This window comes from Azoarcus sp. Soil_N_20, from assembly GCF_057656155.1.
The window spans coordinates 286,609-344,279 of the sequence record NZ_JBDGKX010000003.1 but is presented as its reverse complement, the minus strand read 5'-3'; the positions used below and the strand labels follow the sequence as shown (position 1 = coordinate 344,279).

The 57,671-nt window shown below is 65.2% G+C and carries 46 protein-coding genes (2 of these 46 only partly in view); 10 read left to right on the top strand and 36 right to left on the bottom strand.

Annotated elements, in window-relative coordinates:
* A protein-coding gene (locus AC3A35_RS08860; RefSeq protein ID WP_487435676.1) for a transglutaminase family protein crosses the window boundary here: on the bottom strand, window positions 1–3,034 show its 5' portion. Its footprint begins 308 nt before the window's first position; only the first 3,034 of its 3,342 coding nucleotides appear in the window; it begins with the start codon at window positions 3,032–3,034; its stop codon lies beyond the left edge, outside the window.
* Between the two features lie 505 nt (window positions 3,035–3,539).
* Between AC3A35_RS08860 and AC3A35_RS08855 the strand changes: the two genes are divergently transcribed.
* From AC3A35_RS08855 to AC3A35_RS08840, 4 genes are all read left to right on the top strand, one after another.
* Window positions 3,540–4,385, top strand: a complete 846-nt coding sequence (locus AC3A35_RS08855) for an ecotin family protein (protein ID WP_487435675.1) — start codon at window positions 3,540–3,542, stop codon at window positions 4,383–4,385.
* Between the two features lie 210 nt (window positions 4,386–4,595).
* Window positions 4,596–5,348 carry a carbonic anhydrase gene (locus tag AC3A35_RS08850; RefSeq protein ID WP_487435674.1) on the top strand — a complete coding sequence of 251 codons (753 nt, stop codon included), beginning with the start codon at window positions 4,596–4,598 and terminating at the stop codon, window positions 5,346–5,348.
* 88 nt (window positions 5,349–5,436) lie between these two features.
* Window positions 5,437–6,459 carry an Lnb N-terminal periplasmic domain-containing protein gene (locus AC3A35_RS08845; RefSeq protein ID WP_487435673.1) on the top strand — a complete coding sequence of 341 codons (1,023 nt, stop codon included), beginning with the start codon at window positions 5,437–5,439 and terminating at the stop codon, window positions 6,457–6,459.
* A gap of 40 nt (window positions 6,460–6,499) precedes the next feature.
* Window positions 6,500–8,758 (top strand): patatin-like phospholipase family protein, encoded by a 2,259-nt coding sequence (locus tag AC3A35_RS08840; protein ID WP_487435672.1) that lies wholly within the window; start codon window positions 6,500–6,502, stop codon window positions 8,756–8,758.
* A 26-nt stretch (window positions 8,759–8,784) separates the two neighbouring features.
* On the opposite strand, the gene AC3A35_RS08835 is transcribed toward AC3A35_RS08840, so the two are convergent.
* The 14 genes from AC3A35_RS08835 to AC3A35_RS08770 all read right to left on the bottom strand — a co-directional run bounded on the left by AC3A35_RS08835 (window position 8,785) and on the right by AC3A35_RS08770 (window position 26,643).
* Window positions 8,785–11,343, bottom strand: a complete 2,559-nt coding sequence (locus AC3A35_RS08835; protein WP_487435671.1) for a mechanosensitive ion channel domain-containing protein — start codon at window positions 11,341–11,343, stop codon at window positions 8,785–8,787.
* 188 nt (window positions 11,344–11,531) lie between these two features.
* The gene (locus AC3A35_RS08830) at window positions 11,532–13,685 is read right to left on the bottom strand and encodes a tetratricopeptide repeat protein (protein ID WP_487435670.1); all 2,154 of its coding nucleotides are present in this window, start codon (window positions 13,683–13,685) and stop codon (window positions 11,532–11,534) included.
* Between the two features lie 190 nt (window positions 13,686–13,875).
* A complete protein-coding gene (locus AC3A35_RS08825) occupies window positions 13,876–15,798 on the bottom strand; it encodes a DUF3604 domain-containing protein (RefSeq protein WP_487435669.1) in 1,923 nt (640 codons plus the stop codon).
* A gap of 191 nt (window positions 15,799–15,989) precedes the next feature.
* Window positions 15,990–17,912: a DUF3604 domain-containing protein gene (locus AC3A35_RS08820; protein WP_487435668.1), complete on the bottom strand. Its 1,923-nt coding sequence runs from the start codon at window positions 17,910–17,912 to the stop codon at window positions 15,990–15,992.
* Between the two features lie 174 nt (window positions 17,913–18,086).
* Complete coding sequence (locus tag AC3A35_RS08815; RefSeq protein ID WP_487435667.1) at window positions 18,087–19,076, bottom strand: HupE/UreJ family protein; 990 nt, start codon at window positions 19,074–19,076, stop codon at window positions 18,087–18,089.
* Window positions 19,073–19,954 (bottom strand): peptidyl-prolyl cis-trans isomerase, encoded by an 882-nt coding sequence (locus AC3A35_RS08810; protein ID WP_487435666.1) that lies wholly within the window; start codon window positions 19,952–19,954, stop codon window positions 19,073–19,075. The genes AC3A35_RS08815 and AC3A35_RS08810 overlap by 4 nt, the downstream gene beginning before the upstream one ends.
* Window positions 19,955–20,099: 145 nt before the next feature.
* Window positions 20,100–22,520 carry an arylsulfatase gene (locus tag AC3A35_RS08805; RefSeq protein WP_487435665.1) on the bottom strand — a complete coding sequence of 807 codons (2,421 nt, stop codon included), beginning with the start codon at window positions 22,518–22,520 and terminating at the stop codon, window positions 20,100–20,102.
* Window positions 22,521–22,528: 8 nt separating this feature from the next.
* On the bottom strand, window positions 22,529–22,993 hold the full coding sequence (locus AC3A35_RS08800) for a hypothetical protein (protein WP_487435664.1): 465 nt from the start codon (window positions 22,991–22,993) through the stop codon (window positions 22,529–22,531).
* A gap of 18 nt (window positions 22,994–23,011) precedes the next feature.
* Window positions 23,012–23,761 (bottom strand): DUF2092 domain-containing protein, encoded by a 750-nt coding sequence (locus AC3A35_RS08795; RefSeq protein ID WP_487435663.1) that lies wholly within the window; start codon window positions 23,759–23,761, stop codon window positions 23,012–23,014.
* Between the two features lie 109 nt (window positions 23,762–23,870).
* Window positions 23,871–24,122 (bottom strand): hypothetical protein, encoded by a 252-nt coding sequence (locus AC3A35_RS08790; protein ID WP_487435662.1) that lies wholly within the window; start codon window positions 24,120–24,122, stop codon window positions 23,871–23,873.
* Window positions 24,123–24,257: 135 nt separating this feature from the next.
* Window positions 24,258–24,650 (bottom strand): hypothetical protein, encoded by a 393-nt coding sequence (locus AC3A35_RS08785; RefSeq protein WP_487435661.1) that lies wholly within the window; start codon window positions 24,648–24,650, stop codon window positions 24,258–24,260.
* Window positions 24,651–24,659: 9 nt separating this feature from the next.
* Window positions 24,660–25,121 (bottom strand): hypothetical protein, encoded by a 462-nt coding sequence (locus tag AC3A35_RS08780; RefSeq protein ID WP_487435660.1) that lies wholly within the window; start codon window positions 25,119–25,121, stop codon window positions 24,660–24,662.
* Between the two features lie 93 nt (window positions 25,122–25,214).
* Window positions 25,215–25,832, bottom strand: coding sequence for a hypothetical protein (locus AC3A35_RS08775; RefSeq protein ID WP_487435659.1), 618 nt, complete (start codon window positions 25,830–25,832; stop codon window positions 25,215–25,217).
* Between the two features lie 139 nt (window positions 25,833–25,971).
* Window positions 25,972–26,643 (bottom strand): DUF3313 domain-containing protein, encoded by a 672-nt coding sequence (locus AC3A35_RS08770; RefSeq protein WP_487435658.1) that lies wholly within the window; start codon window positions 26,641–26,643, stop codon window positions 25,972–25,974.
* A gap of 221 nt (window positions 26,644–26,864) precedes the next feature.
* Between AC3A35_RS08770 and AC3A35_RS08765 the strand changes: the two genes are divergently transcribed.
* The 6 genes from AC3A35_RS08765 to AC3A35_RS08740 all read left to right on the top strand — a co-directional run bounded on the left by AC3A35_RS08765 (window position 26,865) and on the right by AC3A35_RS08740 (window position 32,734).
* Window positions 26,865–29,468, top strand: coding sequence for a PAS domain S-box protein (locus tag AC3A35_RS08765; RefSeq protein WP_487435805.1), 2,604 nt, complete (start codon window positions 26,865–26,867; stop codon window positions 29,466–29,468).
* The gene (locus AC3A35_RS08760; RefSeq protein WP_487435657.1) at window positions 29,465–30,094 is read left to right on the top strand and encodes a response regulator transcription factor; all 630 of its coding nucleotides are present in this window, start codon (window positions 29,465–29,467) and stop codon (window positions 30,092–30,094) included. The genes AC3A35_RS08765 and AC3A35_RS08760 overlap by 4 nt, the downstream gene beginning before the upstream one ends.
* An 85-nt stretch (window positions 30,095–30,179) precedes the next feature.
* Window positions 30,180–30,554, top strand: a complete 375-nt coding sequence (locus AC3A35_RS08755; protein ID WP_487435656.1) for a response regulator transcription factor — start codon at window positions 30,180–30,182, stop codon at window positions 30,552–30,554.
* Window positions 30,555–30,599: 45 nt separating this feature from the next.
* A complete protein-coding gene (locus AC3A35_RS08750) occupies window positions 30,600–31,481 on the top strand; it encodes a YfaZ family outer membrane protein (protein ID WP_487435655.1) in 882 nt (293 codons plus the stop codon).
* 56 nt (window positions 31,482–31,537) lie between these two features.
* Window positions 31,538–32,365 carry a transporter gene (locus AC3A35_RS08745; RefSeq protein ID WP_487435654.1) on the top strand — a complete coding sequence of 276 codons (828 nt, stop codon included), beginning with the start codon at window positions 31,538–31,540 and terminating at the stop codon, window positions 32,363–32,365.
* Window positions 32,366–32,401: 36 nt separating this feature from the next.
* Window positions 32,402–32,734, top strand: a complete 333-nt coding sequence (locus tag AC3A35_RS08740) for a hypothetical protein (protein WP_487435653.1) — start codon at window positions 32,402–32,404, stop codon at window positions 32,732–32,734.
* A gap of 14 nt (window positions 32,735–32,748) precedes the next feature.
* On the opposite strand, the gene AC3A35_RS08735 is transcribed toward AC3A35_RS08740, so the two are convergent.
* The 21 genes from AC3A35_RS08735 to AC3A35_RS08635 all read right to left on the bottom strand — a co-directional run.
* Complete coding sequence (locus tag AC3A35_RS08735) at window positions 32,749–33,804, bottom strand: DUF2955 domain-containing protein (RefSeq protein ID WP_487435652.1); 1,056 nt, start codon at window positions 33,802–33,804, stop codon at window positions 32,749–32,751.
* An 8-nt stretch (window positions 33,805–33,812) separates the two neighbouring features.
* Window positions 33,813–35,006, bottom strand: a complete 1,194-nt coding sequence (locus AC3A35_RS08730; protein WP_487435651.1) for an HlyD family secretion protein — start codon at window positions 35,004–35,006, stop codon at window positions 33,813–33,815.
* A complete protein-coding gene (locus AC3A35_RS08725; protein WP_487435650.1) occupies window positions 35,003–36,520 on the bottom strand; it encodes an efflux transporter outer membrane subunit in 1,518 nt (505 codons plus the stop codon). Before AC3A35_RS08725 ends, AC3A35_RS08730 begins: the two co-directional genes overlap by 4 nt.
* A gap of 110 nt (window positions 36,521–36,630) precedes the next feature.
* Complete coding sequence (locus AC3A35_RS08720) at window positions 36,631–37,023, bottom strand: hypothetical protein (protein ID WP_487435649.1); 393 nt, start codon at window positions 37,021–37,023, stop codon at window positions 36,631–36,633.
* Window positions 37,024–37,485: 462 nt separating this feature from the next.
* Window positions 37,486–37,680: a hypothetical protein gene (locus tag AC3A35_RS08715; protein ID WP_487435648.1), complete on the bottom strand. Its 195-nt coding sequence runs from the start codon at window positions 37,678–37,680 to the stop codon at window positions 37,486–37,488.
* Between the two features lie 31 nt (window positions 37,681–37,711).
* A complete protein-coding gene (locus tag AC3A35_RS08710; RefSeq protein ID WP_487435647.1) occupies window positions 37,712–38,218 on the bottom strand; it encodes a LysM peptidoglycan-binding domain-containing protein in 507 nt (168 codons plus the stop codon).
* Window positions 38,219–38,230: 12 nt separating this feature from the next.
* Window positions 38,231–41,401 carry a DUF6519 domain-containing protein gene (locus AC3A35_RS08705; RefSeq protein ID WP_487435646.1) on the bottom strand — a complete coding sequence of 1,057 codons (3,171 nt, stop codon included), beginning with the start codon at window positions 41,399–41,401 and terminating at the stop codon, window positions 38,231–38,233.
* A gap of 13 nt (window positions 41,402–41,414) precedes the next feature.
* The gene (locus AC3A35_RS08700) at window positions 41,415–43,493 is read right to left on the bottom strand and encodes a hypothetical protein (protein ID WP_487435645.1); all 2,079 of its coding nucleotides are present in this window, start codon (window positions 43,491–43,493) and stop codon (window positions 41,415–41,417) included.
* Entirely contained in the window at window positions 43,490–46,294 is a 2,805-nt protein-coding gene (locus tag AC3A35_RS08695; RefSeq protein WP_487435644.1) for a putative baseplate assembly protein, read from the bottom strand. The genes AC3A35_RS08700 and AC3A35_RS08695 overlap by 4 nt, the downstream gene beginning before the upstream one ends.
* Entirely contained in the window at window positions 46,294–48,870 is a 2,577-nt protein-coding gene (locus tag AC3A35_RS08690) for a putative baseplate assembly protein (protein ID WP_487435643.1), read from the bottom strand. The genes AC3A35_RS08695 and AC3A35_RS08690 overlap by 1 nt, the downstream gene beginning before the upstream one ends.
* On the bottom strand, window positions 48,867–49,235 hold the full coding sequence (locus AC3A35_RS08685) for a GPW/gp25 family protein (protein ID WP_487435642.1): 369 nt from the start codon (window positions 49,233–49,235) through the stop codon (window positions 48,867–48,869). The genes AC3A35_RS08690 and AC3A35_RS08685 overlap by 4 nt, the downstream gene beginning before the upstream one ends.
* Before the next feature lie 2 nt (window positions 49,236–49,237).
* Window positions 49,238–49,558, bottom strand: a complete 321-nt coding sequence (locus AC3A35_RS08680) for a hypothetical protein (RefSeq protein WP_487435641.1) — start codon at window positions 49,556–49,558, stop codon at window positions 49,238–49,240.
* Window positions 49,559–49,570: 12 nt separating this feature from the next.
* Window positions 49,571–50,080, bottom strand: a complete 510-nt coding sequence (locus tag AC3A35_RS08675) for a phage baseplate assembly protein V (protein ID WP_487435640.1) — start codon at window positions 50,078–50,080, stop codon at window positions 49,571–49,573.
* Between the two features lie 60 nt (window positions 50,081–50,140).
* Complete coding sequence (locus AC3A35_RS08670) at window positions 50,141–51,280, bottom strand: hypothetical protein (RefSeq protein ID WP_487435639.1); 1,140 nt, start codon at window positions 51,278–51,280, stop codon at window positions 50,141–50,143.
* A complete protein-coding gene (locus AC3A35_RS08665) occupies window positions 51,273–51,635 on the bottom strand; it encodes a LysM domain-containing protein (RefSeq protein WP_487435638.1) in 363 nt (120 codons plus the stop codon). The genes AC3A35_RS08670 and AC3A35_RS08665 overlap by 8 nt, the downstream gene beginning before the upstream one ends.
* Window positions 51,632–52,288: a hypothetical protein gene (locus AC3A35_RS08660; protein WP_487435637.1), complete on the bottom strand. Its 657-nt coding sequence runs from the start codon at window positions 52,286–52,288 to the stop codon at window positions 51,632–51,634. Before AC3A35_RS08660 ends, AC3A35_RS08665 begins: the two co-directional genes overlap by 4 nt.
* A 13-nt stretch (window positions 52,289–52,301) precedes the next feature.
* Entirely contained in the window at window positions 52,302–54,926 is a 2,625-nt protein-coding gene (locus AC3A35_RS08655; RefSeq protein ID WP_487435636.1) for a proprotein convertase P-domain-containing protein, read from the bottom strand.
* A gap of 43 nt (window positions 54,927–54,969) precedes the next feature.
* Window positions 54,970–55,182, bottom strand: a complete 213-nt coding sequence (locus tag AC3A35_RS08650; RefSeq protein ID WP_487435635.1) for a hypothetical protein — start codon at window positions 55,180–55,182, stop codon at window positions 54,970–54,972.
* Between the two features lie 38 nt (window positions 55,183–55,220).
* Entirely contained in the window at window positions 55,221–56,363 is a 1,143-nt protein-coding gene (locus AC3A35_RS08645) for an eCIS core domain-containing protein (RefSeq protein ID WP_487435634.1), read from the bottom strand.
* 318 nt (window positions 56,364–56,681) lie between these two features.
* Window positions 56,682–57,614 carry an eCIS core domain-containing protein gene (locus tag AC3A35_RS08640; protein WP_487435633.1) on the bottom strand — a complete coding sequence of 311 codons (933 nt, stop codon included), beginning with the start codon at window positions 57,612–57,614 and terminating at the stop codon, window positions 56,682–56,684.
* On the bottom strand, window positions 57,611–57,671 hold the 3' end of the coding sequence (locus AC3A35_RS08635) for a hypothetical protein (RefSeq protein WP_487435632.1). It continues 1,184 nt past the right edge of the window; the window shows 61 of its 1,245 coding nt (coding positions 1,185–1,245); its start codon lies beyond the right edge, outside the window; its stop codon occupies window positions 57,611–57,613. The genes AC3A35_RS08640 and AC3A35_RS08635 overlap by 4 nt, the downstream gene beginning before the upstream one ends.

Here is a 57,671-nt window from a genome sequence, read left to right as displayed (position 1 = left end):
AACGCACGCCGGCAACGTATTCCCCCGGCACCCCGGTGGGATGGAGCGGCAGCGGGCGGCCATTGCAGGCCACGATGTGGCGCCCGTCGGTCAGGCCGCGCACCTTGATCTGCATGCGCTCGACCGAGGAATCCACGTAGCGCGAGGTGGCGCCTGCGCTCATCTCTTCGCCGAGCACGTTCCACGGCTCGATGGCTTGGCGCAGCTCCATTTGTACGCCTTCGTAGACGACGGTTCCGTAGCGCGGGAAGCGGAATTCGATGAAGGGTTCGAACCAGCTCTCGGCGAAGGCGTATCCCGCCTGCTGCAGGTCGCGCGCGACATCGCGAATGTCCTGCTCCACGAAGTGGGGCAGCATCCAGCGGTCATGCAGTTGGGTGCCCCAGTTTACCAGTTGCCCGTGATAGGGCTGGCGCCAGAAGCGAGCGACCAGCGAGCGCAACAACAGGATCTGGCACAGGTTCATGCGCGGGTGGGGCGGCATCTCGAAGGCGCGGAACTCGACCAGCCCGAGGCGGCCGGTCGGACCATCGGGCGAGTACAGCTTGTCGATGGAGAATTCGGCGCGATGGGTGTTGCCGGTCAGGTCGATCAGCAGGTTGCGCAGCAGACGGTCGACCAGCCACGGGCGCTTGCTTTCTTCGGTATCGGGCAGCACCGTCGCCATCTGCTGGAAGGCGATGGCGAGTTCGTACAGGTTGTCGTCGCGCGCCTCGTCCGCGCGCGGCGCCTGACTGGTGGGGCCGATGAAGGTGCCGGAGAACAGGTAGGACAGCGACGGGTGATTCTGCCAGTAGGTGATCAGGCTCCTGAGCACGTCGGGCCGGCGCAGCCACAGGCTGTCCGCCGGCGTGGCGCCGCCCAGGGTGACGTGGTTGCCACCGCCGGTGCCGGTGTGGCGCCCGTCGAGCATGAACTTCTCGGTGCCGAGCCGGGTGAGGCGCGCCTCTTCATAAAAGATGTGGGTGTTGTCCACCAGTTCGCGCCAGCTCGAGGCGGGGTGCACGTTCACTTCGATCACGCCCGGGTCGGGGGTGACGGCGAGCACCTGCACGCGCGGGTCGCGCGGCGGGGGGTAGCCTTCCATCCACAACGGTGTCTTCAGCTCCGCTGCGGTCTGCTCGACCGCGGCCACCAGGGCCAGATAGTCTTCGATACGCGAGATCGGCGGCAGGAAGACGTGCAGCCGTCCCGCCCGGGCTTCGATGCACAGCGCGGTGTGGATCACTTCCCGCGCCTCGGGCCGGGCGGCCGGGGGCGGTGACTTGGATGCCGCCTTGTCGGCCTTGCTGCTCCGCTCGCCCAACGCATGGCGTTCTTCGAACGGGTCGACGGGATAGTCGCGTTCAGCGTCTTCGGGCGCGACCCAAGGCAGGGAGGACAGCGGCAGGCGCAGGCCGGCCGGTGAGTCACCCGGTATCAGGTACAGATGTTCGCGTTTCAGCGGCCAGCGGCTCGAGCGCCAGGTCGTTGCATCGACACCGCGCTTGTCGCCGTCCTTCTTCGTGTGCTCCACCGGTTTGATCGGCAGCACGAAGCCGGTGGGCTCTCCGAGGCCGCGGTGCAGCAGGCGGGCAAGGCGCTTGCGTTCGTCCGGATCCTTCAGGTCTGCCTTGAGCGGGTCGATGTTGACCGGCAGGCGCTGTTCGTCCTGCAGCAGGGCCCACACGTCTTCGTAAGCGGCGATCAGATAGCCCGGATGCAGGCCGAGGTGGCCGACCAGGGTCTTGCCAAAGCGCTCGGCATCGGCCGGACCGAAGCCGTAGTCGGTCGACTCGTCGGCGATCAGGGCTTCATCGCGCCAGATCGGTTTGCCGTCGCGGCGCCAGTAGATGCCAAGCGCCCAACGCGGCAGGGGCTCGCCGGGATACCACTTGCCCTGGCCGTGATGCAGCATGGCGCCCTCGGTGAAGCGCTGCTTGAGACGCGTGGTGAGCTGACCCGCGAGCTCGCGTTTCTTCGGCGACAGCGCGGTGATGTTCCATTCGGGGCCGTCCATGTCGTCGATGGAAACGAAGGTGGGCTCTCCGCCCTGGGTCAGGCGGACGTCGCCGGCCTCGAGTTCCTGGTCGACCTGCGCGCCCAGCGCTTCCATCGCCTGCCATTGCGCCTCGGTGTATGGCTTGGTGACGCGCGGATCTTCGTGCACGCGGGTCACCGTCATCTCGAAACCGAATTCGCTGACGGCCTGCCCGGTGAATGAGCCGATGACCGGTGCTGCGCTCTGCGGCATGGCGGTGCAGGCGAGCGGGATGTGGCCCTCGCCGGCAAGCAAGCCCGAGGTGGGATCGAGCCCGATCCAGCCGGCGCCGGGCACATAGACCTCGGTCCACGCATGCAGGTCGGTGAAGTCCTTGTCAGTACCGCTCGGACCGTCGAGGGATTTGATGTCGGCGGTGAGCTGTATCAGGTAGCCCGACACGAAGCGGGCCGCCAGCCCCATGTGACGCAGAATCTGCACCAGCAGCCAGCCGGTGTCGCGGCACGAACCGCAGGCCTTGTGCAGGGTTTCCTCGGGTGTCTGCACGCCCGGTTCCATGCGCACGAGGTAGGCGATATCCTTTTGCAGGCGACGGTTCAGGTTGACCAGGAAATCCTGGGTGAGCAGGCCCTCGGTCAGCTCCTCGCGCTTCATCTTCGCGATCCAGCTGGTCAGCAGCGGGCCGGCGGGCAGGGGCATCAGGTAGGGCGCCAGCTCGTACTTGAGCTGATCGGCATAGTCGAAAGGAAACGCGTTGGCGTATTCCTCGACGAAGAAGTCGAAGGGGTTGATCACCGTCATGTCGGCAACCAGATCCACCGTGAAGCTCAGCTCGTGCGTCGGTTCGGGAAACACGAATCGCCCGATGTAGTTGCCGTAGGGGTCCTGCTGCCAGTTGATGAAGTGCTTGGCCGGCTCCGTGGTGAGCGAATACGACAGGATCGGCGTGCGCGCATGGGGCGCCGGGCGCAGCCGCACTTCGTGCGGAGTCAGGATGACGGGGCGATCGTAGCGATAGCTGGTCTTGTGATGTAGGGCGACGCGTATTGCCATGGGTTAGCAGCCTGTGCGCGGGCAGCGCGAGCAAGGTTCAGGGGAGTGCGGCGGGTAAAAGACTTCCGGGTCACGCAAGGCGAAGCTCATAAGACCCCCTGCTTTCTTGTCAAGTCCGATGACCTGGAGTCGTGGTCGAGCTTAACGCAGTTCGATGTTTGTCGCCTACTGCGGGATCACCGTTTCGGCGCGACGAATTGTCCTACCTGGAGATCGCGACGCGATGGCGGCGTTCCCCAACCGTACTGGGAACGTGGCTCAACGCGCCGGAACCCGCGTTACCCCGTCCGTCCTGATCGCCATCAATTCACATCCCGCACCACTGCGCCTTTCGCACGGTCCGTCAGTCTCGAAGCATGCGTTTCGGGCAGTGTCCTGCCGCGCGTCTCTCGCCTTGCGGATGCGGTCTCTCCCGTGGCGGCCGGCTCCCCACCGGCTGAAGCGATGGCGCGTCAGCCCAAGGTCCAATAGGCGTGGATGAATCCTCTTGATAAGGTGCCCAAATATGAAGACGATCCTTTCCGCAGTGCTACTTGCCTTCGTCATGCTGTCCGACGCGTTCGCAGCTGACGTTCTGCAGGCTTTTCCTCCGGCCGAGGCGGGCATGGTCCGGCACGTCATCATCCTGCCAACGCAGGATGATGAATCCTTACTGAAGGTCGAGTTGATCGTCGGCAAGACGGTGATCACCGATGCGACGAACCGTTATTTTTTCGGGGGAGCCCTCGAGACGGAGACCATTTCGGGATGGGGATTCGAGCGCTACGTTCTGAACAAACTCGGACCCATGGCCGGAACGCTGATGGCCGTGGATCCGGACGCGCCGAAAGTCGAACGCTTCGTCACGCTCGGCGGGGACGAGCGCCTGGTGCGCTACAACAGCCGCCTGCCGCTCGTCGTGTACGTTCCGGTCGATGTCGAAGTCCGCTACCGGGTGTGGCGAGCCGAGTCGTCTCCGCGCTTTGTACGCAAGCTCACCTTGCCCGGCGGACAGTCGGCTGTGATATCCGAGGGCGAATTCGAAGCCCGCTCAATCGGGAGCTATGGCGTTCGCATCTATGCCGCACAAAGTGGGACCCCCGACGATGACACCACCTTCTTCTCGTCCGGCGTCATTCGGAACCGTGACGGCACGATCGAGAACGCCTTTCTCGCCGACCTCGGTATTGGCGACGAGGACAGCCTGGTGGTGGCAATTCGTTCCGCTGGCTCCGGTGGATACCTTTCTGCGGACGCGTTCACCGTCACCAAGGACTCGGTCATCCTCCGCGCATCCGTATCGCAGTTGCCGGCGGATGCCGATCTTGTTCCGGCCTTGAAGGCCGCGCTTGAAAGCCCGAAGGGAAGATGAAGTTCGCGGTCTCGCGCGTGCCTGGACGCGCGAGACCGCTCTGCGTTCCTGGTGAGCTGACAGGTCCGGCAGGTTGGCCCAAGGTCCAATGGGCGGCCGGGGGTCCGGTTGCTAAGGTAAGACCACGTAGCAGCGAGCATCACCTGCGAGCGTCCATCTGACACAGATCGACTGTCCGCCGTGCAGGCGGTCCAACTGGAGAGCAAACCCATGAAGCTCGGGAATACCCTTTTCGCAATTGGTTTGACCGCGTTGGCAGGCGTGGCTTATGGCGCTGGAGAGGCGCCGGGGCACGGCACCCATTGGGGCTACGCGGGTGAAACCGGCCCCGAGCGCTGGAGTACGGTAAAGCCCGAATTCAGTGCCTGCGCGGGGGTGAATCAGTCCCCGATCAATGTGACCGACACAATCGAAGCGGAATTGGCTGCTGTCGGGTTTCAATACAAGGCCGGTGGGCACGAGGTCATCAACAACGGGCACGCCATCCAGGTCAATGTCGAGCCTGGTAGCAGCATTTCGGTCGACGGTATTCAGTTCGACCTGAAGCAGTTCCATTTTCATTCGCCCAGCGAGAACCAGATCAACGGCAAATCCTTCCCCCTCGAAGCGCACCTCGTTCATGCCGACAAGGATGGACATCTCGCGGTGGTATCGGTGGTATTCGACGAAGGCAAGGCCAACCCGGTTGTCGGAACGGCCTGGAGTCAAATGCCGAAGACCGAAGGCGGAAGGAATGCGCTGCCCACCAAGGTTTCTGCCACTGGACTACTCCCCGCGAGTCACGACTATTACCGTTACAACGGCTCGCTGACCACGCCTCCGTGTACCGAGGGAGTGCGCTGGATCGTCATGAAGAAGCCCATGACGGTGTCCAAGGAGCAGCTCCTTGCGTTCACGAGCACGCTCGGCTTTGCCAACAACCGTCCGGTCCAGGCAGTCAATGCCCGACCAGTCTTGAAGTAGGTGCGTTTCCCCATGGACAAGCGTTTAAAGAAGTCCGTGGAACACCATTCATGCGCGTGAAGTTCAGCTGCAGGAATAAGGGGCTTGCATGACGGGTTTCGTGACTCGAGTGGCCTGGACGGGCGGCCTGATACTGCTGGGCTTCGTGATGGCGGTGGGTGGTGGCTGGGGAGCACTTGCGCTCGCATACTCCGGACCGTCCACCGAGACCGTGCGCACCGCCCTTGCTGCGGCATTTGCCGTCGCAACGCTGGTAGCCGTGCTCGCGCTGCTGTTTCGGCGCTGGCGCGGACGCGCCCTGGTCGCTTATCTGCTGATGTTTGTCGTGCTGCTAGTGTGGTGGAGCGGGCTCGAACCCTCCAACGAGCGCGATTGGCAAACGGATGTGGCGGTGTTGCCCAGGGCAACGATCGAGGGTGACCTGATCACCGTCCATAACATTCGCAATTTCGACTACCGCAGCGAGACGGATTACACGCCGGCCTACTACGACAGACGCTTCGACCTGCGCAAACTGGAAGGCGTCGATCTGGTGGCGGTGTACTGGATGGGGCCGGCCATCGCGCATGTGTTCCTGAGTTTCGCCTTCGACGATGGCGAGCATCTCGCGATTTCCATCGAAACGCGCAAGGAAAAGGGCGAGGCCTATTCCACCCTCAAAGGCTTCTTCCGCCAATATGAACTGTATTACGTCGTGGGTGACGAGCGTGACCTCATCCGTCTGCGTACCAATTATCGGCACGATCCACCGGAAGATGTCTATGTGTACCGGATGCAGGGAGCGCTCGAAAACGGCAGGCGATTGTTCCGTGAGTACATGCACCAGATCAACGGCTTGAATACCACGCCCGAGTTCTACAACACGCTGACGACCAACTGCACCACCAACATCTGGCTGAACTCCCGTGTCAATGCGGAGCACCTGCCATTCAGCTGGAAGATTCTCGCCAGTGGCTACGTGCCTGAATACCTGCATGAACATGGGCGCCTGGCCAATGGCGACGAGCCATTCGCCGAAATTCAGCAACGCGCCCATGTCAATTCCCGTGCGCATGCCGCGAACATGGCAGCCGATTTCTCGCGTCGTATCCGCTCGGCGGCTACGCCATGAAGAAGGGCCGCTGCGGTTCGATACCAATGAGGAACCCGCCATGAACGCCCCGTTGCATCGCCGTGCGGCCATCGCCGCTTCATGCGTGGCGCTTTCCGCCATCCTCGTGGCGCTCCCGGCCCGGGGAGAAGAGTTCGACAAGTCATCCTCGCCGTCGGCGAGTGGCCTCGGCAAGCGCCCCAAGATCTGTCTTGTGTTGTCCGGGGGCGGCGCGCGCGGCGCGGCTCACGTTGGTGTGATCAAGGTTCTGGAAGAGTACCGCGTGCCGATCGACTGCATCACCGGTACCAGCATGGGCTCCCTGGTAGGTGCTGCCTACGCCTCGGGGATGTCGGTCGAGGAGATGGAGACGACCATCAAGGGGATCTCCACCGAGTTGCTGTTCAAGGAGAAGCCTCCGCGCCAGGAGCTTTCGCAGCGGCGCAAGCAGGATGACTACAACATCTTCTTCGGTCCCGAGCTTGGGCTCCGTGACGGCAGTTTGCAGTTCGGCAAGGGCGTGGTGACCGGCGTGCAGCTCGAGTCGGTGTTGCGCCAGCTCTCCAAGGTCAAGGGCTACCACGATTTCGATAAGCTGCCGATTCCGTTCCGGGCCGTGGCGACCGACCTGGTGACCGGCAAGGCGGTCGTGTTTCGCGACGGTGAGCTTGCCAACGTCATGCGCGCGAGCATGTCGGTACCCGGAGCGGTCGCACCGGCGGAGTTCGATGGCATGATCCTGGTCGACGGCATGCTGACTGGCAACCTGCCGGTGCAGGCGGCCCATGCAATGGGTGCCGACATCGTCATCGCGGTCAACGTCGGGACGCCGCTGCTCAAGCGCGAGGAACTGACCGGGATCTTCGGCGTTGCCGGACAGATGCTCAGCATCCTGACCGAACAGAACGTCCAGACTTCCCTGGCCCTGCTCAAACCGACGGACGTGTTGATCTCGCCGGAACTGGGAGACTTCTCGACCGGAGACTTCGACCATTTGCCGCAGATTGCCCCGCTCGGTGAAGCGGCGGCGCGCAAGGTGGGCGAACAGCTCGCCCATTTGTCGCTTCCGCCCGCTGAATACGCCGCATTGCGCGAGCGTCAGACGATCACCGTCACCCCTGACCTGCGCCCGGTGGACGAGATCCGGTTCGTCAATCTGAAACGGGTCAATCCCAGGGCCGCGCAGATCGTGATGGAGACCCGGGTCGGCCAGCCGATCGACCAGCCGACACTCGACAAGGACATGCGCCGCCTCTACGGGACGGACGATTTCGAGCATGTGAATTACCGCTTTCTCGAAGAACCGGGCAAACGGGTGCTGGCGGTGGACGCGGTCGAGAAATCGTGGGGTCCGGACTATCTGCGTTTCGGTTTGGGGCTGTCGAGCGATTTCAGCGGCGATGCCTACTTCAACCTCCTCGCCAGCTACCGCAAGACGTGGATGAATCGGCTCGGCGGGGAGTGGCGCAGCGACCTGCAGGTCGGGCGCACGAGCAGCCTGCAGACCGAGTTTTACCAGCCGATCGACAGCCGCGGCTACTTCTTTGTCGCCCCGCATGCAGGCATCGAGCGGCGCTCCACGACCGTGTATCAGGGTGATAACCGGGTCGCACGATATCAGGCGACCTCGTCTGTTGCAGGGGTGGATGTCGGCTCACATTTGACCCGTTATGGCGAGTTGCGCGTAGGTTTGTTGGGGGGCGTGCTGAAACCGGAGCTGGACACCGGGCCACAGAGTTTGTCGCCAGGAGAATCCAGGGTCTCGCTCGGGGCATACCGGATCCGGCTGATTCTCGACCAGATCGACAGCGCTCATTTTCCGCGCTCGGGCTGGCATAGCAGCACCCATGTGTACGGTGCACGTAGCGCACTGGGTGCCGACGCCAGCTATACGAAGTGGGATGTCGACGGCGCCGCCGCTTATACCTTCGGCAACCATACGTTCAATCTGGCCTTCAAGGTGGGCGGCAAGGCCGGCTCCGGCGACTTGCCGCGCTACGACCTGTTCCAGTGGGGCGGTTTCCTGCAGCAGTCCGGTTACGCGACCGGGCAGTTGCTGGGCGAGAACCTGAGGTTTGGCCGTCTCATGTACTACCACCGCATCCTGCCTGGCACGATGCTGGAAGGGGCGTACGGGGGCATTTCGTTTGAGATCGGCAAGGTCGGCAAGCCGCTGGTCACCGACAACCCGGACGGAATACTGAGGTCGGCGGCCGTGTTCATTGGCGCCGACAGCCCGATCGGCCCCGCCTACCTGGGCTATGGGCGTGCGCAGGACGGCAACAGCAACTTCTATTTCTATCTCGGCAGGCCGTTCTGAACGGGCTCGCCGAGATGCAGCCTGATTCAGCGGCCGTCGGATTGTGAGGCCGGACTGCCGTCGGAGGCCGGCTCGGGAATGACGCGCACCGGCAGCGGCGAATCGACATCGAGATGAACATTGCGCTGCGGGAAGGGGATCACGATCCCCTGTTCAGCAAAGCTGGTGTCGATCATGAAGCGCAGGTCGCTCAGGACGATATTGCCGGCACGACGCCCCGCGCCGACCTCCAGCCATACGTAGAGGGCGAACTGCAGGGCATTGTCCCCGAAGTCCATGAACAGCACTTCCGGAGCGGGTTCGTTCAACACCAGTTTGTGGCGGCCGGCGACCTCCAGCAACAGGTCTGAAACCTTGCGTACCGGCGAGCCGTAGGCGACACCGATGTTGAGCGTGTAACGGACCTTGCGGTTCGAGAGCGTCCAGTTGGTCACGTTCTGTTCGAGGAAGGTGCTGTTGGGCACCAGCGTTTCGATGCCGTTTACGTCGCGGATGGTGCAGGAACGCACGTTGATGTCGGTCACCTCTCCGCGGATGCCGCCGACCTCGACGATGTCGCGCGGCTTGAAGGGGCGCTCCATCAGCAGCATGACCCCGCTGATCAGGTTCTTCAGCAGCGTCTGCATGCCGAAACCCGCACCGATCGCGATCGCACCGCCGAGGAAGGCGAAGACCGTGAGCGGGATCTTGACCACGTCGAGCGCCAGAAACAGCAGCACCATCAAGGTCACCGCAAGTATCCACTTGCGCGCAATGCGGGCGCTGGTCTCCTCCATCCGGTCGCGACGGATCGCAAACCCGATGACCAATCGTGTCAGTAGCGCTACCAGCAGGTAGCCCACGATGACGATCAGAATCCCTTCGACGACTTTGGCGATCGTGACCCCGCGGCTACCGGTGATTGTTCGTCCGTCGACAACGATGCTGTCCTCGACCGCGAAAAGCTCGAAGGTCCATGCTGCCCGCAGCCAGTCATCGCTCAGGTCGAACCAGTTCCATGCGCGCTCTCCGACACTCTGGTCTTTTGCCCGCACCTCCTCGTCTTCGACCCAACGCAGCAGAAGGTGCCGGGTCGCCTCCACCTCGGTGAACGCCACGAGATAGAGCCGTTCGCGCTCCGTGAGCAGTTCGAGCATGGCCTTCTGGAACGCCGTTTCGGCTGAGTTGCCCGCCGCCCGAAGCAAATTCTGTTGCTCGGCAATCTGTCCCGCGAGGATCTCCAGTTTCCCCCTCACGAGATCGATCGCCGGATTGATCACGTTCAGTAATCGGCGGCTGTCTGCATAGTTCTTGCGGCGATCCAGCGTTCCTGTTGTTTCGCCTTCGAAGGCTGCATAGCGCAGCTCCCAGAAGGTCCGCTGCATGTCGAGGGTGATCAGTCCGACATTCAAGGCGTCGACGGCCTGTACGGCGTTGCGGCTGTGCTCCGCGGCCAGCAACTGCGCCTGTTCCCTGCGTTTCAGCGTGGCCTGCGCGGTCGCCAGCTCCTTTTCGATCTGGCCGACATCCTCCTGGCGTTGGTCGAGCGCCGCTTTCTCCGAACGCCCGCGGAACGGGATTGCCTTCTGCAGAAGTCCTTCGGGGTTCTCCGCCTTCGCCACCTCGGCCTCGGCAGCAAGCACCGCCTTGCGCGCATCGGCAAGGCGCCCCCGCAGTTCGGCGATCTGCTTCTGTGCCGCGGCAGTGCTCGCGATCGCTTTGTCGAGCTCGCCCGAGATCCGCTCTCGATCCTGGCTGGCACGATCCAGTTCGCTGATCGTGTTCGATCGGCGTTCGTCGAGATCGAGTTTCAGGCGCTCCAGATCCTCGGGCTTGAACTCCACCGATTTCTCGGCCTCGATGATCTTGCGCCGGTCAAAATCAACGACACGGCCAAACTCGGCGACATTGCCCTCGACCACCTGGCTTTGTGCCGCCAGCGCTTCCAGGTAGGTACCCAGGGCCCGTACCTCGAGCGCGGCAAGATCCCGCCGCCATTTCGCACCGCCCTGGTCGGCCGGGCTTGCGGCTTCGAGAACTTCCTGCGCGAGGCGATTGCGTTCGCTGGCCTTGGCCAGGTTCTCCCTTGTATTCTCGATCTGCGCAGCGTGAATTTTCAGCCGGCCCTCTTCGCTGCGAAGATTGAGCAGGTTCGCCTGCAGCTCCGTACGCATCCTGTCGGCCAGCAGGATCGAGTGCGGCGGTTTCTCCGTGAGCCCCGACCATGCGCGACGCTTCGCTTCGGCATCGGCGAAGAGCTTCACTTGTTCGGCGAGGCTGCCGAGGGCGCCCAGGTGCTGCCGATACGAAAACGCCATCTGTCTGAGCAGCCTCACTCGCAGTTGCAGCTGCTGTACCGGCGTGCCGGGGGGGGCTCCCGACGCCAGTTGACCTGGAGCTTCGATGGCGGTGAGCTCGGCCTCGGTATCCAGCAGTCGCTTCTTCAATGCATCGGCGGAAACAGGGGAGGCCGGCTGATCGGCGGTAGCTGAATCGCCCCCTTTCACCGCCTTGGTGATGACGTTGAGCGGGGTTTGTGCACCCAGCGGCAGGGGCTGACACAGGGCGAGAGCCAGCCCGAGCAGTGTGCTGCGAAGCGGCTTCAATGAGGCGATTCCGGCAAGCTTCGCGAGCGTGCCAGATTCCGGGGACAGTGAGGCCGACGCACTGGCACGGCGCAGGTGCGCCATCCCGCCTACCGTCGTCGACCCCGTGGGCGGTCCATTGGTTGCAGCTTCAGAGAGCATCTTCATGAGCGTCGATTTTTCCGTGTCCCGGATGGGAGTTGCCGCCTTCAACGAGCGGACAAGTCCGAAAGCAGGGCCCGGGCCTGGGCATCGCCCGGAAAACGCTTCGCCAAGTCCTCGGCATAGGCGCGCGCCTTGTTCGGATCATCGTTGTCCCGACTGATGGTGGCAAGCGCGAACAGGATCTGGCGGTCGGCAGGATGGCGCCGGTTTGCCGTTTCAAGTATGCGAAGAGCTCCCGTGGGATTGCCGGAGCCGTTCACGGCCAATGCATGGACGTAAGCGTACCTGGGTACGTCCGGCGCAGACTCGGCGGCTTGCCGGAGATAGGGGAGGGCGTCGTCCGGGCGCTTTTGCCGGACCAGCAGCAGCCCGAGCGCGTACTGCAGTTCGGCGTTGTCCGCGATCGTCGCGATGCCGCTTCGAAGCAGCTTCTCGCCCTCGGCATCGCGTTGCTGCTGGCGGTAGAGATCAGCCAGATTGATGTAGGCCGGTGAGAAGGTCGGATCGATTCTCAGCGCGGTGCGATAAGCCTGTTCGGCCTTGGGTGCGTCGCCCATGCCCGCCGCGAGCAGACCCAGATTGACATGCGAGGTCGGCAGATCGGCATTGACGTGCTCTGCCGCCTCGTACTCGGCGATCGCCCGGCTCAGGCGGTCGCGAGATGTGTCCGGCAAACGCTGGCGCATCAGCGGCGCGAGCAGGCGGGCAGCTTCGAGGCGCACGGTCCGTTCCGGATCGTCGAGCAGGGGCCAAGCCTGGGCGACCTGGGTCGGCAGGTCCGCCACTTCGAGGAAACGCACGGAAGCAGCGCGCACCAGCGCATCCTTGTCGTTCAGCAGGCGCTGAACCGCAGGCAGCTGCTGCGGCGCCGCCACTGCCCGCAGCCTGCTTGCCGCGCTCGCTCGCACGAGGCCGGGGTAGTCCGTGTTGGCCGCAACCTCGAGCAGGCGCGCGGCTGCATCCGGCGCACCCATTGTGGCAGCGTGCATTGCCTCGCCGAAATGGGGGCCGCGCAGCGTGCTGTCCGGATACCACTTGTCAACTGCCCTGGCTGCCCAGTCGTTGGTCCGGTCGGTGTGGCAGCCCGTGCACGCGTTCGGCGTCCCCAGCTTGGCCGACAGATCAGGACGTGGTACCCGCATGCCGTGATCGGCCCGCCAGTCATTGACCATGTAGACGCGCTGCGACATGTGGCAACTGGTGCACGACGCAGCGGCGGTGCCTGCATTGTGGTGATGGTGGGCTGCGGTGTCGTAGCGCGCCGACAGATGGCAGCTCGCGCACACCGCATTGCCCTCGGCATGCAGTTTCAGACTGTGCGGATCGTGACAGTTGGAGCAGGTCACGCCCGCGGCGTACATCTTGCTCTGGGTAAAGGATCCGTAGACGTAGACCTCGTCCTTGATCTGACCGTCGGGGAAGTACAGTTGCTCGTCGAGCAGGGCCAGGCGGTGGGTCGTGCCCAGCGCCTGGCCCGCGGCCTCGCCCTCCCAGATCTGTCCGCGCCGCGAGTGACAACGCGCGCAGGTTTCGATCTGCGCATGGTGCGTCCGCGGCTGGCTGCGGCGCGGCTTGCCGGTCACGGCATCGATCGACCAGCCGGCTTCGTCACGATCCGCGAGGTCGATCGCCAGACCGATGTCGGTCGCGAATCGTGTCCCTGACTTCTCCCCCTCGCCGACCTCCTTGCCAGGTTCCCGCGCCGCCGCCTGCGCCCAGCCGACATGGGCCGAACCGGGGCCATGACAGGCCTCGCACGCGACATTGATCTCGCCCCAGGTGGTCTGGTAGCGATCGTTGGCGAGGTCGTAGTTCTTCTTCAGATCGGTCGAGTGGCACTCGGCACACTGGTGATTCCAGGTCTGGCTGCGCGCGGTCCAGTGCTGGGGGTGACGGTGATCCATGCGTTCTTTCGGGTACAAATGGAACCAGCGCTGACCGCCTTCCTTCGCCGGGCGGGCGTCCCAGGCGATGCCCAAGGCCTGAATATGGCCATTCGGGAACTCGATCAGGTACTGCTGCAGCGGGTACCAGCCGAAGGTGTACTTGATCGGGTAGTCGTGCAGCTTGCCGTCCGGGCCATCGGTGCGAACGAAGAAACCGCCGTCTTTCCGGTAGAAGCGCGAGGCGACGCCATGTGCCTTGAATTCGACGCCTTTGAAGTTGCCGAGCACGCCGGCCTCGCTCGCGATGGCCATCGCCCGATCGTGGTGCGAGCCATTCCAGGCTTTGGCTTCCGCCTGGTGGCAGGCGACACATTGCGTACTGCCCACGAAGTCGGGCGCGGCACTGGCACTGGTTGCAAGCAACCCGATCAAACCAAGGAATAATGCGAGCCGCACGATGTGTTACCCATCCGAATATTGTGGTTTGCCTCCTCGACCACTGTCAGGGCGTATACCAGATGGGGGAGGTATAGGCGCGTTCCTGAAGGGTCATGGTCGTTCCCGGCAGCGGCTTGGTGCCGAAACGCTTGGCATCGTAGGCCGTCCACCGCGGGGTCGGGATTTCCAGTACGCGGCCGTAGTAGAAGGCGGGCTGGCTGGCGTCGAAGTCGGGGTCCGTCCACACGGCGATCAGTTCGGGCGCCCCGATGGTGTTCGTCCAGGTGGCGTTCTCGATATCTACCGTGGTGCCGACTGCGGGCACTTTGCCCGTCGCCGGGTCCGGCTTGCGGTCGCCCGTCCAGGCGACGTCGTAGACCTTCTCCTGCAGTTCACCGCTCTTGTCCATCCAGCCCTTGACGATCTGGTAGCGGTCGAGGTTGGCACCGATCGGATCCTTGAGGGCGGCCACCAGGAAGGTCGGCGCCTTGCCCTGCGGCGCAGCCGGCAGGTCACCGCCCATCGGCACGCCCTTGGTGTAGCCGACCTGCGCGGGCAGGCGGTTGTTGGCATCCGCTGCCTCGAACTCATAACCGCCAAACAGGCGAACGGCCATGCGCGGCCCGGTCGTGGCGTAGGTCTCGCGCCGTTCCATCGCATCGAACAGCGCCTCGCGGGTGTTCTCCGTCGCCCAGACGGCGGCATTGCCCGATGACGAAACCTCCCAGTCCATGATGGTCACGCCGGTCTTCGGGTGGTTGAAGAAGGTCTTGGTCATGCGCTCCGGACTGGGTTCCTGCGGTGTGGTCTTTCCGAAGAAGTTCTCCTCTTCCAGTGCGGCGAGACCGTTGTGCGCGTCGCTGCTGCCGATCAATCCGAACTTGTACGGGTTGGTGCCCAGTTCCTTCTCGAGCAGCAAGCCGTTCTTCAGGCCGGCGCGGGCGTACTCGAATTGCAGCATGTCCTTGGTCTTGGCCACGCTGCCGTCCAGGTTGCCCTTGTCCCAGCGCTCGAAATTGGCGAATTCGTCGTTGGGCGACAGGAAGGGATGGGCTTCGCCGTCGCCCTTGGTCTGCGTCGCCTCATACAGGCGTTCCCACTTGGCGCGCTCCTTGACGTAGGCGCTGTCGAGTTTCTTGCCGAAAGCCTCGACGGTCGGGAACATCCGGCCGTTGGACAGGTTGCCGTTGTGCGCGATGGCCAGCACATTGCCCCCCGTTTTCTCTTCATAGGCGGCCATCCACTTCCACAGGTCCACCGGGTTGTCGCTGCCCAGCGGCTTCTGGGTGGTGTAAGGCTCGACCCGGCTGGCCTTGTCGGCGTTGTCACGGAAGATGATATTGCGGTGCAGGTTGTTGCCACCGGTGTTCGAGGTCCATTCATAACCGATGAAGGCGGTGAAGCGACCGGGGTCGTTGGCATCTTCGGCGGCCTTGATGGTTTCCTGCCAGGCGCCCTGGTAGGCCGGCGTGCCGGGAACCGGCATGATGGCTTTTGAAATGGTGCCCTTGCCGAAGCTCTGGATGATGTCGATGGCGGCTTCCGCCCCGCGGCCGGAATGGATCAGTTCGTTCCACTTCCTGCCTTGCGGGTCGGCCAGCATCGCCGGCCCGCCGGCGAGGATCTGCGGGAAGAAGCCCATGCCGTCCGAGTGATCTGCGACGACCAGGAAGTCGAGCGGGCGGGACAGTTTCGCCGCCTGGCCGCTCGAGGCGATGACCTGATTGCCCTTGGCAAAACGATAGGCATCGACTGGGCCGAGCCTGGCGCCGAAGGCACCAGCATCCATCGAATACGAGGTGTGTAAATGGGTGTCGCCGAAGAAGGGCCGGGTCGGGTAGTTTCGGCCCACATAAGGCGAATAGCTGCGTTTGCCGGAGTGAACCTGCTCCATCTTTTCCTGGGTCGCCGTTCCCGCGTCATGGGCCACGGCCGGCAGGGCAAGCCCGGCCGAGGCGAAGAGGGCGGCGACGGTCTGGACCAACATTCGTTCTTTCATGTCAACTCTCTCGGGAATTTGCTGCAGAAGATTTCAAAAGACGGCCATGCCGCTGGATGACCCCGGGTATGGCAGCACGGGCCAGCCTGGAAGGCGATCCGTACTGCCGGCTGGTCGTATCGCCTGATTCTCATCGCGCTTTATGCATTCCGTGGCGTCCATCCCGCACCGGCCATGCCTCACGTCCCCGGCGTGTACCAGATCGGCGAGGTGTAGGCGCGCTCCTGCGTGGTCATCGGGACTTCCTCCGGCAGCTTCACGCCGTAATACTTGGCGTCGTAAGCGGTCCAGCGCGGCGTCGGAATTTCGATGACACGGGCGTAATAGAAGGCGCGCTGCTGCGCGTCGAAGGCCGGATCCTTCCACACGGTGATCAGTTCGGGATCGCCGATGGTGTTGGTCCAGGTGGCGTTGGCGACATCGACGGTATTGCCCACCGCCGGGAGCTTTCCCTCCTTGCCGGGCGTGCGCTTGTCGGCGTCGCCCCAGACCACGTCGTAGACCTTCTCCTGCACATCGCCCTGGGCGTCGATCCAGCCCTTGACGATCTGGATGCGGTCGAGGTTCGCACCGATCGGGTCCTTCAGCGCGGCGACCAGGAAAGTGGGTGCCTTGCCTTTCGGGGCATCGCGCAGATCGCCGCCCATCGGCACCCCCTTGCCGTAACCGACCGCTGCCGGCTGACGGTTGTGCGCATCCTTGGCCTCGAAGTCCCAGCCGCCGAAGAAGCGTACCGCCATGCGCGGGCCGGTGGTGGCGTAGGTTTCCTTGCGTTTCATCGCGTCCCACAGCGCCTCGCGGGTGTTGTCGGTAGCCCACACGGCAGCATAGCCGGAGGCGGCCAGTTCCCAGGACATGACTTTCTTGTCGCCGGACTTGGAGAACACATGCGTCGCCCGGTCGGCGCCCGGCTCATAGGGCGGCGCCTTGGCGAAGAAGTTCTCCTCCTCGACCGCCGAAATGCCGGTGTGCGAGTCGGTGCTGCCGATCATGCCGAACTTGAAGGGATTGACGCCGAGCTGCTGTTCGAGCTTGAGCCCGTTCTTGAGCGCGGCGCGCGCGTATTCGGCCTGGAAATACGCGTCCTGGTGCTGCTTGCTGCCGTTAAGGTTCATCTTGTCCCAGGCCTCGTAGCCCGCGAACTCGTCGTTCGGCGACAGGAACCTGTGCGATTCGCTGTCACCCTTCTGCTGGGTGACCTCGACCACCGGCTCCCAGCGGGCGCGCGTCTCGGCGTACTTGCGGGTGAGCGGATTGCCGGCGAAATCGGCGAGCGCGAACATCCGTCCGCCGCTCACATTGCCGTTGTGCGGAATCGCCAGCACCTGGCCGCCGGTCTTGTCCTCGTAGGCGCCGAGCACCTTCCACAGGTCTTCGACATTGACGCTGTCGGTGGCCGAAAATGGCAGCGTCTGAATCGCCTTGTCGGCGCCGTCGCGGAAGATGACATTGCGGTGCAGGTTGTCTCCGTCCGGCGTACTGGTCCACTCATAGCCGATAAAGGCGGTGAACTTGCCCGGCTCGTTGAAGCGGTCGGCGGCCTTGATGTAGGGCTCCCAGACCGAGCGGATGAACGACCGATCGGTCATCGCTTTCGGCAGCGTGTTGGCGGCGAGCGCGCCGATGATCTCCCAGGCGGCCTTGAGCGCCGTGTCGCCGCCCTGCTTGATCATGTCATGCCATTGCTTGACTTGCGGATCGGCCAGCAGAGTGGGGTTGCTCTTGACGATCTCGACCATGCTGCCAAAGGCCTCGGCGTGATCGCTGACCACCAGGAAGTCGAGCGGGCGTGACAATTTCGCCGGCTGGCCGGTGGAGGTGGTGACTTCCTCGCCGCGGGCGAAGCGGTAGGCGACCTCGGGCCCGATCTTGGCGCCGACGGCGCCGGCATCGAGTGAGATCGCGGTGTGCAGGTGGGTGTCGCCGAAGAACGGGCGCGTCGGGAAGTTGCGGCCGGCATACGGCGAGTAACCCGGCTTCTTGAACGCCTTGGCAACGGCTTCCTTGTCGGCCTCCCCCAGGTCGTGCGCCAGCGCCGGCAACGCTAGTCCGGCGGCCATCAGTCCACTGAGGATCGTGCTTCGGATAAGGCTTGGCCTCATGGTTTTCGTCTCCCTAAACTATAAATTCAACAACACATTGAGTCGGGGCGAACTGCAAGAGGAAGTTCAGATCCCTGAACAGGTTGAGCGAGGACTTCACTTCCGCAGGCGTCAGTGGTTTGATGAAGTCGATCGCCGGCACGTCTCCTCTTCACCTGAGGTTTGAACAAGAAATCAGAAAGCGGCGATGCGCTGGATGACCCAGAACATCGCCAGGCTGCCGATGGCATACGGCGGAAGCAGTGCGGACCAGCCCGGTAACCGGAATGCGAGGTGGCGCAGCCGCCGGATCACATAGAGCACGACGGCGATGAACATCAACTGGCCGATTTCGACGCCGACGTTGAAAAACAGGAGGGCCATCGGGATGTGGCCCTGCGGCAGACCGATTTCGCTCAGCGCGCCGGCAAAACCGAAACCATGCAGCAGGCCGAAGGCGAAGGCGACGAGCCATGGCGCCCGGGCCGTCAGGCCGGCCCGCCCATGACGACCGCGAATGATCTCGCCGGCGACGAAGACGATGGACAGCGCGATCACCGCCTCGACCGGCGGTCCCGGCACCCGCACCAGACCGAGGGTCGCCGCGACCAGCGTGCAACTGTGGGCCACGGTAAAGGCGGTGATGGTGCCGAGCAGGCGCCGCCAGCCGACGACGACCATGAGCAGCGCCAGCACGAACAACAGATGGTCGACGCCCAGCAGGATGTGTTCGACCCCCAGCACCAGGTATTCCCAGGCGACTTCCCAGGCGGCTTGCCGGGGCGGAATGGTCGCCGCCGGTTGCTGCGGCTTCAGCCGATGCAGCCAGTTGGTGCCGTCGGCGAACTCGATGCGCACCAGCACATCGGTCATCGTCGCATCCAGGCCCTGGATGCCCAGCACCTGGCCGCGCAACGGCACGCGGCTGCCGATCGTCCACGACTGGATCGCCGCGCTGCCGCTCGCACGGCTCACGACGGGCGACAACGTGCTGACACTGGACGGAAAAGCCGGCGCCAGCGCCAGACGCAGGTCGCCGCGCATCGGCGTTTTCCACAGCACGGCAAACTCGCCGGGCTGCCCTTCGCGCAGCTCCAGGTAAGCCGGCCGGACTTCATGGGCGAAGCCGGTCAGCGGCACTAGCAGCGCACCCAGCAGCGCTATCAGTCGCCAGCCGAGCTTCATTTTGCCGACTCCGTGAGTTCCGCCAGCGGCCCGAGCAGCGCCGAGACGCTGGCCTCCACCTGCACATCGTATTTCTTGTGCAGGGCGGCGAAGTAGGCATCGAGTCCTTGCTGAGCGCGCTGCTCGCGCCACAGGCTCAGCACCTCTTCGCGCACGGCGGCGAAGTCCTGCGGCTGCGCGGTCTGCCGCTCGGTCACCCGAACCAGATGCAGGCCGAAGCCCGACTCGATCGGCCCCTGCCAGCTGCCGGGCTCGACGGCAAATACCTGGCCGGCGAAAGCGGCGCCGAAGGTGCCGGCTACCGCCTGCTCATCCAGCGCCGCAAAGTCGTACTGGCCGAGAAAGCGATCGCCGAGTTCGGCCGGCGTCTCCGTCCCTGCACCCGACAATTGCCGCAGAGCGCTGCGCGCATCGGCGGCCGCGCGCTCGCCGCGCCGCTCGTGGCTGAAATAGAGGTGGCTGAAGGAAACCCGTGCCGGCGTCTGGAAGCGCGCGCGCTCCCGCTCGTAGAAGCTGCGCAGTTCCGCCTCGCCGGGCTCGGCCTGTTGCAGAGTGCCCTGAACCAGGAATTCCATCTTCTGGGCCAGGCGCCGACGGACGATGGTGTCATCTTCGTCGAGGCCGATCTCCTTCGCTTCGCGCGCCAGCAGCACTTCCTTCAGATAGCCGGCGACCAGGCCGCGAAACTCGTCCTCACTCGGCGGGCGCTGCCATTGCCGCGCCCAGCTTTCCTTGAGCCAGTTCACCTCCGCCGGCGTAATGCGCACGACGCGGTCGGCGCTCACGTCGCTACCGGCATTCAGCCAGCCATAGGCGGCGAACAGCAGGCTGCCGGCAACCAGGAAATGCAGCAGGGGTTCGCGCAGCCAGCGTTGCATGAAGGTGCGCCGGCTGTCGTTCGGCACTGCATTGATGTTTTGAGTAAGACTTGCTGATTCCATTTTCATCAGTGCCGAAGTTGTCTGTTGCGACCACTCGCCGCCGTTCCGCGGCCCGCTCCTGCGAGTGGGCCACATGCCGGAGTCAGCGAACCTCTACCGTTACCTTCGGAATGTCCCCCGTGAATTGCGACATCTTCTCGGCGCCGATCGCCTCGACCACCGGCGTGCCGAGGTCGATGCCGACGTCGACCGTCTCGTCGGCCGAGAAAATCATCGGCTGGGTGTGGTCGATGCGGCCTTCGGCGACCTTTTCGTCATTGACGAATAGCGTGGCCATGCCGCCCTTGCCAACGCCGCCGCCGTCGTAGGCAAAGTCGAAACGCACGGTCGACTTGCCCGGATTGAGCGGCTTGCCGGCGGCGATGGTCTGCGACTTCAGGCCGAGAAAGTTGTAGGTATAGGCAGGAACGCCATCCTTGACGTACAGCGCCCAGCCACCGAAACGCCCGCCCTGGACGATCACGGCACCATTGCCGCCGCCTTTCGGCACGTCGAGCACGGCGGTGATGGTCTTTGACTTGTTCTTGACACTGATGAAGGCGTTCTCCATCAACCCGGTCATGCCCTTGGCCAGCGTCAGCGAACTGCGCCCGGCATAGAGATCGGTGCGGCCGACCATGGACGGGATGGCGCGCTCGAAGAAGCGGTCGTCGATCGGCAGGACGCTGTACTTCTCCGCTTCCTTCAGGAACAGTGCCTGCAATTCCTTCACCTTGTCTGGATTGCTGGCGGCCAGATCCTTGCTCAGGCTGAAGTCGGCGCGCACGTCGTACAGTTCCCAGACATCGTCCTCCAGCGCGCGGCGCGGCTTGGCTTCCCAGGGCGCCTTGTGTATCGTCCCGGCCAACCAACCGTCATGGTAAATGCCGCGATTTCCGGCGATCTCGAAATACTGCGTGACGTGGCGATCCCTGGCCTTGGCATCGTCAAACGAATACACCAGGCTGGTGCCGGCCATCGGGACCTGCGGAGTGCCGTTGACCACTTTCGGCTCCGGCAGACCGGCCGCTTCGAGAATGGTCGGGGCGATGTCGATCACATGGCCGAACTGGGGGCGCAGCTCGTTCTTCGCCTTGATGCCCTTGGGCCAGTGGGTGACCATGCCGACGCGCGTGCCGCCGAAGCTGGAGGCGACCTGCTTGACCCAGGTGAAGGGCGAATTGAACGCCACCGCCCAGCCGGCGGCCATGTGCGGGTAAGTGCTCGGGCCGCCCCACTGGTCGACGTGCTTGAGCATGTCGGGCACCTGCTCCGGAACGCCATTGAAGTAGGTGTACTCGTTGAACATGCCGTTCGCACCGCCCTCGGCGCTGGTGCCGTTGTCGCCGGCAATGTAAAGCACCAGCGTGTTGTCCATCTGACCCGTGTCTTCCACCGCCTTCAGCATGCGACCGATCTCGCTGTCGGTGTATTCGAGGAAGGCAGCGAAAACTTCGGCCTGACGGGTGAACAGGCGCTTCTCGTCGGTCGAGAGGCTGTCCCAGTCCTTGATCGCTTCGGGTTTCGGCGCCAGCTTGGTGTCTTTGGGCACGATGCCCTGCGCGATTTGCCGCGCCAGGGTGTCCTCCCGCATCTTGTCCCAGCCCTGATCGAACTTGCCCTTCCAGCGCGCGATCCATTCGTCCGGCACGTGGTGCGGTGCATGCACCGCACCAGGAGCGAAATAGACGAAGAAGGGTTTGTCGGGCGTGATCGCCTTCTGGTACTTGATCCAGGTCGACGCCTTGTCGGTCATGTCGGCCATGAAGTGGTACTTGGGATCGTGCGGCAGTTCGACCGGGGTCACGCCGTCGAACAGGTAGGGCGACCATTGGTTGGTCTCTCCACCGATGAAGCCGTAGAACTTGTCGAAACCCTGGTGCGTGGGCCAGCGGTCGAAGGGGCCGGACACACTGGTTTCCCACGCCGCGGTTTCGTGCCACTTGCCGAAGGCCCCGGTGCTGTAGCCGTTCAGGCGCAGCATTTCGGCCAGTGGTGCAACGGTGTCGGGAATCTGGCCGGTGGCACCGGGGAAAGCGGTTGCCATCTCGGTGATGAAGCCCATGTTCGCGGTGTGATGATTGCGTCCGGACTTGAGCGCGGCGCGGGTCGGCGAGCACAGGGCGGTGGTGTGGAAGTTGTTGTAGCGCAGGCCGTCATTGGCCAGCCCCTCCAGCGTCGGCGTGTCGATCGGACCACCGAAGGTCTTGGTGGCGCCCATGCCCAGATCGTCGATCAGGATCACCACCACGTTTGGTGCTCCCGTGGGCGCCTTCACCTCGGGCTTTGAGGGCGGCACGCTTACCTTGCGCGCGTCCAGCTCCTCGAATACCTGCGGGTTCGGCAACTGGATCGGCAGAATCGTGCGATCGGGTTCGAATGTTGCCGGTGCTGCGGCCAGGGACGGTCCCGATGCCACGACCAGCAAACCAAGCACGACGACACGACATGTCCTGACGGCGGTGTTTTCCCTGGTGCGCGGGCCGCAGATCGCGCTAGTGGGCATGCCGGGTTCCTTGTTCATCTGTGAACTCATGGTTGTTGCACCACGTATACGAGGTTGTTGCCCTGGAAGGTCGGGCGGAAATAGGTGCCGTTGCAGAGGTAGTACTCGATGCCGCTGATGGGCGCCGACACGCACCCGGCGGGCAGGGTGCCGACGATCGTTCCGACGGCAAGCGGCGCGCCAGCCGTCGGCGGTGGCGCTGCGGCCGGCTGTGCGGCCGGCTGTGCGGCCGGCTGTGCGGCCGGCTGTGCGGCTGCGGCCGATGTGGCCGCGGCGGCGCTGGTCGCCGCCGCAGTGGAGGAGGTTGCCACGACCGTACGCCGCGTCGTGCGCCGTGCCACGCCTGCGACGCTGACCGGCGTCAACGGTGCGCCGACTATGGCCTGTGCCTCGCTGATCAAAACGGGGTGCGCACCGGTGACCGGGATGAGTTCGGCCGCGGCGAGAACAAGGAAGGATGCAGCGATAAGCTTAAGGGGAGAGATTTTCATGGTGGATTTCTCGCGGCATCAGCGTGACGGGACAGGCATGAACTCGACCGGCCTGGCGTCCGCAGGCGGCACGAAGCGAAACTGTGCGTCGGAAACCTTCGGTGCCGGGTCAAAGTTCAGGATATTGACGGTGAATTGCGGCGCGCCGGCCACCTCCCGCGAGGTGATCACGTATTTGCACGGAACCGCCTGCTTGCCATCGCGTACCCACAGCTGCCAATCGACATCGATCGAGCGGTAGGCCAGGTGATGGCAGCGATGGCCGCCGACGGTCGCCATGCCGACATAGGTGCCGGTCTTGACGTCCTGTGTCAGATGCTCGTAGGCGTGGCTGTCGATCAGGTCGGCGCCCGGGGCGATGATGTCGAGCTGGGTCCGGGCAAATTCCAGCATCGCGTCGACGTCTGCGGGCGCAGGTACGGTTGCGTAGTGCCTGCTGCCGGGGTTGTAGAGCGTCAGCGTCTTGCCGTCGTAGTAGAACGCCTGGTCGATGATGTCGCCGCGGCGTTCCGCCATCAGTTTGTCCGGCCGCGAAACCGTAACTGTCGCGGGGGAGGTGAACTGGATCTTCTGCCCATCTATGGTGACCAGTTCGAGCGTGCTCTCGGTCTGCGCGCTGAATTGCTTGAGCGCGCCTATATAGGTCGTCATGGCGCGCAGCACCTCGTCAGCCTCGGGGTCGACCGACTGCGCGAACGCGAGCCACGGCATGCAGGCCACGGCCAGCGCGGCGGCGGCGAGGAGGGGCTTGGTTTTGGTGGTTTTCATGGGAGTCCTCGGTTGTCGTTTTTGGTGGGCTGTATCAGGCGCTTCGATATGCATAACGGATGCATGTCGTTCACGTGCCCGAGCCACCGGCGTTCTGGCTTGTGCGGCTTCAGCGCACCCCGACCCGGTTCACCGGACCGCCCCGATTTCCGGGCGCGACACCCACGCCCGGCGCCCCGACGCCGACGGTGGACCGTCTTGCGACACCCGCAACACTGACGGGTGTCACTGGCGCACCGACCACCGCGCGTGCCACAGCGACGACACTGATCTCCTGGGTCGAAGTGATCTCGCCGTTTGCGCCCCATCCGGCAACAACCAGGCAAAGTCCCGGCACCAGTTTGCGTGTGATGTTGGTCATTGAAGTTCTCCGGTTTGCGAGCCCTGCGGCAGTTCGTCGAGGTCGATCGGCTGACCACGACACTGAATTTCTCAAGTCACATCGCGGGGTGCGCCGGTATCCGCTTCGTGGCGCCTCCGACGTGGCAGGGCAAGCTCAGAGCGGCGTGCACGAGCCGTACAGGACGAGCGCCCGCTTGCGGCGCGCAAGCGTCAAGCTCATCTCTCCCGAGTCCGAATCGATCACGATCGTCCACCCGTATCCGTCCTCACGGCCTTGCAGAAGCATTTGATCCGCGGTGTTCTCCTGCAACAGGATCTCGGAGGACACCTTGGGGCCGATCACCGCCTTTTTCTCGAAGTCGAAACGCATGAATGCCGGTGCATCGACATCCTCGGGCAAGACGGTGAAGCATTCGTCGCCACGCACGCAGTCCATCACCGTGACCGGGGCGCAGATCAGGGCCTTCGAGCCGTCGAAGTCGCCCGCCACGGCCGCCGTCGCCACCACGGAAAGTGCGGCGATCGAAATATTCCTGATGAGTCTCATGATTGCCCTTTACCTGATCGTGTATCCACGACCTTCCATGCACGCCGAATGGGCGCGGTAGAAGGTGTTCAGCTTTTCCTGCTGCTGGGCCTGAGACTGAGCCTGCTTGGATCGCTGGTTCTGGCGCGCGTGCGAGCCACCGACCACAACGCCCACTCCGGCCCCCTTGCCTGCGCCATCGCTGCCGCCGAGAATGCCGCCGATCACCGCGCCACGCACCGCACCCGCCACACGCTCACCGCCGCCTACCGCCGGCCCCGGTGCCGGAGCCGGCGCCGAGGAGACAGCCGCCGGGTCGATACCGGTCGTGCCCTTGGCCCAGTTGTGGCATTCCTTGTCGTCCTTTTGCTGCTGTTGCGCGCTTTGGCCCTTGGCCGGATAGGCGATGGGAGCGGCCTGGGCCGGACCGACCCCGACCATGGCGGTCGCAAGGGCGGCAAGCAGCAAGTTCCCTCTACTGATTCGGTTCATGCAAGTTCTCCAACCTGAAAGTCATCGCGCGAACAGACGCCCCGTGGCTCCTGGCTGCTGCACGTGGCCTGTCGGTGTTCGCCGCCAACTTGATCATTTTCTAGCGCCCTTCATCGCCACCGGCTCGACCGCGATGGCCAGCGACTCGATGTAGTCCGCTTCAACCTGGTCACCTGCCTTCACGACCTTGAAGTGATCCGGGTTCCTGACGTCGAGCTCGATGATGTTGCCGTCCGGCCCCTTGAGGGTGACCGTGCTCATCTTCGGATCCACGGCGATCACGTCGGCGACGATCCTGACTTCACGGCCGACGATGCCGGCCGGCTTGTCGCCCGGCATGGCACGAGCGGCGCCGCTGCTTTCCGTGCGCTCGCGCAGTCCGCCGCCCTTGCGTACGTGCAGGCTGAGCGCGCGGATGTAATCCACGATCACTTCGTCCCCTACCGCGATCTGGGCAAAACTTCTCACCTGATCACCCGCCACTACGTTGAAGATGCGGCCTTCCGGGCCCTTCAGGGTGATGGTCCGCGTCGTCTTGTCGATGGCGGTAACCATGGCCGAGGCCTGGATGGCCTCCACCATGGATACCTGCCCCGGTGTGTTCGACTCCGCGGTGACGGCGACGGGCGTCTGCTGGGCGAAAGCCGGCAGTGAGGCAAGGCAAAGGGCCAGTGAGCCGGTGATGAGCAGTCTGCGCATGTTCTGTTCCATTCCGTGTATTGAAGAGTGCTATTGGCGGACAGGGCTGAGGGTGGAACCGAAGATCCACTGATCTCGATTGCCGCAGTCCTTGATTGATCCTGCCGGTTACGAGCGGTGCTCCGTTCTGTCGTCAGGAGCACCGAATCGATCATTTCTTTGCCCGGGCTGTTTCCATGAAGGCGCGCGCATCCTTGGCCCAGGTGTCGATCACTGGCTTGAGTTGGTCCAGGGTCAGCTTGTCTTCCATGCTCTTGAGTTCTTTCCCTTCGCCCTCGCGCATGCCGGCCCCGATGACGTTGCCGCTCTCCGTGTCCACCAACTCATATTCGACCGCCAGCGACGCCTTCTTCTCGGTCTGGCCCCTGGTCACGATGAATGCAACCGGGATCATCTGATAGGCCTTCAGGCCCATGTTCTTGCCCCCAGCAGCCGTGATCGCGGGGCGGAAGCGCAGGGTCTTGGGACCGGGTTCGTCGACCAGTTTCACAACGCCTTTCAGTTCGCGGCGCAGCGCTTCGTCGAAGTAGGCGGTGATCTGGTTGAGCGTCGCCATGCTCACCTGCTCCGTAGCCATCGGTGCAGGGTAGAAAACGGATTTGTCCAGCATCACCGCTTGGTAGCCGCCCAGGCTGATGCCCGGCGCAATCCAGCGCATGGCCTTCATTCCGGAGGCGGATTGCACTTCCTCGAGCTTGGAATAGGCGTTTCCGAGAAACCCGGGATTCGCCCCTTCTTCCGACTTGTTCTGGGCGGTGGTCGAGCAGCCTGTCAGCACGAACGTGGCGACCGTCATACTCATCAAACATGGCAGAATGCGCATCTCAGTGCTCCTGGAAAAAAGTTACAAATCAGGGTCTATGCTGAGGATGCTAGTTCCGCACGGGGTCCGCGGATATTGGGCTTTGGTCCAACGGGGGCGCTGACAAGCACAGACGTGCTGTCACGTGGTTTTTGTTGGCATGCAGATTCGCGACGATCGTTGCCTGCTTTTTCGCTTGCCGACAACTCTTTTGGGTGAAACATGAAAGAGAAGTGTTGGCGATGGTAGTGAGTGCGGTCCCGGTCATTCTTGCGATGCTCGTCGCGGCGACGCTGACCCTGGCTGCGGTACACCTGTTCGTCTGGTTCGAGCTCCGCAGGGCGTCCGGAGGGCTGCTCCTGTCGCTGGGGGCCGCCGTGGCCCTGACTGCCATGGTGTACCTCGAGTTGCGGATGATGCAGGCCCGGACCCCCGGCGAGTATGGCGCCGCGCTGCGCTGGATTCATGTGCCGGTTTGGCTGCTCATCATGGTCGTGGCCGGGTTCGTCCATTTTCATCTGAAGGTCGGACGACGATGGCTCGTCTGGTCGGTCTTCGGCATCCGCACGCTTGCGTTGCTGCTCAACTTCGCCGTCGGCGAGAATCTCAACTATCTCGAGATTACCCATCTGCGGCAGGTCTCGTTTCTCGGCGATGTGGTTTCGATCCCCGTGGGCGTCCCGAATCCGCTGATGCTCGTCGGCCAGTTGAGCCTGATCCTGCTGCTGGTTTTTGTGGTCGATGCAACGATCGAGTTGTGGCGGCGTGGGGAGCGGCAGCGGGCACTGATCGTCGGGAGCGGCATCGCGGTCTTCGTGCTGTTCCCAACAGCGGAAGCGGTTCTGGTGGTGTTGGGGGTCGTCGACTGGCCGCCCACCGTGAGCCTGTTCTTTGCGCCTCTGGCGGCCGTGATGTCGTACGACATGAGCCGGGATGTGGTCCGCTCTGAACTGCTTGCCCGAAAACTGCGGACAAGCGAGTCGACACTGCATCGGACCGAGGAGCGCCTGAAGCTGGCGACGGAGGGCGCACGCCTTGCGGTGTGGGAATGGAATATCGATCGTGACGAGCTCTGGTTTGCGGAACACGGTCTTGCGCAATTCGGTTTCGCACCCGATGAGCGGGTCGATCTGGCCAGATTCCTGAGTGCAGTACATCCCGAGGACCGTGACGGGATCCTGCAGGCGGTGGCGCTTTCGCGTCGGGATGGCGCCCGCTACGAACATGACTATCGCATCCTGCTCCCGGACGGGCAGATACACTGGGTGACGGCGCGTGGACGGGTCGATGGCGCCGTCGACGGCACCGAGGGGGTAATGCGCGGAGTCCTGTTCGATATCACCGAAAGAAAACGGGCCGAGGAGCGGTTCAGGCGCGTCGTCGAGGCTTCGCCCTGCGGCATGATCATGATGGACACGGCGGGCATGATCACCTACGTCAATCCCCAGGTGGAAGCGTACTTCGGCTACGCCTGTCCGGATCTCATCGGCTGCTCGATCGAGCTTCTGTTGCCCGAACACCTGCGATCGGCGGAAGCCCATGACACGGCTCGCGACTGTGCCGACCCCGCGGAACGCATACCGATGGAGGACGACGTGGTGGGGCGGCGCAAGGACGGGAGTAAGTTTCCGCTGCAGGTCGGCCTCAGCCTGTTGCCCGGTCCCGCTGGAAAGACGCTGCTCGCCACTGTCGTCGATCTCAGTGAACTCAAACAACGTGAAGAGCAGCTGTGGCGGGACAAGGCCTTCCTGCGGCAGGTTATCGACATCAATCCCGGTCTGATTTTTGTGAAGGACCCTGACGGTCGATTCACGCTGGTCAATCAGACCGTTGCCGATCTGTACGGCACGACGCCGCGCGAGCTGATCGGCAAGACGGACGCGGATTTCAATCCCGATGTCGACGAAGTGGCGGCTTTCCTTCGCGCCGACCGCGAAGTTCTGGCGACACGCCGGGAGCAGTTCATCGTCGAGGAGAGAATCACCGACGCCAACGGGGCCTGCCACTGGCTGCAGACGATCAAGCGTCCCATCGTCGAGCGGGACGGCACCGCACGACTGGTGCTCGGGGTCAGCACCGACATCACTGCGCGCAAGGCGACGGAACTGGAGATAGAGCTGCAGCGCAACGAGCTTGCTCATCTGTCGCGGGTGACAATGCTGAGCGAACTGTCAGGTTCGCTCGCGCACGAACTCAACCAGCCGCTCGCCGCGATTCTCAGCAACGCCCAGGCGGCGTTGCGGTTTCTGGCAAGCGACGCGCCGGACCTGAACGAGGTCAGCGAGATCCTGCGCGACATCGTCGAGGACGACCGGCGTGCCGGCGGGGTCATCCAGGGCCTGCGCCTGCTGCTCAAGAAGGGCGAAATGCGGCTCGAATCGATCGACCTGAACGAAGCGGTGCGGGCAGTGCTCAGGTTGGTCCGCAGCGACATGCTCAATGCAGACGTCGGGGTGAACACAACGCTGGCCCCCGATCTGCCCAACGTCAGGGGCGACCGGGTACAGTTGCAGCAGGTTCTGCTCAACCTTGTGGTCAATGCCTGCGATGCGATGTCCGCCGAGCCGGTGGAAGACCGGCGGCTCAGCGTCACGTCCGCGATCTGTGGCGATGGGCTGGTAGAGGTCTCCGTCACCGACCAGGGGCGGGGCATTGTCGCGGAGGATCTGGAACGGGTGTTCCAACCCTTCGTGTCGAGCAAGGCGGAAGGACTGGGGCTTGGTCTTGCGGTATGCCGCAGGATCGTCGAAGCCCACGGAGGCCGTCTGTGGGCAGCTCACAATTCGTCAGGGCGCGGTGCCTGCTTCTGCTTTACGGTGCCCGCACATTCGGGAGATTCGACTTGAGCGGACAGACTTCCACCGTATTTGTCGTCGACGACGAGCTTTCGGTGCGCAAGGCGACCGCGCGCCTGCTGCAGTCGGCCGGTCTGACCGCGTCGACTTTCGCTTCGGCACAGGAATTTCTCGAGGCCTACGATCCGGATGTCGCTGGTTGCCTGGTGCTCGACTTGTCGATGCCGGGGCTGAGCGGACTCGAACTGCAGAAGGCATTGCTCGCCTGGGGCGATCCCCCGCCGATCATATTTCTTACCGGCCACGCCGATGTGCCCGACACGGTACAGGCGATGAAGGGTGGGGCCGTCGAGTTCCTCACCAAACCGGTCGAGGATGAACGCCTGATCGACGCTGCCCGGTTTGCCATCGAAAGGGATGCCGCGGCGCGTGCCGAGCGCGCCGAGCTTGCCGAGATCCGCGCTCGCCTTGCCACCCTGACGCCGAGAGAGTTGCAGGTTCTCGCCTACGTCGTGGCAGGGCGGCTGAACAAGCAGACTGCTGCGGAACTCGGTACGGTCGAAAAGACCATAAAGGTGCATCGCGCACGCATCATCGAGAAGCTGCACGTCCACTCGCTTCCCGAGCTGGTGCTGCTTGCTGCGCGGGTGGGCATTTCGCTCACCCCCGAGAAGTAATTCACCGGCCTGGTCGCGGAACTTCCGTGGGTGGTTAGCCCAAAGGCCAATTACTGGCCGCTTGCGCAACTGCTAAGTTCGCGCAATGGACACCCTGCGGCCCCACATTGCCGTTGTCGATGACGAAGACTCCGTGCGCCGGGCGCTCGAGAGGCTGCTGCGTTCGGCTGGCATGAATGTCGAGACCTTTGCGACCGGCGTCGACTTTCTCGCCGGTATGGAAGGCCGCTGCCTCGACTGCGTCGTACTGGATCTGCATATGCCCCGGGTGAGCGGCTTCGAGGTTCAGCAACAGCTGGCGCGCCTCGGGTACAGCGTACCGGTGGTCGTGATCACCGGCCACGACACCCCAGAATCCCGTTCCCGTGCGCTGGCGGGCGGGGCGGCCGCCTATCTGCTCAAGCCGATCGACGAGCAGGTGCTGCTCGACGCCATTCACGCGGCGATCCCGAAACCATGATGGCTGCTGTTCAACCTTCGATCCTTGCGATCGAACGAAAGGAGGATGACCATGAACTTGACGACAGATACCACCCAATGCGGTCAGGATGCGCGTGATCACAAGCGCTGTGCGCCGCGCAGTCTTGCAGCTCGCCTATGCCTGGGGGCTGCGCTGACGATCGGCGGATCCGGGTTTGCCTCTGCTCAGTCCATGACCACCCCGGACGAGGGCTGGCAATTCGAGATCACGCCCTATGTGTGGATGGCCGGGATGAAAGGTGACGTTCAGTCAGGCAGTCTCCCCAAGACGAGCCTCGACGTGGGATTCTCCGATGTCGTCGACGTCCTGGACTTCGCGTTGATGGGTGCGTTCGAGGCCCGCAGCGGTCGTTGGGGCATCCTGGTCGATGCCCAGTACTTGAAGGTGTCCGATTCGGCAACCGCGAGCCGGACCGCGGCAGGGCCCGTCGGCGCGAGCTCGAGGGTGGACGCCGACGTCACCGTGGAGCAGACCCTGTTTGCCGTTGCCGGCGCCTTCCGCGTGTCGACCGGTCCGACCATGGTCGATGTGCTCAGTGGTTTGCGTTACATGCGGCTCGATGTCGAGGCCGATATCGATGCCAGTCTGTTCGGCCCGCTCGGCGGCGGCGGCGCGAGGACGGTTTCTCGCAGCGGCCGTGAGTCATGGACCGATCCGTACATCGGCGTGCGTGTCCAGCACCCGGTTTCCGATCGTCTGACCCTCATGGGCTACCTGGATGTGGGCGGCTTCGGGCTAGGATCCGACTCGACCGTGCAGGCCATTGCAGGTGTGAGCTACGACTTCTCCAGGACCATTTCAGGCAAGCTCGGCTATCGCTATCTCAACGTCGACTATGACGACGACGGCTTCCTCTTCGACATGGAAATGCAGGGCGCTTACGTCGGTGTGGGTTTCCGTTTCTGAGGTTTTGGAGTGCACGCTCGCTCTGCATAAACATAAACAACCGGTAATCGAAATCCATGATACATGGAGCACGCATCGCGCCCGTCACCGCCGTGGCGCTTGTGCTGGCCGCACTCGCATCAAATTGCGCCGCGCAGCAGACGGAGGAGAGTTCCGACGACAGCGCCGAACTGGCGAAGAAGCTTGCCAACCCGATTGCCAGCCTGATCAGCGTCCCGGTGAAAGTCGATTGGGATACCGGCATCGGCCCGGGGGACGCCGATCGAACCACCTACGTCGTTCAACCCGTCATCCCGTCTTCGCTGAGCCAGGACTGGAATCTGATCTCGCCCACGATCGTCCCCTTCATCGACGCGCAAGCGCCCGCCGCCGGGGCGAGCAGCGAATCCGGGCTGGGCGATGTCACCCAGAGCCTGTTCTTTTCGCCCAAGGCGCCGACCAGCGGCGGCTGGATCTGGGGTGCGGGACCGGTCCTGCTCCTGCCCACCGCGACCAACGACGCCGTCGGCAGCGAGAAGTGGGGCGCCGGGCCCACGGCGGTCGTACTCAGACAGGACAGTGGCTGGACCTATGGCATGCTGGCCAATCACATCTGGTCATTCGGCGGCAGTGATAGCCGCGACGACATCAGCGCCTCCTTTGTCCAGCCTTTCCTGTCATATACCACCAGGACTTACACGACCTTCAGCCTGAACACCGAGTCTACCTACGATTGGGAGAACGAGCGTTGGACCGTGCCGATCAACCTGTCCGCGAGCCAGTTGGTGAAGTTCGGCAAGCAGCCGGTGAGTTTTGCACTGGGCGCGCGTAAGTACGTGGAACGTCCGGCAGGCGGCCCGGACTGGGGCTTGCGTTTTACGGTGACCTTCCTTTTTCCGAAATGAAGCATCATTCGGAGCGTGTTCAAATGGGCTCAGTCAATGGCAGGCTTTGAGGATTACGACCGCAATGTCAGGGAGATCGAACTCGAGATCGAGCGCAAGGGCATTGCCCTGGGGATCGACTGGAGTGATGAGCCGCAGGTGCGTGCGCTCGCCCGGGAAGCGCTTGCGTACCACTCGGCGCCGGGCACGCTCGCCCATGGCGAACCGGTCGACTTCGCGCTCAAGGCCAGGATCGATCTGTTCGGCCTGGCGTCGCTGATGCTCCAGACCATGGAAGAGAGTGCAACGCTGGACATGGAAAGCCATGGGGGGCCGGTATGGAAGGCGTTTGGGCGGGCCTTGTGGGAGGAGGCCGGGGCGAAAGAGTAGGCCGCGGCGACCGGTCAGCGTGGCATTGCACTCTTGTCATTTGCCCGCGACGACGTCCCGGCGTCGCGATTGGTTCTTGATGCACGCCAGCGTTCAAGCAGCCACACCGTTGCCCATGCGTAGAGCGCTACCCCGATAAACAGGGCAACGCGGGTGGCCGAAGCGGTGTAGACATCCTTGCCGATGGCAGCATCCTCAATGGCGGGCCCCAGCAGGATCAGCATCGTCACCAGCGCGTTGGCCCAGAACGACGGGGGGAAAGTCGTGGACTTGACTCGGAATAGCCTCACACCCACCCAGAGCGCCGCAGCCACCATCCATAAGGTCAGCATCCACAGGTTCGGCCGCAGCGACAGACCGAGCCAGGCCAGTGCCGCCATCCATGCCCCCATCACTGTGGATCCCACCAACTCACGTCCGGCCGAACGCGCGTTGGTGGCGCCGGCCTGCAGGCCCAGCGTCACCGTTTTCATGATGGCCGCCAGATAGAAGGCCGGATTGGTCAGCGCCAACACGAATACGGGCATGACGACCAAGGTAGCCTGCAGGGCGCTCCAGCTTGCCGTTTCCGCACTGACGGGGGCGGGCGCTGGCGTGTTGGCGGCCACCGGCGGGTCGGGGAAAAAAACGTGTGACACGCCGCTGACCAGAACGCCTGTGCCGAGCCCCACCCCAACGGCCACGCTGAGGACGGTGGTCAGGGCCTGATCGGCGACACCGGCCACGGGAATGAAGGTAAAGGCGATCACCAGGAAGATCGTTAGTGGACTGGCGCTGCGTGCGCCGGCGAAGAACACCGCGTAGAGCACTGCGCCGGTCACCACGACGCCGGTCACAGGGTAGTTTTCCAGGACTGGAACCATGAGCACGCCCGCCACCAGCAGGGCAGCGATGACAACGGCCATCACCGCACCCTTCAGGAACGGAATCGGCGGCCCGGGTTTGCACAGCAACAACACAGTCAGCACGCAGACAACGAAGGGTAGGGGCAGCGCAAATCCGTAGGCGATCAGCACGGACAGGCCCAAGCCTACGCCCAACCGCAGTACCGCTTTGTCAGCGCGGTTCATATAGGCATTCAATAGAGATACGAAAAGTAGCTCAATACTCTGATGTAGACCCCGGCGAGCCAGTTCATCACGGTGTGGTCCCCGGTGAAGATCAGCACGTCGGCCTGGCCTCCGATTCGCGCTCCACGCAGTCGCTCGCGTTCGGACGGGTCGAATTCGACGGTCACCGGAAATCGCTGTGACTGCCGGAGCCAATCGCGGCTGTTCTGGATCTCAGGCAGGGCGCCGGGTTGAGTCGGCTTGCCGGGGCTGATGCCGGTCCCAACGCTACGTACGCGCCCCGTCAGAACTTCGCCCGGCATCACGTCGAGTACGATCGCGACCTTGTCACCCGGCTTGACGTTGCCGAGGTTGTTCTCGGTCATGTCGGCGCTGATCCACAGATCGTGAAAGGCGATCAGCGTCATCGCGGGCGCGCCGGCCTGCACGAATTGCCCGGCATCGGTGCGCAGGTCGGTCACCGTACCGCGGGCGGGTGCAAGCACCTGAGTACGTTTGAGATCCAGTTCGGCCTTCTCGATCGCCGCCCGGGCACTCGCCAGTTGTGCGTTCTTGTCACCGCTTTCGCCCGCTGTCTCCTGAGCCTTGCGCAGATCCGCCTCGGCCTTCTTCTCCTGACTTTGGGCCGTGAGCCGGTTGGCCTGCGCGTTCTGGACGCGGCGGACAGAGAGCGCGCCTGGATCTTGCGCAAAGATCTGTTCCAGTCGTGTCGCATCCTGTTGTGCGTAAACGCGACTTGCCACTGCCGCCTGCAATGACGCCTTGGCCGCCTCCACCGACGCCGTCGAGGCATTGACCGAAAGTCGCACCGACTCATAGTCCGAACGGCTGCGTTGCAGCGCGATACGGTACTGAGTCGGATCGATATCGAACAGAGGCTGCCCGGGCTGCACCTCATCGTTGTTCTTGACGTGCACCTTCAGCACCTTGCCCGACACCTCGGCCGCCACCGGTACGACGAAGGCCTGAACCCTTGCCTGGGAGGAATACGGGGACAGGCGATCGGAAACGAAATACCAGGCCAGGCTTGCAACGATCAACACCAGCACGATGATCGCACCGCGCCGGCTTCCCTTGCCGGCCGTGGCCGGCGGTGGAGATTTCTCGCCAGTCAGAGGCGGGGTCTCGTCCGGCTTCGTGGATTCTTCTCCAGTCAAAGCCGGGGGCTCGTCCGGTTTGGTGGATTCTTCGCTCTGGGTCATGGCTGCCGTTCCTGAAGGGTGGTTCGAGCGTCAGCGCCAGGCGCCGGTAATGGGGCCAACAGCAGGCCTTTCCATTGACTGCGTCGACTCATGGTTTCGCGCGTCTCGTCGTCCACGGCGGGCCGGCTTCGCCCCTGTTCCCAGCCGCCACCCATCGCCTTGAAAAGCTCAATCAGGCGCTGCGTGAGGTTGCCGCGGCTGGTGACGAGAAGGTCCTGCTGGCCAAAAAACACTCGTTGCGTGTCGAGCACCCGCTCGAAGTCGGTCAGCCCTTCCCGATACTGGATCGTGGCGATGTCCAGCGAGCGCTGCGCGGCCTTTACGGCGCCTTCGAGCAGCGCGATCTGCTCGCCGCTCTTGGCGAAGCCGACGGCGGCGTCGTCGACCTCACGGGCCGCGCGCAATACCGCATCCTGATATTGTTCGTAGAGCTGCTGGAACCGGGCATCCTGGACCAATACGGTGTTGGTGAGCCGACCATGATCGAAGACGTTCCAGACCAGGCTCGGCCCGAAGCCCCAACTCAGCACATTGGGCGACCCGCGCACGGACGTGCCCGACAGTCCAAGCAGTCCGAACAGCGATATTGACGGATAGAGATCCGCCATGCTCACGCCGATCAGGGCAGACTGAGCAGCCAGCTGCATTTCCGCTCCCCTGATGTCCGGACGGCGGCGCAGCAGATCGGCCGGCATGTCGACGATGACTTCCAGCTCAGCCTGCGGGATCACGTCCTTGCCTGCGGCCATTTCAGGCAACGGGCCCGGGGGCCTGGCCAGCAGTATGCTCAACGCATTCTGCGTCTGGCGCAGCACGCTCTCGAGCTGAGGTATGGTGGCCAGCGTGCCGAGATATTGGGCCGTCGCCTGTTGCACATCCAGTTCGGACTCGGTGCCGCCCTTGTACAGCCGCTCGGTAATCTCCAGGCTGCGCTTTTGCAAGGCTGCATTCTGGCGGGCGATTACCAGTCTCGCCTCCAGCGTACGGATCGAACAGTAGAAGCTGGCCGTTTGGGCGGCCATCAGCACCTGCAGGTCATCATACTGGGCGATGCTGGCGAAATAAGCGGCATCCGCGGCCTCTACGTTGCGGCTGAACTTGCCCCAGAAATCGAGTTCCCAACCGACCTGCAGACCGGCGCCGAACGAGGTCACGCTGACGTCCCGAGCGCCCGCCCGTTTCTCTCCCGCCCGGAGCACCTCGCCGGTGACCTGCTGAACTTGCGGGTAGAGCGTGCTGCCGGCAATCCCGAGTTGGGCGCGCGCTTCCATGATGCGCAGACCGGCGGTCCGCACGTTAGGATTCACGCGCTGTGCCTCGGCAACCAACTGGTCGAGCACCGGGTCGTTGAAGTTGCGCCACCACTCCTGCGTCTGTGTACTGCGTGGACCTCCCGAGTCAACGGCCAGCGACTTGAGGGAACCGTCCGTCCAGGCGTCCAGCCAGGGTACTTCAGGTTGCCTGAAGTCAGGCCCCACCGTAGTGCAGGCGCTGAGCAGTGCGGCCCCTGCCATAACCACCGTCCGCACGCTCCACCGAATTACGGACATGGCGTCCATCGCCGGACAGGCAGGACATCGCCGCTCTCGAATACGGTCTGCCGTTCTCGGATAGCACGGCATAGTCAGGCCATGCTGCGGTAGAGCCTTACGATGGCAGCTTCGAGGACGAGCATCGCCACAACGACCACGATCAGGGCCACGATCCCATGGAGGGGCCCGCCGAAATGCAAACGGTCGCCCAGGGTGAAGACGAGCGCTTCGAGAATAACGAACTTGGACCCGAACAGCACCAGCCAGGCGCTGAAGAAGCGCATGAACTTGTTAACGCCTCCCGGTCTCGCGCTGAAGAAGGCGGCAACCCGATGCTCCAGGACAATCGTGAGCTTCAGGAGCACCTGGAACAGCACGGAGGCGATCAGGATGACCGTGAACGAGTCGGCAGCGACGTAGTCCCAGTATTCGACGAACAGGCCCAGCACCACGAGATCCACGAGGGTTGCGGTGAAGTAGCGCATGAACGCCCGTTGCCTGCTCGAGGGCGTGTGCTCAAAGGTCTCCCACAGAGAGTCGCTAGCCGTTGTCGTCATTCGCATTCTCCCCGGTTGGACGCGCCTCGGTTGGACAATGGCGCGAGCAGTGGCAACATCAGAATCACCCGTGGAAAAATACGCATGACATTTTCTCCAGGCAGGGAGCAGTTTCGGATCAACCTGCGGACATGCTACTTTTGCTCCGTATCGCTGCCTATTGGGCTTTGGTCTAACACTCGGCATTTCTGGTGTTGGCTGCATTCACCGGCCTGCAGCATGTCGGGATGTTTGGCAGCGTGACCGTCCCGGTTGCGGTGGGCGTGCCCACTCCGTGGCCATGGTCAGGCGAATTGGGTCCGCTGTTGCTTATCCTTTTCGTGGCGGACGCATCGATCACCGTCCGGAGTGGGCATCGTGCTCGGGCAGACGGTGACCGCCGAGAAGTCGTCAGCCCAGCAACTTCCTTTCGATATCGTCCAGTGCCTTGCGCACCTCGACGAGAATCAGCCGGTCCGCGAAGTCCTGATCGATGTCCGGGACGTCCCAGCCGAAGATTGCGCGATAGCGTTCGACCAGGGCCTTTACGTCGGCAATGATGTCGTCGCGATATTCTTCCAGTTCCAGCTGTTCGATTTTTGCCACGTCGGTTCTCCAGAGTGGTGGGTGTCACGGTTCAACCGGAACCCGACTGAACCTCGATATCCTTCAACGCCTGTTTGACCGCGGTGTCGACCGCCGCCTGGCGTAGCTCGACGGCTTTGACGCGCGCCTCCAGTGTCTTCCGCGCTTCATCCGCCTGTTTCTGGAGTATCGGTGCGTCGGCAAGTTCCTTCTTGAGCTTGGCGCTGTTGAGCAGCGCGATCTGGGTCTTGGTGGCTTCCTGGTCGTGTTGGTAGCGGTCGGAAAGGACCTTGGTGTAATCGCTCAAGGACTCGGCCAGTGTGTCGGCGATCTGTGCCGCCGGGTTGTCGAGGCTGCGATTGGTCTTGGCGCGCAGCTCAGGGAGCTCGGGCAGGCGCAGGATGGTACCCGGCCGCAACTTGTTGATGTCCTTGAGCTGCGGATTGGCCTTCAGCAGCGCCGCTTCGGCTTTCTCGCGTTGTTTGGGGGTGAGCCGAAGGTAAAGCTTGTCGGCGATTTCGGCGACGCTTTTCTCGCCACGGAAGCTTGCGATGGGCATGCCTGTTCTCCTTCAGACCCCGATGATGTTGGTCAGGCTCAGGTCGTTTGGTACGGGGGTACCCCCTTGTACCCGGATGTTGCCGGTGCTGGTGTTGCCGATGACGATGGCGAGTCTCTGCTGCGGATGCAGATGCAGGGTGTCGATGTCGCCCAGCGCGATGAGCCGGTTGTTGCTGACGTTGAGGGTGCGCGCGCCGAGCTGCCCGAGCAGGGGTTCCCTGCCGCCTTCACCGACCGTTACGCAGTGGTTGTCGGCGAACAGGCAGCTATCGACCGCGGCGACCTGATTGAGCGGCACCCGGGTGAGGTGGCCGCGCAACTGGTTGCCGCGGATGGAGACCGCGGATGGGCGCAGCGGAAGCGCCAGGATGCGGTTGGCGGTCATCAGATAGGCGGTGTCCGCGCCTGCAAAATAGCTGGCGGCCGCGAGATGGGTGACGGCCCCTGCCGGCGCCGGTGCGATGTCGATCGCCCGCCACTCGACGAGGGTGAGATTCGGGTTTTCGTCGGCGATGCGGTCCATGCTGTTGTCGTCGACCGCCACCCGGTCGAAGGGTGGCAGCAGGTGGGCCGCGGCGACCGGGCCGCTGATGCGGTCCGGTCCGATGCCATGGAAGCGATTGCCGGCGATGCGCAACTGGCCCACCGCGGCCGTGCGCAGGCCGTCGATGCCGGGGCTGCCGATCGCCTCGCGCGCGACATTGGCGATCAGGTTGTCGAGCACGTCGCCGCGTTCCACCCGGATCAGTTGTACGCCGGCGAAGGCGGTCGCGACGTTTGCCAGGGCCTGGCCCAGGTTGGCGAACTGATTGCCGGTGACGGCCAGATAGCCGGCGGCACCGCGTTCCGACATCACCAGTGCGCCGCGCCCCATGCCGTCGACCATGTTGTCCGAGATGATCGCGTTGTCGATGCGCTGGAGGATCGCGATCGCGTCACCCTGCAGGTTGCGCAGGCGATTGGCGCTGATCCGCACCCGGTCGAGTGCGACCGGGTCGAGGCCTTCTTCGAGCACGATACCGTTGCCGCTGCGCTCGCCGAAGCCGGAGATTTCATTGCGCTCGACGGCCAGACCGTCCACGCCGGCGCGAATGCCGTCGCCGGCGGTGTAGATCACGTTGTCGGCGACACCGAAAGTGGAGCCGGGCAGCACCGCACCGGTGGCGACAATGGCCCCCTGGTTGCCGACCAGCATCAGGCTGTTCTCGATGCGGGTGGTACCGAAATGCAGGCTGGTGCCATCGAAGCTGACCGCACGCTGGCTGCAGAAGAACAGGTTGCGCGCGGCGCGCAACTCGCCGGTGAGCACGTAGTTGCGGTCGCCGCCCGCGACGGTGGCGATGCCGCGCTCGGCAACGATGGCGCAATCGGTGATGCTCGGGCCGAGCACGTTGCCGGACAGGCCGATGCCCACACTGGTGCCGTCGCCCACCGCCAGGCCGACGATGTTGAGATGTTCGGCGCGCAGGTCGACCACGTTGCGCGCGCCGATCACGCTGGTGGTGCCCGCGTTCGCCGCCGAGCCGATCACGGTGAGGTTCTCGAGTGCCACGCCGATGCTGTCGGTGATGTCGAGGATGCCGCCAGGCGCGCTGCCGACCAGCAGGGTGGCCCAGCCCTGGCCGCGAATGCGCAGCGAGCGCGCGTCGTCCACATTCAGCCCGGTGCCGATGTCATAGCTGCCGATACCCAGGCAGATGGTGCCGCCGGTCTCCTTGATGCCGTCGATGGCCTGCTGCAGCGTCGCGGCGCCGCTGTTGTGGCCCTCGGCGCTGACGCACACCGTGCAATCGCAGCCTTCGCCTTCGGCGATCGGCGGCCACAGCGTGCGGCAGTCGGTTTCCCCGTCGGGAAAAGAAACGGTCGCCAGTCGCGCGTAGTGGTGATGAATGCCCAGCGGCGGGGCGCGGTCCAGGACCTCGATGCTCGCATCCACGCTGCGTGCGGCGAACACCCACCAGTCGCCACTCCTGAACGCGCCCCCGGCCGGATCGATATCGAACTCGACCAGAATGCCGTGCTCGAGGAACAGCCGCGTACCCGCCGCCGGGATGGTGATCTCGCCGCTCGCCAGCGGGTCGTTCAGGTTCTGTACCGCGGTGCCGTCCTCGCGTCGTACCTGGCCGGACTGGTCCCAGCGCCGCACGCGGGTGTTGCGCCCCGGATCGGTGGCTTGCTGGGCGTTGGTCGGGAAACGCCCGGCCGGCAGTGCGATGTCGAATTCCAGCGTGCGGGCGGTTTCGTCCACCCCGCCGGCCACCCGGACGCGGCGCAGCTCGCCGGGCAGATTGTTCAGCTCACGCCAGTCGTCGGTCACTTCCACCCAGTCGCCGTCGTGGAAGCGCAGCACATCGTCGCGGCCGATGCTCTCGACCGTGATCCGGTCGCGCGCCGGGTTGATGTGGGTCACCCGCGAGGCGACCGTCGCGTTGTCGCGCGACCACTTGAAGGTGGCCGTGCCGAGCGCGCCGCCGGTGTGCACCTCGACCCGGTAGAGCTGGTTCTCCAGCCCGAGGTAACCGGCCGCCGGTGGCACCTGACAGGGGTTGGACTCGAAGTCGGGGGTGCCGGTGGCCGTGCTCAGACGCCCCGCCGACGGCGCGATGGTGGCCTGCCAGTCGGGAATGTCCTCGTCCGCCGTGGCGCAGCCGATGTCGCCCCGACCCGGCAGCACCTTGACCTGCCATACCGTCTGGCGGCGCCCGGTGGTGTCGACGCCCACCGCCTTCTCGACCAGATCCGGCACCTGCAGTGCGGTGACATCGCGCTGCCACACGTCCACATACACCAGATGCGGGCCGCCGTCGGGCAGGGCGGGCGGGTCGGGGTAATAGGGCTGCGCGCTGTAGTTCAGCGCCGTGGTGCCGGTCAGCTCGGCCAGGCGGGGCTCCCACTCGTCCGGAGCGGCACCGTGGTTTTCGGCCCGCAGGCCGTCCACATAGATGCGTCCGACGCCGATGCTCAGCTCACCGCCGTCCGCCTCGATGCGAAAGCCGTCCGGGGTGATACGTGGCACCACGTTGCCGCCGAAGGTGTCCAGGGTGCCGGCCTGGAGACGGCGTGCCAGCTGGGCGACCCATTCGTTCCAGTCGGCGTCCAGCTGGACCCGGCCCTGCTGCATGACGACCCCGAGAAAGTCCTCGCGGGCGTCGAAGCGGATGCGGCTCAGATCGAAACTCATGATGTGGACTCCCTCAGGATTCGTAGAACACGCCGGCACGCAGCCCGACCCGCAGATATTCCGCGAGCCGGATGCGCAGGTTGGTTTCGCGCTGGGCGCCGTAGAGGTGGTGGAACACGCCCATCTCGCTCTCGTCGTCGGCGCCGCGCACGATCTGCGCCGGCGTGGCGGTGGAGAGCTGGCCGTAGGGCGGGGTGCCGTAGTGCAAGGAGCTGAAGCGCGGCGCGATGTGCTGCGCGCTCGCGGCGGAATCGGGCTGGCAGCGGTGGCGGGTGGGCACGATGGACTCGAACGGCAGCCACGAGAAGCGCACGCAGCCGATCTGCTTGCGTGCCGCACGCACCGGCGTGGTCCAGGTGTCGCCCTCGGCCAGCGCGGCAAGCAGGATGCTGTTGGAGATCAGCCCGACCTCGGCGGTGTGCAGCTTGCCGATCACCGTGCACGCGATCAGCGACAGCGCCGCGCCGGGGGCTTCGTCGTCCGCCGCGGCAAAGGCCACGCCGTCGCGCGCGGTGGCGTCGATCAGGCTGTCGGTGGCGCGCACGCTGCCACGCTCGTGGCTGCGGATGGCGCCGACGATGCAGCGCTCGATTCCGGTTTCGAGTCCGGCGATGGCCAGTTGCAGGCTCGGTGCGGTCGGCTGCACCGGGCTGCCGTCCGGGTTGAGCTCGATACCCGGCACCAGCGTGCAGTGGACGAGATCGAGCCGTGCCAGCGCATTGCCCGCGGCATCGGGTACGACCAGCGCTGCGCCGGCGATCAGCAGACCGTTGAGCGTGCACGCGCTGTTCGCGGCACCGCTGATGCTCAGCCCGCCCAGCGCGAGCAGGGGGCGGCGGCCATTGACGGCGCGGATCTCCACGCTGCCATCGGCGACGATGTCGATGGCGAGCGTTTCGGCGTAGCGACTGCTGTCGGTGATCTCGATCACGCCGTTGCCGGCAATCGCGCTCAGGGCGGCCGCCAGGGTCGGATGCTCGTCCGGCACGCGCACCACGGTGGCGGTCTCCGGCGGCAGCGGCAGGCTGTCGCCGCGCTCGTACTCGCCGCCGCCGATGGCGGCGGAAAAGCCCTCGTGCCAGGTCAGGCGCACATCGGCCGGGTCGGGGGCATCCGGCGGCAGCGCGATGCGGCCCAGTACCGGATCGATGGCGTGTATGCCGGCGGGCGGCGGGCTGTGCATCCAGCTGCCGCCATCGTCGGCCAGGTTGCAGATGTGGATCCGGTCGCGTTCGATCACCGTACCATCGATCATCAGGATCAGCGCCGGCTCGGGGTTGTCCAGTGGCTCGCCGGCGCTCGCGCGCTCGCCGTAGTGACGCGCCAGATGGGTGCCCAGACGCCGGCGCGACAGCGGCCACGGTACGTTGTCCGGTTCGGCCAGGTGGGTGATGTCGTCTTCGGCCCGCGGACGGTTGTAGAGCGGCAGGTCGTGGCCGAGCGGGCTGGCCCGATAGCGCCGCGGGCCCTCGCGTGCGGCCGGCGATTCGCGGTGCGGCCAGGCCTGGATGCGCCACAGGTGCAGGCCCACGTTGGGGATGTTGTGGCGGCCGCGCCCGGACTCGATGCGACGCACGTCCACGGTGCGGTTGGCCGTTTCGAAGGCGGTGGCGATCCACTCGAGCGCCTCGCCGCTGCGCAGGTCGGGCGACTGCAGGTTGTGGAGCCGGGGGTGATTCATGTACTGGGTGGCGCACAGGCGCTGGAAGTACTCCACCGCGCACGCGTCCCATCCGGTGACATCGCGCGCCAGCTGTTCCAGTACCAGCGCGGTGCCCTTGCGCCGGCGCAAGGCGATGGTGTGGGCGACTTCGGCACGCGCGCTCGATGCCCCCGGCGCCACCCGATGCAGGCTGCGGTAGCCGATCAGATCGCCGATGTAGGGCACCACCCAGTCGGCGCAGGTTTCGATGAACAGGTCGTCGTAAAGCTGGTCGAGGCTCTCTTCGGCGACGCCGATCTGCTCGGCCAGCACAGTGATCAGCTCTTCCAGGGGGCCGCGTTGCAGACCGCCGGCGCGCGCCAGTTCGGCATCGCGGATGCGATGGATGGCCGGCAACAGGTCGAACAGGGCTTGGGCGTCGAAGCTCACGGCAGCACCTCCAGTTCGATCGGGGCGTCGTCCACGGTGAGCAGTTCGGCGGCCTGCGGCAGGGTGGTGAGCGAGGCCACCGGCACGCTGGCGAACAGGCGCGGCACCAGTGCCGGCGGGCTCCCGAGCCGATACAGCCGGGTCACGTGCACCGCCTCGACACCGCGCACCGCCTGGGCCACGGCGGCCACTTCGTCGACCGACACGGTCTGGCCGAAGGCGCGGCGGGCGAAGCCGAAGTGCTCGCGCAGCGTGGCCTCGATCGTGACCAACACCGGATCGGTCTCGAATTCGCTCAACACCTTGATCGACAGCCGGCAGCGGAAGCGGGCGTCGGTGTAATTGAGCATGCGCAGCGGCACCAGCGGATCGCCATGGGTGGTGAGGGCGTCGCGCAGGTTCTGGTAGGGATCGCTGCTCTCCGGCACGTCGGCGCCATCGACCCCGGCGATGGTCAGCAACACGCCGCGCGCCGGCCCCGCCGGAATCCACAGCGCATGGGCCTTGTCGATGCCGGCGAAGGCGCGCGCGAAGTTGGCGTAGTCGTCGATCGACACCGCACGCTCCAGCGTGAGCACGGTGAGCGGCGCGTTGTCGCGCGCACGCGCCAGGGTTTCGGCATCTTCGCCCCCGGTCGCCGGCTCCGGGTTGATCGCCGCGGTGACCCCCAGCGGGCGGCTGAGCAGGGTGGTGAGCTTGCCCGCGGCCAGATTGCCGGCGGCGCCGATCCCCTTGCGGTAGCGCACTCGCAGGTTGCTCTCGCCGCTGGGCAGGCGCGCGCCTTCGAGACCATCGCCGAACTGCACGGTGGTGACCGCGTCGTCGTTCTGGGTGGTGGCGTAGACGCGGGTGTCGGGCAGGGCGGCGTGCAGGGTGGGGACTTCGGTCCACAACACCTCATTGACCCGCAGTTCGAGCGTGGACGCGCGCCCGCTCGGGGTGTTGGCGCTGACGAAGGTGAGTGGGCTCTGACCCAGTGCAAAGCGCTGATCGGGTACGCTGCCGTCACCGCTGCCAAGGATCGCCTCCACCGTTTCGCCATGGGTGGCGGGAGCGACGTTGGCGTTGATGCGCAAGCCGGCGCGAGCGTAGACCTGCTGCAGCGGGGCATCGAGCCTGAGCCGGGTGTGATCGCGGTCGTGCACGATCGGGTCGCCGGCGGTGGCGATGAAGGCGATCTCGCTGACCTGGGGATCGTCCTTGCGGCTGTCCGCCAGGCGGAGCTGGCTACCCTTGGCGGTCAGCGTGCCGCGGCGCCCATCGCGATCCAGCAGCGTGAGCCGCAGCGTCACCCCGGCCTTGCCGATCTGCGCGGCGAAGACCTCGGCGCCAAGTGCGACCGGGGTGGCACCGAACAGCCGGGCCGCCGGCGCCAGCATCAACAGCTCGTCGCCCTCGGTCAGCGCGGCGCTGCCACCCTCGTCGAGGCCGAGCGCGAGGCCGGTGGCCCCCGGCGCGATGGCGATGCGCTGGCGCGGGCCGGACAGCGCGATCGGCTGGCCGGGCAGCAGGCCTTCGACTCGACGCCCGAGGGTGAGCGCATCGCCATACACCGGGTACACGATGGGCGTATCCACAGTGGCCAGGCGTTCGCTGTGGGCCAGCACCAGGGTGCGGCGCAGCGGGAAGCGGGTGGCGGTGAGGTTCTCGGTGGTGTCGGGGGTGATACGGGTGATTTTGCCCGCGATCGCAAACGCGTTGCGGCTGCGGTGGATGACCTTGCTTGCGCGATAGAGCTCGGTGTAGCCGGGGAGCTCGGCGCTGCCCAGGCCCGGCTGGTTGGATACCAGCGCGATCCAGCTGCCGGCGGTGATTCTGGCGTTGTCGGTGTCCAGATCGACGGCGTTCGGGTTGAGTTCGAAATTTTTCCATTGCCAGTTACTGGACGTGCTCTTGTCGATCAACTGGGCCACGTTGGAATCGTCGTTGCCCATCAGGTTGGGGTTGGGTGCGTTGTGGCCGAACAGCGCGGTACGCTGGCGAAAGGCATGGACCTGCACGCCGATGGCAGCCGGGCTCATGCTCGGGAAGGCGCTGCCCAGCGGGTGATTCCAGAACACCCGGGTGCGGCCATTGGCGTTGTCGGGCTCGACCCCGGCCAGTACGCGCACGTCCCAGTGTTCGCTGTCGGGGGTGCCGATACGTTCATTGCCGACGATCAGGATCGCATCGCCTGCTTGCAACTGCGTGGCCAGACCATCGAGCCACAGTTCGGTGTCGCCCGACTGCGGGCGCCACGGCACCGTGGTCTGCACCGCAATCGCGTTCCATTCGGCACGCGCCGGGGTCGGGGCGACGGTCTCGAAACTCTGCGCCTGCTCGTCCTGGCCCGGCACGCTCTGCACCCGGGTGCCGACCGGGATGACGATGGGCTCGCCCGGCGCGCCCGGGGTGGCCTGCAGGGTGAAGGCGAGGTGGGTGCCGGCGGCGACGCCGGGTGCGAGCTGGTAGCCGATCAGGCGCGCCATCTCGCGCACCGACAGGCGTTCGGTGGCGGTGCGCAGGTAGTGTTCCTGGGCGTAGCGCTCGGTGTAGAAGCCGAGCACGTCGAGCGAGATGGCCAGCGCATCGGTGATCGCGAGGCTGAAGTCGCTCGCTTCGCGGGTGCTCAGCGCCGCCAGCGCGGGGGTGTCGGCGGCGGACAGGCGGGCGCGCATCGAGTCGACAAAATCGCCGTGGCGACCGATGCGGTAGGAAATGGCGGGCAGGCCGGGCGGGTTGTCGATCCGCCGCGGCGTATCGGCCCCGACGCCGGCGCAGCAATCGCAGCGGGTGTCCGGCAGAGGACGCAAGGTGCTCATCATTTGCCTCCGTGCAGTTCAAGGCGCAGCACGCCGTGCTCGGGGAAATTCGGGTCATTGTCCAACCGCGCGATCTCCAGCCGGCCCAGGGCCATGAAGCCGTCGGCCAGCGGTTTCGGGTCTTCGTGGCCCTGGCGCTGGAAGCGGGTGACCTGCACCGAGGCGACGCCGGGCACGGTGCGGGCGGCGGCGTAGAGCGGGCTGAGGAAGACGGTCTGGCCGAAACTGAAGTTGTCCGCATGGAACAGGCCGCGGGTGCCGTCGGCGCGCCTGTGTGCACCGAGCACCTCGAGCAGGCCGCGGCGCACATTGCTGCGGAAGTAGCCGGCATCGACACATACCAGCAGGTCGATTTCGAGCGAGACGTGGATCGGATCCCTGATGCGCAGATCGTGGCCGGCCATGCGGTAGCGGTCCAGATGCTCGATCGCGGTGGTGGCGAAGGCCGCGTCCACCGGATCGCCGCCCTCGCGGTCGACGGTGACGAACACGGTGTGCCAGCTGCCGGTCCAGCGCAGGCTGGCGGCTGCGCGCTGGACCCCGGCGAGGCGCTCGGTGACTTCCGCATAGTCGGCCGGGGTGACCGCGCGCTCCTGGGTGCGGAAGGCGTGCGGCGCGTGGCGGCGCACTTCGGCGGTGGTCTCCGGGCTCACGCCGCCGGTGGCGGGCATCGGATTGGTGACGGTCTCGATCCGCCCGTCGGTGGTGACGACGTGGGTGATGGCGTCGGCGCCGACGTTGCCCTGCGGGCCGTTGCCGATGCGGTAGCTGGCGGCGAAGGCGGTGCCGGTGTCGGGCCGGCGGCCATGGGTGTCGTCACCGAAGCGCAGCCGGGCGCTACCGTCGTCCTCGGTGTCGAGCACGAAGTGGGTGTCGGCGGCGCGGCTGAACAGCAGGTCGCGGCGCGCCGTCCATGGCTCGGTGCTGGTCCCCAGGGTGCTCTCCAGCGTGATCGCCGGAACGGCGTCGGCGGTGCGCCATTGGAGCGCGGCGCGCGCCGGGGCCTCGCGGTCGAAGGGCAGCCGTTCGCTGCGGCGCAGGCCGTGTTCGACGATGGTCTTCAGTATCGTGCCCTGGCGGGTCACCGGGCCATCGGCCAACAGCGGGCGAAAGCGCGGCGGCAGCGGTTCGGGCGCGGCACGCTGGCAGGGGTCGCCACCGGCGGTGGCGAAGTGCAGGTGCGCTTCGGGCACGCTGCCGAGGGCCTCGTCGGCAATGCTGCGACCGTGATCGACCAGGATGTTGTTGCCGAGCGCGATGCTCACCTGAGTGATCAGGGTGCTGCCATGGGCCTTGTCGGTCTCGCTCGACAGGCACAGCGGGAAGGGCAGCGCGTCGTCGGCATGCCAGCGGATCTCGGTGATTTCGGTGTCGTCGAGCGGATCGGTCAGCGGTGCGGCGCCGTCGAAGGCGCGCACGTCGGTGAGCCGCACCGCATGGCGATGGGCCGGATCGGCATCCTCGGCGGCGCCGCTCAGCGGCCCCATCATCTCGCGGAAGATCAGCACGTCGCCGGACGCCAGATCCGGCCAGTGGCCGAGCAGGGTCGCGGCGCGGGCGCCGACCGGAAGGCAGCAGCGCGCGTCGCCCCAGGTGTAGAAGTCGAAATCGTTGTGCTCGATGCGCAGCGTGGCCTCGTGCATCGGTTCGAAGACCAGCGGCACGGCCTGCATGGCGTCGCGCTCTTCGGGCGAATCGGGTGTCACCCGCGGCGGCACGCCTGGCACCCTGGTCAGGAAACGCAGCCCCGTCGGCAGCGGGAAGGCAGCGCCGGTGACCTGCAGATGCAGCCAGGCGCGCGCGTTGCAGCCTTCGTGCATGGCGTAATCCACCAGCAGCGCGTGGCGGCGCAGGCTGCTGCGCCGGCGTGCGGTGTGCAGGTAGGCTTCGGTGGCGATCGCGTCGAGCCGGTAGTGCTGCAGATCGCCCACATAGGCGATCAGTTCGGCCAGCGTGGTGGCCAGATCGGCCGGGCTGCGGTCGCGCCAGCCGGGCATCTGGCGAGTCAGGCGATCGATGATCAGGCGGCGCAGGCTGGCGTAGTCGCGCGCGAGGTAATTGATGTCGGATAAAGGTTTAAAGGCATCAGCGCAGTCGTGGCGTGGCGCGCAGTCGAAGTCGGTGGGGCATTCGACCTTGAACGCGAACTCGATCGCCGACAGCCGCGGGTCGAAGTCCGGCAGCGGCGCGTCGTCGTCGCCGCCCTGCAGCAGCGTGAGCCGGTAGGTGGAAAAATCGCCCTCGGTATCGGTGCGCACCAGCAATACGTGGTTGGCGTCGGACAAGGCGGTGAACCAGGCCTGCTCGGCGGGGATTGCTTCGACCGGCGGGGCACTGGCGATGCCGACCCATTCGATGCCGACCCGGCGAATGCGCTCGCCGCCTTCGATGCGCACGTTCTCGGGCGTGAGCCCCGCCGGTGCCGGCTTGAGCAGCCGGATCATCAGCGTGCGCTGCCGGGGGCTGCCGGTGGGCGCGTCGAGGTCGAGCACTTCCAGATAGTCGATGCCGTTGAGCGTCGGGTGCGCATCCACCGCCGCACGGCGGTTTTCTTCGCAGCAGGTGTAGGCGGTCATGCCGCGCCTCCGTGCACGAAGGCTTCGCGCTGGCGGGTTTCGGTGCGGCGAACCACGTATTGCACGGTCACCGACAGGCGCGAATCCACCGCCTCCACATCGATCGCCTCGACCGTGATCAGCTCGCCCAGCCATTGCTGCAGCGCGCCCTGCACCAGAAACCGGGTGGTGGCGGCCAGTTCCGGGCTGTTGGGCGCGAACACCAGTTCGCGCAGGCCGCTGCCGAAGTCCGGGCGCATCACGCGCTCGCCCGGCGCGGTGAACAGCACCTGTTCGATCAGGCCACGGATCCAGGCGGCTTCGTCGGCCTCGCGGGTGCGGCCGCGGCCGTCGAACTGGTAGGGAAAGTGAACGCTGATCGTCATGGTCAGCTCCCGATCACCCGTGTCTGCGCCGCCACCGGCAGCAGCGGGGTGCCGTTGGGTGCGCACACCGCCTGGCTATCCATCAGCACCAGTGGTTGGCCGTTGGACATCACCCGCGTGGCCGCCACCACCCACTGCCCGGTCACGCACGGCACCGGGCTGCCCGACACGTTGAACGGGCAGCCGGCGATGACCCACGGCGCGCTCATCACCACCGTCGGCTGCCCGCTCACCAGCACGCGCGGGTTGGGTGCGGTCGCGCTGGCGGTGCCGCCGTGTGCGCAGAGGACGGTTGCGCCGACATGGAGGAGGGGGCCGGGCATCGCAGGACGCTCCTAGATCACGGTGAGTGCGCCGTTGTTGATGGTCACGGTCGGGCCGATCAGCGTGATCGCGGCGCCCTTGCCGTTCTGGATGTAGATGCCGGTGTCGTTGACGATCAGCGTGGCCCCGGTGGCGCTCTTGAGCATGATGCCGCCGGTGGGGCCGGGCAGGTCCGAGATCGTCAGGCCGTTCTGCAGGACGGTCTGCAAGGTGATGCCCTGCATGACCGGCGGGGTGGCCAGCGCCAGCGCGGGGACTTCGGCCGCACTGCCCCAGAAACACCCGACCCAGATCGGCTTGTCGGCATCGCCCTGCTCGAACTCGACCCACACTCCGGAGCCGGGTTGGGGCAGCGCGAACATGCCGTTCTGAATGCCGGCCACCGGCGCGCACGGCATCGCCCAGCTGAGCGGGGCCAGGCCGGCCACGTCCGGCACCTGAACCTGGAGGCGACCCTGCTGCATGGGGTCGATATTGGAGACCACCAGGCCGCGATATTTGCCGTAGAACTTTTCAGTCATGGGACCCTCGCGGCGTCTTATGCCTTGCCCGGTGCGGGTCGTGGCTGGGCTTGAGGGTTTTCATACCGGCACCTTCGGCGTGATCGAGATCAGCCCGTTGCGGCTGAGGTTGAAGCTTTGCTTGAACTCGCCGCGCTTGAGCGTGCTGGTGACACTGTTCACGTAGTACAGCCCGTCGTAGGCGATGCCGGCGCCGCGTACGCCGACCAGCTTGCGCGGCTTTAGGATGCGGCCGTAGCGCAGTACATCGAGGGTGCCGGTGGCGGTGACCGCGTCCTGCGATTTCTTCGCCTCGGCCAGCCCGCGGGAGATCGCCTGCATCGGGTTGAGCTTGGCGGTGTCCTTCATCATCCTGATGTTGGCGATGGGCGCGGGCAGCAGACCGAGCGGCGGTTGCAGCGGGTTCAGGTTCGGGATCGGAATCGGGATCGGCACCCGGGTGAGCTGGTTCTGGATGAACACGATCGGCAGCACGCCCTTGGTCGGGTCGAAGCTGAAGTTCAGCGACTCCACATTGGTGTGCGCATCCATGTCGATGTTGAGCGCCGGTTGCGGCGGGCCGACCTTGATCTCGGGACCGAAGTAGGCAATGTTGGTCAGCGGTGCCTCGCCCGGCTCGATGTAGAACACATGGCCCACTTCCTCGGCCAGCTGCTGCAGATAGGCCAGGTCCGTGCCCTTGTGCGCCGGGATGCGCTCGACCGGGATCGGCACATCCGGGAAGAACGCAGGGATCGGCAGCGGAATGATGCCGAAGGCCGCGTACTTGGCGCAGATCAGCGCCACCCGCGCCTCGATCGGCATGGCCGGGTAGGGCAGGCCGCTGAAGTCGATCAGGTCCATGACCTTGGTCAGGTCCTCGCCGGTCACGGTGATGCTGCCGGGCTGCTTGTACTGCCCGGCCTGCACTTCGACATTGGTCACCACGCCGTCGAACAGCGGCTGCGGCCGCCCGCCGAGGGTCACGATCAGGACCACGCGCAGCGGTGGCGTGCCGACGCTGGTGTTCTGGCCCACGGCGATCAGAAAGATGGTGTTCAGTTCCGATCGGCTGTTGACCTTGAAGCGCAGCTGAAAGCCGCTGCGCGTGCCGGCCGCGGTGGTCACGCTGACCGATTCGAGTGCGTCGATCATCATCGCCGGCACCGGGATGGGCACGATCGGCCCGATCAGCAGGCTCAGGTGGATGGCGCTAGACATCCGTGCCTCCGGGCACCCCTTCGGGCAAGGTGATGCGCAGCCGGCGGCCGACCGTGTCGACCAGCTCGTTGGGGTGCATCACGCCGTTGCCGTCGCACAGCCGCCAGTACTGCTGCGGGTCGTCGAGGTACTTCGCGGCCAGATTGTCCGGGCGGTCGCCGACCTCGACGCGATGCTCGCTCAGCGTGGCGAAGTTTTCCGGTGGCGGGATGAAGCGGCGGCGCACGAAGCTCACCGGTTCGCCGTCGGGGCGTATCCACTGCGCGGTGTCCAGCCCGTAGTAGCGGCTGTCGGCCGGGAAAGTCGGGGTGGCGAGCGCATTGGCCTGCATGAAGGCCTTGAGCGGATCGGTCATGGCAAGCCTCCGATTCCCAACGCATCGAAGCCGAAGGTGGACGCCTTCGAAGCCAGCTTCTCGCGCGAATGCAGATAGGCCATGAACAGCCCGCCCCCCTTGTGATCGAAGCCCAGGTCGTCGATCGACAGCACGCGCAGCCCGAGGCTGATCTTGGCGCGGATCGGGTTCAGCAAGGGATCGAAGGCCTCTTCGGTAATCGAGAAGTCGGTCACCCGTACCGGCACGATGCGGTTGGCGCCCCACACGAAGATGGCCAGCGCCGATTCCATCGGCGCGATCTCCAGCGTACCGGCGGCGGCCAGCGCCTGGCCGGCGCGCAGATCAGCCGTGCTCGGATTGATCAGCGACTCGAGCACGGCCAGTTGCGGCGCGATGCCCGCTTCGACCGCGCTGCGGTGCTGGTCCGGGAATTCGAGCTGATCGGCGGCGTCGATCTCGGCCTCGAGCTTGAACGTCTCCACCGCCGGACCCTTCAGGCGCAGCGCTTCGGAGCGTTCCGCGCCCTCGCCGATGTGCTGGGCCTGCAGCGTGCGGGTGAGCGTGTCCGGGTTGTACTGCAGCGCGATCACGCGCCGCACCTGCGCGGAGCCCGGATCGATCAACACGATGCCGGCCTTGACGAGGCGGGGAGACTGGCTGAATCCGCTCATGAGCTTGTCCCGGTCAGGCCATTGCCCTGGCACGTTTGGTCTTGCTGCGTTTCGGCTTCTCGGCGGCGGCCTTCGTCGCCTTCCTGGCGGGCTTTGCCGATGTCGTGCTCGGCTTCGCACGCCGCGGCGCCGGTGCGACCCAGTGAATGTCGAGCGCCCAGCGGTTCAGTTTGCCGACGTCGCGCGCGGCGAGATCCTGCACCGCGAGCGTCCATTCGCCGGCGCAGGGTTCGCCACGGAAGACCCGCAGCGCCGCCACCTCGGTCGAGGTGTAGGTCGCCCGCAGGTTGTCGGTACCGCCCCCGCTGCGATCGTGCAGCGTGACCTCGATGCCGGTGGGCGAGCGCAGGCGAACGCGCAGGTCGCCGACGTAGGTGTGGGTGATGTCCACCGTCACCTCGATGTCGCCGACCAGTCCCTGCTCCGCGACCGCAAGCGTCCGTTCGATGCCGGCGCTGCGGTTGTCCGGGATGCGGATGCCCGGCGTCTCGTCGACGACGATGTGCGGCGCCGGCACGACGACCCCGATCTCGAGCGACCACGCTTCCAGCCGTCCGCTATCGACTGCCGCGAGGTCGCGTACTTTCAGCGTCCACGGCCCGCGCGCCTGCTCGCCCTCGAAATGGCGCAATGCGGGCAGGGTGGACGCGTCCCAGGTGCCGACCAGGTTGTCGCTGCCGCCGCCACTGCGATCGTGCATCACGACCTCGCGACCGGAGGGCGAGGCGAGGGTGACCACCAGGTCGCCGATATAGGTGTGGCGGATCTCCAGCGCAACCCGCAGGAAGTTCACCTTGCCCTCGGCGGTGACATCCACCGCGTCGGCGATGCCTTCGGCACGGTTGTCCGGGATCGCCAGCGCCGGCTGCGACCGGTAGTGTCCGTCGGGGGCCGGCGCGGGCGTGGGTGCGGCGTCGCCGCGCAGCTGACGGGCCAGCGCCACGGCGCGCTCGGCATCCACCCGTCCGTGACCGAACCACGGGCTCCAGCTGCCGTCGGCATGGCCGAGATCCTGGAACGCACCGCTGTCGAAGGGGGCGACCGGCGACACGTCCCATGAGGTATCGGGGTCGTAGCTCGCCGGCGGGGTGCGCGCGTAGGGTGTCTCATCCAGATCCTTGGCCGCGGTGCGGCGCAGGACCGCCGCCAGCTCCATTGCGCTCAGTGCCGGATTGGCCGACAGCACGAGGGCCGCAACGCCGGCGACCAGCGGGGTGGCGCTGGAGGTGCCGCCGAATTCCTCGGTCACGCTGGGGCTCTCGCCGGTTGCGGTGGTGATGCCCAGGCCCGGGACGTGCATGCGGAAAAAGGCGTGACTGTTGCTGCTCGGCGCGCACAGATCGATGCCGGTGCCGTAGTTGGAATAGTGACTGCGGCGGGCGGTGCTGGCCAGCGCGGCCACATGCATCACGCCGGGAAGGTCGGCCAGGTTGTTCTCGAAGTGTCGGCTGGTGTCGACGCCGCCCCATCGCCAGCTTCCGCCCTCGGGTACCCAGCCGTGGGTGTAGGGCACGTCCTGCGCGGCATCGTGAAGGATGGGGCAGTTCTCGTTGCCCGCTGCCCACAGGAACAGGATGCCGCGCCCGCGCGGCCCGCCGCCGATGGCCAGTTGCTTGATCCGGTTGATCACTACCGAAGCGAACAGGAAGCGCGGAACGGCACCCCACGAGTTGGACAGCACATCCACCTTGCTGCCTACAAAGCCGAGTGCGGTGAGGAGCTTGGAATCATTGACCAGCAGCGATGGCCCTTGCGACTCCCACTTGATCGGCAACAACCGGCAGCCGGGCGCCGCCCCCACGCTGAGTACCCCATCGACCTCACCGGCGCTGACGCCGGCGCAGGAGGTGCCGTGATTGGCGCCGGTTTGATACATGCCCGCGGGCTGGGCGTCGATGTCGTCGCTGGTCACCAGGCGGGTGCCGCTGAAATAGCCCCACCCCGCGAACTTGCCCGCAGAGTCGAAATCGGGGTGGTCGAGCTTGCAACCGTCGTCGGTGATGCCGATCACCACTTCCGGACTGCCGAAGCCGTCGAGCAGGGCCCACGCCGGTTCGCAGCGCGCATTGGCGCGCGGGTCGACCTCGGGATGGGCAAAATGGCCGTGCAAATGCCACTGGCGGATGTAGCCCGGATCACTCGGCGGCACCAGGGCGTACTTGTTGACCACATAGTTGAGGTCGTTCTCCGCCAACTCCACCAGCGGCTCGTTCTCGGTCAGCGTCACCACCAGCTTGACCGGGTTCATGCCGGTGTGCTGGGTGAGCTGGAACAGGAAATCCCGCTCCGAATAGCGCTCGCACAGCATCAGGCCATACCGCCCGGCGAATTCGGCCACCTGCTCGTCGCTCAGTGGGTGCTTGAAGGTGACGAAGACGCGGTCGGTGATCAGGAAGTCCTGGTGGGTATCGGCGACGGTGTAGGCATGATGGGTCGGGGCAACTCCCCGCGCCTGCGCCATCAGCACTTCCAGATCCTGGGCCCGTGTGTTGACTCGGGACGAGGCGGACGAGACCTGTTCGGCATCGTCCGCAATGCCGGCCGAGCGCAGCGTGTCGGGCAGTGCCCGCGAGACGAATGCATCCGGTCGCTTTTCGAGGCTCAGCTTCTTGCCGCCCCGGTACGTGTAGGTTGTCATGTCCATGCTCCTCGCGCCCATCGTTTCGCCGGGCCTGCCGGCGTCAGTCCTTGAATATCGGCGACCACTCCTTGCGGAACTGCAGATAGTCCGATTCCAGCCGCGCCCGATCGGGTTGCGCCGCCAGCCAGGCATGCATGCCCGCGCGCTGGGCCATGAGGTTCGTGCGGTCGTCGGGCGAACCTGCGATACGCGGGCCGCCCGCTTGCGCCACGAAACTCATCGCGCGATAGGCGGCGTCACGCGATGCGCTCATGAGGTCGTCACACAGCATGTGTCCAGCCGACCCGCCGCTCATGACTCGTTCGCTCCCTTGCCGCTGCAAACGCCGGTCAGCGGCGCTTTCGAGTAACAGGTGTACTTCCCGTAACTGCCGGCATTCCTCGCCCACGAACTCGTGTTGTGCGATCCCGCGCCCCATTTGGATTCCACCGTGCTGGCGGCGTCATCCACCCGTCCGCCCGGCGCTGACACCGAACGAATGATCCCCGAGTGGGTGACCTGGCCCGCATCGTCCCGGAACACGAGGATGTCGGCCGGCTGCGCCATGCAGGAGTAGGTTTGCTTCCAGCCGTCGTCATTGAGTACGGTCGGCACGTCGCTGCCCCAGATTGAATAGGGCCCACCGCGCGCACTCGAGCCGCCGAAGGTGTAACCGTGGCACCAGTAGGTGGTGCCATCGGCGGGGCTCCAGATGTCGAGCGCGGTGCCGGCATCCGTCTCGCCGCGCAGTATTCGGCCCACGGGCCCCGATGAGCCCCAAGGGCGAGAGGATCTTCCGGTCGGCCTGTTGGGCCACCAGGCAACGCGTCGGATCACTGCGCCATCGGCCTCGTGGGTCGTCGCCGCAGGTGCGGGGGGCGTCGCGGTCGCGGCGCGCGCCGACAGACGCGCACGCGGCAGAGCATGCCCCTGTTGCACCACATGCGTCAGTTCGTGGGCGATCAGTCGCCGGCCTTCCGCGCTGCCCGGCGAGAATTGCCCGTGGCCAAAGACGACATCGCGGCCGATGGTGAACGCACGTGCGCGGAGGCTGTTCGCGGTCGCACTCGCCATGCTGCCGGTGTGCACCCGAACCTTGCCGAAGTCATGGCCGAAGCGAGGTTCCATGAAGTGTCGCACCGAATTAGGCAGTGGCTGTCCGCCGCTCCGCAGGGCAGCGATGCGCCCGGCGATACTTGGCGAGACGATCGGTCGCGGGCCCGTGGCCGGCTTGGTGCGGACCGTTTCCGCATCCACCGACACTTCCTCGTCCTCTTCGACCACGCCCTCGCCAATGCTGAACGGGCTGCTCGTCTGGCGGCGGAGGGTTGCGTCATCATCCTTCGCCGAATTCATGCAGCCCGGGCACGCATGTACGTCATCGGATGCGCGCATCACCGAATCGGCGACCGCATCCGCCTCGCGCTCATGGGCGTCATCGGGCGCGCCGATCATTGGCTTCGCCTGAATGTGCAGCGTTGTGGCGTGGATGCCGACCAGCGGTGGCAGATGTGGCGACGTATGCCCGTTGGACAGGCTCCCGACCACGGTGCCAGCCGGGACCGGGCGTGCAAACTGCCTGCAATGGGCGCCCGTACTCATGACCGACTCCAGTACAGCAAAACGGGATCAGTGGTCTTCACCCGGGCGGCTGTGTCATCGCGTTCTGTTTCCGACGCAAAATCCACGGTGTCAGTGACAAACCTCGATGCCACGCCCTGGAACGGCGAGCTTCCGCATCCTTCACGCACCTCGCCGATAAGCGCAGTCGAATCAAGCGACACGGGTACCTCCCTCTTCCCCATGGCTGCCTTCACCCAGGTCCACCTGCGCGACCAGGTCCGGATCCAGCCCCATTTCGCGCACCTCGTCCCGGCTGTATCCAAGCAGAAGCAGTAGCGCGACCATCTCCGCCACAGTCAGTCCGGCCAGCCCCAGTTTGGTTACCGGCTCCGGATCCAGAAGTGCCGCGACAATCGTTGCCAGCAGCGCGAGTGACAGACCGATGATCAACAGCGCTTCGAGTACTTTCGAGGTCGATACGTCCGGACGCGATGCACCAAAGCACATGCAGCGCTTGTTGGGATAGGTGCCGCCCCAGTAGCATCTGCCGCTGCCTCCGTGACCGCAGGAGTAAATGCCCTTGCACAGACTTTGCGACACGGTGGAGCAGTCAACGCGCGCGACGAAGGGTGAACTGGCGGATAGCGACGGCTGCGCTGCACTTGATGATGCCGGCTTTCGGGCCGCGCGTTGCAGGGCGCTCGCGGCGAAGGCATCAGCTTCGTGCTCGTAGGCATCACCCGGCGAATTGATGGGTAGCTGTCGCGCGGAGCTCCTGAGGTCGAGCGATCTTTGCTGCATGGTGTGCGCCAGTTCATGGGCCAACAGATAGCAGCCGAATTCGCTCTCGGGTGAATACTGTCCTGCGCCGAACACCACGTCTTGGCCAACGGTGTACGCGTATGCATTGACTGCTCGCGCCGATTCGGCTGCCGTGTGATCCGTGTGTACACGCACGCGACTGAAATCATGGCCAAGCGTCTGCTTGAAAAAGCGCTGCGTACCGGCGTCCAGCGGACGACCGGGGGAGTCGATGACTTCGCTGACCACTCGCGGGGCCAGGATGTCGCTCGCCACACTCGGCTGCAATGGTGTCGATCCCGCAGCACGAACACGAGCCGGACTCAGGGTTTGATACGTCATGGCTCCTCCTTCACAGTCACCGCTGCGTATCGGCTGATTTGACGTTGAATGGTCTGC

Excerpts from the sequence above, each read along its gene's own strand:
- AC3A35_RS08855 (WP_487435675.1), top strand. The coding sequence starts at position 3,540 with ATGAAGACGATCCTTTCCGCAGTGCTACTTGCCTTCGTCATGCTGTCC.
- AC3A35_RS08850 (WP_487435674.1), top strand. The coding sequence starts at position 4,596 with ATGAAGCTCGGGAATACCCTTTTCGCAATTGGTTTGACCGCGTTGGCA.
- AC3A35_RS08845 (WP_487435673.1), top strand. The coding sequence starts at position 5,437 with ATGACGGGTTTCGTGACTCGAGTGGCCTGGACGGGCGGCCTGATACTG.
- AC3A35_RS08840 (WP_487435672.1), top strand. The coding sequence starts at position 6,500 with ATGAACGCCCCGTTGCATCGCCGTGCGGCCATCGCCGCTTCATGCGTG.
- AC3A35_RS08830 (WP_487435670.1), bottom strand. The coding sequence starts at position 13,685 with ATGGCCATCGCGAGCGAGGCCGGCGTGCTCGGCAACTTCAAAGGCGTC.
- AC3A35_RS08825 (WP_487435669.1), bottom strand. The coding sequence starts at position 15,798 with ATGTTGGTCCAGACCGTCGCCGCCCTCTTCGCCTCGGCCGGGCTTGCC.
- AC3A35_RS08820 (WP_487435668.1), bottom strand. The coding sequence starts at position 17,912 with ATGAGGCCAAGCCTTATCCGAAGCACGATCCTCAGTGGACTGATGGCC.
- AC3A35_RS08815 (WP_487435667.1), bottom strand. The coding sequence starts at position 19,076 with ATGAAGCTCGGCTGGCGACTGATAGCGCTGCTGGGTGCGCTGCTAGTG.
- AC3A35_RS08810 (WP_487435666.1), bottom strand. The coding sequence starts at position 19,954 with ATGCAACGCTGGCTGCGCGAACCCCTGCTGCATTTCCTGGTTGCCGGC.
- AC3A35_RS08805 (WP_487435665.1), bottom strand. The coding sequence starts at position 22,520 with ATGAACAAGGAACCCGGCATGCCCACTAGCGCGATCTGCGGCCCGCGC.
- AC3A35_RS08800 (WP_487435664.1), bottom strand. The coding sequence starts at position 22,993 with ATGAAAATCTCTCCCCTTAAGCTTATCGCTGCATCCTTCCTTGTTCTC.
- AC3A35_RS08795 (WP_487435663.1), bottom strand. The coding sequence starts at position 23,761 with ATGAAAACCACCAAAACCAAGCCCCTCCTCGCCGCCGCCGCGCTGGCC.
- AC3A35_RS08790 (WP_487435662.1), bottom strand. The coding sequence starts at position 24,122 with ATGACCAACATCACACGCAAACTGGTGCCGGGACTTTGCCTGGTTGTT.
- AC3A35_RS08785 (WP_487435661.1), bottom strand. The coding sequence starts at position 24,650 with ATGAGACTCATCAGGAATATTTCGATCGCCGCACTTTCCGTGGTGGCG.
- AC3A35_RS08780 (WP_487435660.1), bottom strand. The coding sequence starts at position 25,121 with ATGAACCGAATCAGTAGAGGGAACTTGCTGCTTGCCGCCCTTGCGACC.
- AC3A35_RS08775 (WP_487435659.1), bottom strand. The coding sequence starts at position 25,832 with ATGGAACAGAACATGCGCAGACTGCTCATCACCGGCTCACTGGCCCTT.
- AC3A35_RS08770 (WP_487435658.1), bottom strand. The coding sequence starts at position 26,643 with ATGCGCATTCTGCCATGTTTGATGAGTATGACGGTCGCCACGTTCGTG.
- AC3A35_RS08765 (WP_487435805.1), top strand. The coding sequence starts at position 26,865 with ATGGTAGTGAGTGCGGTCCCGGTCATTCTTGCGATGCTCGTCGCGGCG.
- AC3A35_RS08755 (WP_487435656.1), top strand. The coding sequence starts at position 30,180 with ATGGACACCCTGCGGCCCCACATTGCCGTTGTCGATGACGAAGACTCC.
- AC3A35_RS08750 (WP_487435655.1), top strand. The coding sequence starts at position 30,600 with ATGACCATGAACTTGACGACAGATACCACCCAATGCGGTCAGGATGCG.
- AC3A35_RS08745 (WP_487435654.1), top strand. The coding sequence starts at position 31,538 with ATGATACATGGAGCACGCATCGCGCCCGTCACCGCCGTGGCGCTTGTG.
- AC3A35_RS08740 (WP_487435653.1), top strand. The coding sequence starts at position 32,402 with ATGGCAGGCTTTGAGGATTACGACCGCAATGTCAGGGAGATCGAACTC.
- AC3A35_RS08735 (WP_487435652.1), bottom strand. The coding sequence starts at position 33,804 with ATGAACCGCGCTGACAAAGCGGTACTGCGGTTGGGCGTAGGCTTGGGC.
- AC3A35_RS08730 (WP_487435651.1), bottom strand. The coding sequence starts at position 35,006 with ATGACCCAGAGCGAAGAATCCACCAAACCGGACGAGCCCCCGGCTTTG.
- AC3A35_RS08725 (WP_487435650.1), bottom strand. The coding sequence starts at position 36,520 with ATGGCAGGGGCCGCACTGCTCAGCGCCTGCACTACGGTGGGGCCTGAC.
- AC3A35_RS08720 (WP_487435649.1), bottom strand. The coding sequence starts at position 37,023 with ATGCGCTACTTCACCGCAACCCTCGTGGATCTCGTGGTGCTGGGCCTG.
- AC3A35_RS08710 (WP_487435647.1), bottom strand. The coding sequence starts at position 38,218 with ATGCCCATCGCAAGCTTCCGTGGCGAGAAAAGCGTCGCCGAAATCGCC.
- AC3A35_RS08705 (WP_487435646.1), bottom strand. The coding sequence starts at position 41,401 with ATGAGTTTCGATCTGAGCCGCATCCGCTTCGACGCCCGCGAGGACTTT.
- AC3A35_RS08695 (WP_487435644.1), bottom strand. The coding sequence starts at position 46,294 with ATGAGCACCTTGCGTCCTCTGCCGGACACCCGCTGCGATTGCTGCGCC.
- AC3A35_RS08690 (WP_487435643.1), bottom strand. The coding sequence starts at position 48,870 with ATGACCGCCTACACCTGCTGCGAAGAAAACCGCCGTGCGGCGGTGGAT.
- AC3A35_RS08685 (WP_487435642.1), bottom strand. The coding sequence starts at position 49,235 with ATGACGATCAGCGTTCACTTTCCCTACCAGTTCGACGGCCGCGGCCGC.
- AC3A35_RS08680 (WP_487435641.1), bottom strand. The coding sequence starts at position 49,558 with ATGCCCGGCCCCCTCCTCCATGTCGGCGCAACCGTCCTCTGCGCACAC.
- AC3A35_RS08675 (WP_487435640.1), bottom strand. The coding sequence starts at position 50,080 with ATGACTGAAAAGTTCTACGGCAAATATCGCGGCCTGGTGGTCTCCAAT.
- AC3A35_RS08670 (WP_487435639.1), bottom strand. The coding sequence starts at position 51,280 with ATGTCTAGCGCCATCCACCTGAGCCTGCTGATCGGGCCGATCGTGCCC.
- AC3A35_RS08665 (WP_487435638.1), bottom strand. The coding sequence starts at position 51,635 with ATGACCGATCCGCTCAAGGCCTTCATGCAGGCCAATGCGCTCGCCACC.
- AC3A35_RS08660 (WP_487435637.1), bottom strand. The coding sequence starts at position 52,288 with ATGAGCGGATTCAGCCAGTCTCCCCGCCTCGTCAAGGCCGGCATCGTG.
- AC3A35_RS08655 (WP_487435636.1), bottom strand. The coding sequence starts at position 54,926 with ATGACAACCTACACGTACCGGGGCGGCAAGAAGCTGAGCCTCGAAAAG.
- AC3A35_RS08650 (WP_487435635.1), bottom strand. The coding sequence starts at position 55,182 with ATGAGCGCATCGCGTGACGCCGCCTATCGCGCGATGAGTTTCGTGGCG.
- AC3A35_RS08645 (WP_487435634.1), bottom strand. The coding sequence starts at position 56,363 with ATGATCGGCGCGCCCGATGACGCCCATGAGCGCGAGGCGGATGCGGTC.
- AC3A35_RS08640 (WP_487435633.1), bottom strand. The coding sequence starts at position 57,614 with ATGACGTATCAAACCCTGAGTCCGGCTCGTGTTCGTGCTGCGGGATCG.